Below are 54,648 nucleotides of genomic sequence, written 5' to 3'. Positions count from 1 at the left end.
GGTCGTGCCGGCAATCATCCTCACCGGGGTCTTCTCGATCATCGGTACCCTCCAGCTCCTCGCCGAACCCCAGACGCTTCGCAGCTTCAGCTCGGCGATCAGCAGCACCTTCACCCCGAACCTCGCCGTGTACACCACGGCCTCGGTTCCGAACTACCACCTTGCCGCAGCATTCTCCGTAGTGCTGGCCCTGGCAACATTCATCCTCTCCTTCGTCTTCCTCAAGGCAACCCAGCGGAAGGTCAGCCAGTGAGCGCAGCAGCAGCGGCACCCGTATCGACACGCAAGTCCAGCCGCCGGGGAGACACCGCCCGCGGGCCCCGGCACAGCATCATGTCCCGCACCGGGGCGATGCTCATCATGGGGGTCTTCACCCTCTACTTCCTCACCCCGATCTGGTGGCTGCTGGTCTCCTCGACCAAGACCGGCGGACAGATCACCGGCACGGCGCCGCTCTGGTTCACGATGGATTCGATCCCGACGTTCTTCAGCAACATCGGCCGGCTCTTCACCTACAGTGACGGCGTGTTCGGGCGCTGGCTCCTGAACAGCGCCCTCTATGCCGGCCTGGGCGCGCTGCTCGGCACCATCATCGCCGCCATGTGCGGCTACGCCCTGGCCAAGTACGAGTTCAAGGGCCGCGAGGCGCTGTTCAACATCGTGCTCAGCGGCGTGCTGGTTCCGGCGACGGCCCTGGCCCTGCCCCTGTTCCTGATCTTCAGCGAGGTCAAGCTCACCAACACCCTGTGGGCCGTGTTCCTGCCCAGCCTGGTCAGCCCGTTCGGCGTCTACCTGGCCCGCATCTACGCGGCGGCCAGCGTTCCCGGGGAGCTGCTCGAGGCCGCCCGGCTCGACGGCTCCGGGGAGATCCGGACGTTCTTCACGGTGTCCAGCCGCCTGATGGCGCCGGCCCTGGTGACGATCTTCCTGTTCCAGTTCGTCGCGATCTGGAACAACTTCTTCCTCCCCCTGATCATGCTCCGCGACCAGGTCCTGTTCCCGGTGACCCTGGGCCTCTACGCGTGGAACAGCCAGATCAGCCAGATCCCCGAACTCCGCGTCCTCGTGATCGTCGGAGCCCTCGTCTCGATCGTCCCGCTCATCGCTGCGTTCCTTGCGCTCCAGCGCTTCTGGAGCAGCGGACTGGGCGCCGGAAGCGTCAAGTAGCCTCCGGCCCCACCAACCCCATCAACCTGCCCCGCGGCAACCGCCGCGGGGCACCCCCCCCACCGATAGGAATAGAAAATGCGCGCGCATTACGGAAAAGCCACCGCAGCCTTTGCCATGGTCTCTGCGCTCACCCTCGCCGGCTGCGCAGGCGGCGGCGGCGGCGACTCCACGGCCGGCGGCGAAGGCGGCAGCTCGTGCGAGCCGTCGTCCGGTCCCGTCGAGCTGGCCTTCACCACCTGGGTTCCGGGCATGGACAAGGTCGTCGACCTGTGGAACGAGGAAAACCCCGACATTCAGGTCAAGGTGCAGACCGGCCCGAACGGCAACTCGGGAACCTACCAGAACTTCTTCAACCAGCTGCAGGCCGGCAACGCGCCGGACCTCGGCCAGATCGAATACGACGCCCTGCCGAACTTCCGCGTCCAGGACGGGCTTGAGAACATCGCGGCCTGCGAGAACGTCTCCGACGCCGAGGACAAGTTCGTCGACTGGACCTGGGGCCAGGTGACCTTCGGTGAGGACGACGCCGTCTACGCCATTCCGCAGGACAGCGGCCCGATGGCCATGTTCTACCGGAAGGACCTTTTCGAGCAGGCCGGCATCGAGGTTCCCACCACGTGGGAGGAGTACGCGGCGGCGGCCGAGCAGATCAAGGCCCAGGGCTCGTACATCACCAACTTCCCCCGCGGTGACGTGAACTGGTTCGCCGGCAATGTGTGGCAGGCCGGCGGTCAGTGGTTCTCCAACGACGACGAGGGCTGGAATGTGAACCTCACGGGCGAGGAGTCCGAGCAGGTCGCCAACTACTGGCAGGGCCTGCTCGAGAAGGACCAGGTGTCGACCCTTCCCTCCTTCTCCGACGAGTGGAACGCCTCCTTCAACGAGGGTGACCAGTGGACCTGGATCTCGGCGGTGTGGGGCGCTTCGACGCTGGCCACCGGCGCCCCGGACACCTCGGGCAAGTGGGCCGTGGCCCCCATGCCGCAGTGGGAGGACGGCGGAACGGCCGCAGGTAACTGGGGCGGTTCCTCCACCGCGGTCCTGAAGGGCTCGGAGCACCCGTACGAGGCGGCGCAGTTCGCCCTCTGGCTGAACACCGACCCCGAGGCCCTGGCCCTGGCGAATGAACTCGGCGGCCTCTACCCGGCCGCGAAGTCGGCCACCGACCTCGACGCGTTCAGCGGTGGCGTTGAGTACTTCGGCGGACAGAAGATCTACGACGTCTTCGCCGAGGCCTCCTCGAACGTCGACCCGAACTTCACCTGGGGCCCGACGATGACCCAGACCTACACCGATGTCTCGGACGGCTTCGGCAAGGCCATCGGCGGGGAAGGCACCCTCATGGATGCCCTCACCTCCGGCGAGAAGGCGACTGTCGAGTCCCTGAAGTCGCAGTCGATCCCGGTCAAGGAGTAGCGGTCCGGCCGCCCCGCACGGCCGCCCCGCCTGCAGGACACCACCCCCGCCGTTCCCGGCTGGGGTGGTGTCCTGTTTAACGTCCGGTTTCTTCCGGCGGCCCTGCCGTAACGCGGGCCCCTCACCTAAACTGAAATCCGTGGTGACGCGCCGCGAATTTCTGGTGGGGGCCGGCCAGTGTGCGCTGCTGACAGCGGTTTATGGATGCGGACCTCCGGGAGGAAGCGTGAAGACTCAGGAAAATCCGGCGCTGCTTTCGGCGCGGCCCAACCCGGACCAGCAGGACGACCGGACAATGAAGGGCACGCACCGCCTGGGGCTGGAGTCCCGGCGCGATCCCCTCGTCTATGTTCCCGAGGGCCTGCGCCCGGACCGGCCCGCACCGCTGCTGGTCGCCCTGCACGGCGCGGGGGGCGACGCCGCCGGCGGGCTGGCGCTGCTGCGCCGCGCCGCGGACGAGTACAACATCGTTATTCTTTCCCCCGCCTCACGGGGTTCGACCTGGGACGCCATCCGGGAGACCTACGGGCCCGACGTCGACCTGATCAACCGTTCCCTTGAACAGGTCTTCGACCTCGTCCCCGTCGATCCGTCAATGATCGGAATCGGCGGATTTTCCGACGGCGCCTCCTACGCCCTGGGGCTGGGCCTGGCCAACGGCGACCTGTTCCAGCGCGTTGTCGCCTTCTCCCCCGGCTTCATTCCGCCGGCCCCGCGCAGCGGCGAACCGGCGGTGTTCATCGCGCACGGCACCGGGGACACGGTGCTGCCCATCCAGACCGCGAGCCGGCGCATCGTCCCGGCCCTCGAACGCGAGGGTTACGAGGTTGCCTACCACGAGTTCAACGGTCCCCACACGGTCCCGGCCGATATTGCCCAGGAGGCCGCGACCTGGCTTAACTGGCACCAACGCGGCTAGCGCGGCCGCGGCGGGTTCGGCACGGCGAAAGGGAATGTCCATGAGCAGGAACCACCGCCTCGAAGCGGTCGTCACCGGCGAGGTGCAGGCCGTCGGCTTCCGCTACTGGACACGCATCCAGGCCGAGCAGCTCGGCCTGGCCGGGTCCGCGGTGAACCGCGACGACGGTGCCGTGGACATTGTCGCCGAAGGACCGGAACCGGCACTGCAGGAACTGCTGCGCCGGCTGCGGTCCGGGAGCACCCCGGGCCGGGTGGCCGGCGTCGAGGCGGCCATCACCGCCGCCTCGGAAGGACTGACCGGCTTCCAAGGATACTGAGCCGGCGGCGGGCGCTCAGGGCCGCGCTGCGTCCTCCTCGACGAGGACGGCGTTGAGCGCAACGGCCATCCGGTACGCGTCCCCCGCGGCGGAGATCAGCTGGGCCGCGGGATCGGCGGCATTACCCACGGCCCATACCCCGGCCACGCTCGTCCGGCCCAGTTCGTCCGTCGCGACGCATCCATCACCGCGCAGCTCCCAGCCGAAGGCCTCCGTCAGCGCCGCGTCCACCTGCGCCTGCGGTTCGCAGAACAGTCCGTCGCATTCGACGGCGGCACCGGAGGCAAGCTGGACCGAAACTCCTCCCTGCGCTCCGGTGGCCAGTCCCTTGACCTCCCCCTCCACCACCGGCACCCCCCGCTCCTTGAGCTGCAGGCGGTCCTCCTCGGTGAGCGTGTCCATGGTGTGCGCGAAGAACACAACGTGCGGCGACCACTGGCGCAGCAGGACCGCCTGCTGGACCGACGATTCCGCAGTTCCGAGGACGCCAAGCCTTTGGTCGCGGACCTCCCAGCCGTGGCAGTAGGGGCATTGGAAGAGTCCGCGGCCCCAGGCCTCCCGGGCACCGTCGAGGGCGGGAAGGACATCCTGGAGCCCGGTGGCGGCGACGATGTGGCGCGCCTCGAGCGTCCGGCCGCACTCCAGCTCCACCCGCCATCCGGTTCCGGTCCGCGCAGCAGCCACTCCGGCGCCGTCGACAAGTTCGACGCCATATGCCGCCACCTCCTCGCGGGCCGTCCCGACAAGTTCAAGCGGCGGGGCGCCGTCCCGGGTGAGGAACCCATGGGCGGCCTCGGCCGCCGCGTTGCGGGGACCGCGCGTGTCCACGACGGCGACGCCGCGCCGGGCCCTGCCCAGGACAAGCGCGGCGCTGAGCCCGGCAAGTCCCCCGCCGAGGATGACGACGTCGTGCGAAGAGGTGTGAGGCATCCTCCATATCTACCGGACGGCAACGGGAAAGTCAGTGAGCTTAGGGTTCTTTCCGGTCCCGGAAATTTCCGCTTGACCCGGCCACCGGCGCGGCCCGCAGGAGCGCCGCCACCAGGGAGTCGAAGCGCTGGTTGTCCGCCAGGGCGTCCACCAGCACGGCCCTTCCGTCGGCGTCGGCCAACGGGATGCGCCAGTTCGGATACTCGTTGTTCGTCCCCGGCTGGTTCTGCGTGCGGCGTTCCCCGACGGCGTCGGCGAGCGCGACACCGAGCAGCACCGACGGGGACCGGGCGATGAACGCATGGAGCGCCTCGACGGTTTCCTGGACCGATGCCTGCCCCTCGGGCAGCAGGCCCCTCTCGCGCAGCACGGCCAGGAAGCCTGCCTGCATCGCCTGGTCCTCGGCGCGCTCCTCCTCGACGGGGCGGCTGAGCAGGCCGAGGGACTCACGGAGCACGACGTGCTCGCCGGCCAGGTAGCCGGCCGATGGCGGGAGGTCGTGGGTGGTGACTGTTGTGAGGCAGGCCCGGCGGTACTCCTCCGGAGGCCGGGGGCCGCTTTCCGTCTGTTCGAACCACAGGATGGAGGTACCGAAGATGCCCCGCTCGGCCAGGTATTCCTGCACGCCGGGCTCGAACACGCCAAGGTCCTCGCCGACGACGATCGCCCCCGCGCGCTCCGCCTCGAGGGCGAGGATCCCGATCAGCGCCTCATGGTCGTAGTACACGTAGGCCCCACCGCCGGGTTCGGCACCGGCCGGGATCCACCACAGCCGGAACAGGCCGAGGATGTGGTCGACGCGGATGCCGCCGGCATGCCGCAGGATATTTCGGAGCATGTCGCGGAATGCGGCGTAGCCGGACTCCGCGAGCCGTTCCGGGTGCCACGGCGGCTGGCTCCAGTCCTGCCCGTGCTGGTTGAACATATCCGGCGGGGCCCCGACGCTGATCCCCTGGGCCAGGACGTCCCGCAGGGCCCACGCGTCGGCGCCGCTGGGGTGCACGCCCACGGCGAGGTCGTGCACGATCCCGATCTCCATTCCCGCGTCGGTGGCCTCCATCTGGGCCTCCTGGAGCTGCTCGTCGCACAGCCACTGGAGCCACTTGGAGAACTCCACCCTCGGGGCGAGCCGCTCCCGTGCCCGCAGGGCTTCCGGGGAGCCGGGCCGTCCCGCTTCCTCCCACTCCGGAGCCCCGGGCTCGAGGGTTTCGGCCAGGGCGGACCACATTGCGAAGTCCTCAAGCCCCTGGCCCTGCCCGGCGCAGTACTCCTCGAAGTCGGCCTGCCGCTGGGCGGGGCGTTCCACGGCGAAGATCAGCTCGAGCGCCCTGAGTTTCGCCGCGAAGGACGAGTCGCGGTCCAGCAGGTCCGCCGTGGTGTTGGCCTCACGGAATCCGCCCGCCAGCGAGTCCACCGCCCTGCGGGATTCCGCGTCCAGCCGCGCGTACTCCGGTATCGCCTCGATGCGCAGGTACATCGGGTGGAAAAACCGCCGGGTGGTCGGCAGGTAGGGGGACGGTTCGACCGGCGGCGTCGGCTCGGCGGCGTGCAGCGGATTCACCAGCACGAACCCGGCACCCTTCTCGGCGGCCACCCCGGCGAGCTGTCCGAGGTCGGCAAGGTCCCCGATCCCCCACGACTTCGAGGAGCGCACCGAGTACAGCTGGGCCATCAGCCCCCAGTTCCTGGAGTCCATGAGCGCCGCGGTGGTGGTCAGCCGGTCGGGGGTCACCACCAGGGCGCAGGACGCCGCGCGCCCACCGGCCCTTGCATGGAGGGTGTGCCAGCCGAGTGGGAGGGAGTGCGGAAGGCTGGCATTGACGCGCTCGACTCGGACGCCGTCGACCGCGTGCGAAGCAACCGGGTCCGGGTCCACGCTGCCGGTGTAGCGAAGCCCGTCCTCGCCGTCGACCCACACCTCCACCTCGGCTCCGGCCGGGAGGTGGAGACGGATGGGGTCGACCGCGCTGGCGCGCACGACGACCACCGGGGGCAGGAGCCGCCGCCAGGGCGCCTCCTCCGCCGCGGCGAGGGAAGCTTCCACGGCGGCGGGCGTGTCTGCCGGGACGCCGAGCGCGGCGAGGACCGAGACGAGGGTCCCGGGCTGAACCTGTTGCAGCGACCCGTCCCAGCCCTGGAAGGTCGATCCCACCCGGTGTGCCTCCGCCAGCCGCTGGAGCGGGGTGGGTGAGGGCAGGGGAACCGTTTCAGATGGACTCATTGTCCCAATGTAGGTGGACGGGACCTGACTGCTCCACCCCACACAGGAGTTTCATCAGCCGACTTAGCATTTTCCAATACACTTCCCTGGTGACCATTTCTAAGCTACGCAGCGACACCCAGCTCAAACGCGCCGTAAGCGGGCGGCTCCTCTTCTTCTTCATCCTCGGGGACATCCTCGGAGCCGGGGTCTATGCCCTCGTGGGAGTGATCTCGAAGGAGGTGGGCGGCGCCCTCTGGGTGCCGCTGATGGCCGCACTGGGACTGGCACTGCTGACGGCGGGTTCCTATGCGGAACTCGTCACCAAGTATCCACGCGCCGGTGGCGCCGCCGTCTTCGCCGAGCGGGCTTTCCGCAGGCCCCTCATCTCCTTCGTCGTCGGGTTCTGCATGCTCGCCGCGGGGGTGACCAGTGCAGCCGGTCTCGCCCTGGCATTCACCGGGGACTACCTCGCCGCCTTCGTGGATGTCCCGGCCGCTCCGGCCGCCCTGGTGTTCCTCGCGCTCCTGGCACTGTTGAACGCCCGGGGGATCGAGGAATCAGTGCGGAGCAACGTCGTCATGACCGTCATCGAGGTGTCCGGGCTCCTCCTGGTGATCGGCGTTGTGGCGTTCTTCGTCCTGACCGGAGGCGGTGATGTCTCCCGGGTGGGCGAGTTCGCCCCCGGAGTGAATCCGGCGGCCGCAGTGCTCGGAGCTTCGCTGATCGCGTACTACTCCTTCGTCGGGTTCGAGGTGTCGGCCAACGTGGCCGAGGAGGTGCGCGGGATCAGCCGCGTGTATCCCCGCGCCCTCTTCGGCGCCCTGCTCACGGCCGGTGCCGTTTACCTGCTGATTGGCCTCGCGGCGTCCGCGGCCCTGCCGGCGAAGGACCTCGCAGGGTCCTCCTCGCCCCTGCTCGACGTCGTCGCTGCCACCGGGGCCGGAATCCCGCCGTGGCTTTTCGGCCTCGTGGCGCTCGTCGCAGTCACCAACGGCGCGCTGCTCGCGCTCGTCATGGCCAGCCGCCTCACGTATGGAATGGCCGGCCAGGGCCTGCTCCCCCCTGTCCTGGGGCGCGTCCTGCCAAACCGGCGGACCCCCTGGGTCGCGATCCTCATCACCACGGGCGCTGCCATGGCACTGACGCTCACGGGCGACCTCGCCTCCCTTGCCGAGACCGTGGTGCTGCTCCTCCTGTTCGTCTTCCTCTCAACCAACATCGCCGTCCTTGTGCTCAAACGGGACCGGGTGGGGCACCCGCATTTCCGGATTCCGGCCGCGATCCCGTACCTCGCCATCGGCTCCTGCCTCCTGCTGCTGAGCCAGCAGGACGGCGCGACCTGGCTGCGCGCAGGCATCCTGCTGGCCGTGGGCCTCGTGCTGTATGCCGCCGGGCACCTCGTGCGGAGCCGCCGGAACGTCCCGGCCTGAGTTCGTCCGGCCCTCACCATTCGGGCCCCCGCACCTGCCCGGAGATAAGTTAATCGCCGGAGTCCTTGCTATGTTACCGCCCAGTAGTTTACAAATGTAACTTGAATCACATCGGTTCACCGTGGACGACGCCGGGCTTCCGTGCCGGGGGCGCCCATGGACTGCTCAATGACGAGCGCACCCGGCACCGAAGATCCTCCTGCCCGCGTCTCGTCATCGGCCCTCCCGATTCGAGAACGGACTTTCAGCAGATGCTCAGATCCAGCGCGCCCACTCCCAACCGCCTGCACGCGGTCGTGACGGTTTTCCTTGCCCTGCTCCTCGTGGCACTCCTGGCTTTCTTTGCCCTCTTCACCGGCAAGGTGGCCAACGGAGCCGGCCAGCTCTCGGATGGAGCGGCGCGGGCCAATGACGGATCGGCGGCGCTCAGCGCCGGAGCCGCGTCGGCGCGCGACGGGTCGAAGAAGCTGGCCGAGGGAACGGCAACCCTCGACGAGGGAGCTGCCAAGCTTTCCAGCGGCCTGAAGACGGCCGGGACCGGCGCGGCATCCCTCTCCACCGGTGCCGCGGACCTCAACCTTGGGGCGGGCTCGCTGAGCGCCGGCGCGGGAGCGGCAGCAACCGGGGCGGCAGAGCTGCAGGCGGGTACGGCCCGGCTGACCGTCGGCGCCGCCAAGCTCGCCGACGGCACCGCGCGGGCCCAGGCCGGTGCCCAGCGCGCGGCCGACGGGGCCTCGCGGCTCGCAGCCGGGGCCGGCCAGCTCGCGGCGGGCACCCGGAGCGCCCTTGACGGCTCAGCGGCCCTCGGCACGGGCGTCTCGGACATTATGGCCGAGACCGAGGTCTCGATCCCCGACGCTGCCCTGCTCGCCGAGGGCGCAGCCAAGACGGCCGCCGGAGCCGCGGCGCTCCGCGACGGCGCCGCCGAGCTCGACGCAGGCGTGGACCGGCTCAACGCCGGCACCATTCAGGCCCGGGACGGTTCGGGGCAGGTTGCCGGTGGCACCCAGCAGCTGCTGGACCTCGCACGGCAGCGTCCGGAAATTATGATCGGCGCGCTGCTGAAGGAGATTGAGGCCCTGGATGGTGGGGCGGACAGGCTCAACGCGGGCCTGGTCGAGCTCAGCGCCGGAAGTGGCAACCTGGCCCTGGCCACCGAGCACAAAGTGGTCCCGGGCACCCAGGCCCTGGCCAACGGCACGGCCCTTGTCCACGAGGGCACGCTGAAGTCGCAGGCCAAGCTCAACCGCCTGTACACCGAGGGGCTGACGCCGCTGAAGGCCGGGACCGACAAGCTCACCGCCGGGATGCAGCAGCTCGACGCCGGCTTCCATGGATCGGCCGGCCAGCCCGGGCTGCTCGGCGGCGCAGGCCAGCTCGCCGAGGGAACCGCCGCACTCAATGGCGGACTGATGCAGCTCAACGCCGGCTACCACGGAACCACCACGGAGCCCGGCCTCCTCGCGGGCGCCGGTCGGCTCAACGAAGGCGCCGTCGCCCTGAGCGGCGGCAACGCCCGCCTCGCCGAGGGCGCGCTCAAGCTCTCCGAGGGTTCGACCCGGCTCGCCTCGGGCACCAGCAACCTGAAGGACGGCATGGGGAAGCTCAGCGAGGGAGCCGCTCGCCTTGACACCGGGGCGGGCGACCTCAATGCCGGGGCTACCAAGCTCGCCGACGGCAACGCCAAACTCGCCGACGGCGCCGCCCAGCTGGCCGAGGGCAACGGAAAGCTCGCCGAGGGAACCGAACGGATGTCCGCCTCCACCTCAGCGATGACCCCGGCGTCCGTGGTCAGCTCACCCGGCATCCTGGCCGTGGCCCTGCCGCTGCTGATCCTGGCCGCACTCGTGACCATGATGCTCGCATCCCGTTCACGGCGCGCCCACTAGGCGGGCGGATCGGGCCCACCGATCGGCAGGGAGGGGGCGGACTGCACCCTCCCTGCCGATCGGTGCCAGAGCGCGGATTCGGTGCGCGGTAAGGGGCCGAAATTCGGGCTCCCGCCGTGCCGGTCCGCCCGTGCCACCGCCGAAGAGGCATCGGCACGGGCGGGGCCGGCACCGGCATCGACCGTCAGGCCGCCCAGGAATGGGGGGCCGGGCGCCGGCTGCCCGGCAGCGCGTTGTTCAGGCGCCACTCATGGATCCACTCCGGGAGCACCAGGTCCGCCGGAGGAAGCCCGAACTCCTTGAGAATCTCCTCGTTGGCAACCGGCCCATCGCCGGACACCAGCCGGGTGGCGATGAAGGCACGCGCATAGATCTCGCCGTCCGCCACCATGCGCTGCTCGAAGTAGACGGCCCGGTCGTCAAGGCCGATGATCCTCGTTTCGATCGAGTACCGCTGGCCCAGGCGGAGCGATTTGCGGAAGCTGATGGTCTCCCCCGCCGCCACGGGACTCCACCCCCGCCGCCGCATCCGAGCCCAAACGCCGCTGCGGACCATGAGGTCGAAGCGGCCGAGGTCCATGAGGGAGAAATACATGCCGTTGTTGACATGCATGGCGATGTCGATGTCCGTTGGCAGGACGCGCAGCGGAAGCGAGGACTGGCCCCAGACATCCAGCGCGGACCGGCGGCGCGAGGTCAGGAGCAGGAGCAGGGTGCGCAGGAGTAAGTGCATCGGCTCATATTACTAGCCGGTAACTTGGACTGCCACCGGTTCGCCGGGGCGCACCTGCCGGCGCTGAAGCCGCCGTCGGGACCGGGAGCACCCGGCGGGAGCCGGAACCCGTCCGGCCCGCCGACGATCCTCGGCGCGGCGGCCTCAGGGCCACAAGCGGTCGGTCCGCCAGGAGCCACCCGTGCGGGTGTAGCGGAGCCGGATGTGGCGGCGTTCGGGGTCCGCCTGCCAGAATTCAACAGCCGCCGGCTCAACAGTGAACACCGCCCAGCTCGAGGCGGACCCCAAACCCGGCTCCGCCTCGAGCTGGGCGAGCCGGGCCCGGACGGCGGAGTCGATGTCATTTGGGTCCTCCACCACTGCGCTTTGCCGCCCGGCCAGGACCAGGGCCCGGGCCGAGGGGTGGCGGCGCTGGAAGTCCCGATCATTCTCCTCCGGCCCGGCGACGGCGACGGGCCCGCGCACCCGGACCTGGCGTCCCAGCTCCGGCCAGAAGAAGGTCAGGGCAGCGGACGGGTTGGCGGCAAGCTGGCGGCCCTTGGGGCTGTCGGTGCTCGAGGCCACCGCCCACCCGGCGCCCGTCACATCCTTGAGGATCACGATCCGCGCGTCCGGCGCGCCGTCCTCGCCGACGGTGGCCAGGTTGACCGCGTGCGGTGCGTGGATCCCGGACCGGACGGCGGACTCAAGCCACTCAAGGAACAGCGGCAGGGGCGACGCCGGCGCCTGCGCCGGATCGAAGGAGGGCATCGCCTGCGGGAAGACAGGAGCGCTGCGCAGCAGGTCGGCGGCGGTTGTCGAATCGCTCATGCGGCCCAGCCTAACCGCACGCTGCACGGCAGGGCAGGGGTGGACAGGACCGGACACAGCGTGCCACCGGCGGCGCTCCGTGGCTAGAGTCGAACCATGACCGCTGAAGACGACCGTTACGTCGGGTCACGGGACATCACCCGCTGGGCCACACCGGCGGGCCGGTGGCTCGTGCGGATGGTCCTGCCGCTGGCCCGGTGGGCCGGTCCCCATTGGGCCATGCTGCTGATCCTGGCGATCGGCGGCGGCGTGGCCGCCGCCCTGACGGCCGCCTCCTCGGAGGTGTACGAATCGGTCGTTGAGGCTGATGGAGTAGCGGCCCTCGACCAGCCCGCCCTCGACTTCGCCCTGTCACTCCGCGAGCCCTGGCTGAACGGCCTGATTACGGGGTACACCCATCTCGGCGGGCCGGTCGGCATGCCCATCCTCACCGTGGCGGTCATGGCGCTGCTGGCATTCCGCCGGCGGTCCTGGACCCCGGTCATCCTCATCTCCGCGGCTGCCTTCGGCTCACTGCTGATGACCATCGCAGGCAAGGAAGCGGTGGGCCGCCTGCGTCCGCCGCTGGATGCTGCGGTGCCGCCGTTCGAAAGCTCGCCGTCCTTCCCCAGCGGGCACTCCCTCAATGCCATAGTCATCGCGGGTGTGGTGGCCTACCTCCTCGTCCTGCGCCGCTCACGGCACCGGCGCACCCCCGTCCTGACCGTCGCGGCGGCGGTCCTCTTTGCCGTCACCATGGGCCTGAGCCGTGTCTTCCTCGGCCACCACTGGCTCACCGACATCCTTGTCGCCTGGACCCTCGGCCTGGCCTGGCTCGCCGTGGTGATCACCACCCACCGACTGCTGCTGACGGCGCGCCGTCGCCGAACCCTGGAGCCGGGACCATGACCGCTCCGGGCGGTTCCCTCTTCCCGCGGGAACGCAGCGAGGTCGCCCCGGGAGCGGTGCATGTGCCGGACTGGCTTACACCCGAGCAACAGCGGGAACTCGTGGCCGCGTGCCGGCAGTGGGCGGCGGGTCCGGTGCCCATGCGCGCGGCCCGGATGCCAACCGGCGGCGTCATGTCGGTGCGCACCGTCTGCCTCGGCTGGCACTGGCAGCCCTACCGCTACAGCAGGACGGCCGACGACGCCGGCGGCGGGCAGGTCGCCCCGTTTCCGGAGGCACTCGGCGCCCTGGGCCGGGCGGCGCTGGACGCGGCCTACGGCCCGGGCAGCGGAACCGGGTACTCACCCGACGCGGCACTCATCAACTTTTACGACGCCGCAGCGAAAATGGGCATGCACCAAGATCGGGACGAGCGCTCCGACGCCCCCGTGGTTTCCCTCAGCCTGGGCGACGAGTGCGTCTTCCGTTTCGGCAACAGCGATAACCGGAACCGGCCCTGGCAGGACCTCGTCCTTTCATCCGGTGACCTGTTCGTCTTCGGCGGACCGTCCCGGTTCGCCTACCACGGGGTCCTCCGAACCCACGCCGGCACGGCCGACCCAGGCCTCGGTCTGACGGGGCGGCTGAACATCACCCTGCGCGCCACCGGCCTCTGACGGCACCGGTCGGAGCGCCGCACTGCGCGGCCCGTTCGGGAGGGGTTACCGCCGGCCCTCCTGCGCCGCTGTCTTGGCGGCCGTGAGGACCTTGAAGCGGCGGCGCTGCCTCGGCGGAAGCAGCGCCAGGTAGTGGGGGTTCGCCCGGAGGAATTCCTGGGCCTCGGGGCAGTACGGAGTGACGGCCAGCCGGCGCCGGTGGGCGTTGAGCAGGACCGACTGCATGAGGAAGGGCTCGAGGCCCAGCTTGCGGAAGCGCGGGTCGACCACCGCGTGCAGGAGCAGGACGTCGCCGCCCCTCATCTCGTACTGGACGTACCCGGCCATCACCCCGTTGCGGTAAAGCTCGAAGCGGGAGAAGAGTACGTTGTCGCGGAACACCTCCCGCGTCCCCGCGGGTTCAACCTGCGCCTCGACGGCGGATTCCCTCCGCTCCAGTTCCTCGACGAGCTCTTCGTACCGGTCGCGGGTCTCCATGGTCGGGTAATCGCAGTCGAGGAGCTGGTAGACCCTGTTGCACAGCGCACGGAGCTGGCGCGTCGGCACTTCGGACAGGTCGGTGGGGAAGTCCACATCGTCAACCTGCCGGGTAGCACCGATCGCCAGCCGGGAGATCCGAGGGAGTGACCCCGGGTCGGCGGCGGCGGGACGGGGAGTCCCGGGTCGATCCAGTACTTGGGCGTTCTCTTCCATGGTCTGCTCCACTGTGGTGGGTCCATGGCCTCCTGCTTGACCAGTCCGTGCAGTCTAGTGGAGATCATTGAAAAGGGAAACCTCAGGAGACTTACTGAATTTCCGGTCCATGGCAGGCCCCCGGCGGCCCCCGGTCCGGCACTTGGACCGGCGTTGCAACGGCGTTCTTCCCCGCGTAGCCTCTGGTCCCGAGCAGACTGCCCCGCACATCAAAGGCACCCCATGCAGCCCAATACTCCCCCCGCCCTTCGGCGCCGCGTCCCCCGCGCCAGCGACCTCGCACCGCTCCTGCGGTTCCGCAGACCGGAGGTCGGCAGCGCGTCCCGGCTCCGGCGCGCGAACACCATCGAGGATCTCCGCGCGATCGCCAAGCGCCGGACTCCCCGGGCACCCTTCGATTACACGGACGGGGCGGCGGAGGCCGAGATCTCCCTGGCCCGGGCCCGGCACGCGTTCACCGACCTCGAATTCCGTCCCGCAATCCTGCGCAACGTCGCCACTGTCAGCACCACCACGCAGATCCTGGGCAGGCAGGCGGCACTGCCCTTCGGCATCGCGCCGACGGGCTTCACCCGCATGATGCACTCGGAGGGCGAGTACGCGGGCTCCCGCGCCGCCGAAGCGGCGGGCATCCCGTACACGCTGTCCACGATGGGCACGGCGTCGATCGAGGACGTCGCCGGCGCGGCCCCCGGAGGGCGCAACTGGTTCCAGCTCTACCTGTGGACCGACCGGGCCCGCTCGATGGAGCTGATCGACCGGGCCGCGGACGCCGGCAACGATACGTTGATGGTCACCGTCGATACGGCCGTCGCCGGAGCGCGCCTGCGCGATGTCCGGAACGGCCTGACCATCCCTCCGGCGCTGACCCTTCGAACGGTCGCCGATGCCTCCTACCGGCCGGCGTGGTGGTTCAACTTCCTCACCCACGAACCGTTGTCCTTCGCGTCGCTGTCCCATTATCCGGGGACCGTGGCCGAGCTGATCAACTCAATGTTCGATCCGACCCTGACCTACGAGGATCTCAGCTGGCTGCGCGGAGTGTGGAAGGGGAACCTCGTGGTGAAGGGGATCCAGACCCTTGAGGACGCGCGGCGGGTGGTGGACCACGGCGCCGACGGCATCGTCCTGTCCAACCATGGCGGGCGGCAGCTTGACCGCGCGCCGATCCCGCTCCACCTGCTCCCCGAGATCGCGGGCGAACTCAAGGGGAGGACAGCGATCATCCTGGACACCGGCATCATGAGCGGCGGTGACATTGTTGCCGCACTTGCCCTGGGTGCGGACTTCACCCTGGTGGGCAGGGCCTACCTCTACGGGCTGATGGCCGGGGGGCGTGCGGGGGTGGACCGGGCGATCGAAATCCTCGCCTCCCAGACTGTGCGGACCATGCGGCTGCTGGGGGTGAATCGGATTGAGGATCTGGGCCCCGGGCACGTGAGGTTGCCCGACGGCGCCTCGGCCGGGCGGCCAGGTCTCAATTCCATCTCGAACGGCCGAAACGGGGGTGAAGGCCGCTAGTATTCGAAGCGTGGCCCGTGGGGGTGCGGGCCACACCAAAAGTCTGGGGAGACATCATGCAGCGTGAACGGGTGCGGTATCCGTTGAGCTACCGGCGCGCCCGCACCGCACTCTTCACCGTCGGGCTGTTCTGGCTGTGGATGGGGCTGGGCAGTGCAGGGTTCATTGCGGGACTTTCCGACTCTCCGGTCCACGCGTTCGTCGCCGTTTACGCCCTTGCGGTGGCCGCAATTGTCTCCCTTCCGACGGCGCTGCTCGCCGGCGCGCGAATGCTCCTGACCCGGCCCCGGCGGACAGGCGAGGTCCTCGAACTTCCCGTGCGACGCGCGGACTCCAGCACCGCCGCCCACTGGTGGTACGACTCCAAGGCCTCCTAGCAGCAGCGCAGCCGCTCCCTGCCGGATACCGGCGCTAGCCTTCGCATTCGTTGCAGAACGCCAGGCCATTCTTTTCGAGCGCGATCTGGCTCCGGTGCCGGACCAGGAAGCATGAGGCGCAGGTGAATTCGTCGTCCTGCGGCGGAATCACCTGGATGAGGAGTTCTTCGCCCGACAGGTCCGCCCCCGGCAGGTCGATGCCCTCCGCCGTGTCGCCATCCTCAATATCAACGGACGAGGACTGCGCGCTGCTGCCCCGGTTCGCCTGGAGCGCTTCGAGGGACTCCGCTTCCTTGTCCTCGTCGTTGTTGCGGGGTGCGTCGTAATCCGTTGCCATGGTGGTGCCGTTCTGGAGGGGGTGGAAGTGCTAGTAAAGCCTGTTGCAGCAACCGAGTCTAACGGCAAACCAGTATGGCTTTGACATGGTGGTTGCTTTATGCCGTGAGCCTTGTCATATTTGGGGCGTAGGCGTCCCCGGGAGCCAAGGACTCCGTTTTCCAAGGGAAAGACGGCGTTTTTCCGCATCTGGTGCCGGCACCATGCCCACGGTACGGACGCTTCGGCCCGCTCCATACCAGATGGTCTAGCATTGCGCTATGGCACAGCAGCGTCCGCGACCTTCGTCCGGCTACTGGTATGCGCCAGAGCCCGGGACAGACCACGGACTCGATGTCCTCAACGCGCTGAGGGACTACCGGAGCGCCGAGACCGCAATGCGACGGCGCACCCGCGATTCGATGGGGATGAACGAAACCGACCTGCTGGCGGTTCGGTTCCTTCTCCAGGCCGAACAGGCCGGCGAGCGGATCGGCCCAAAAGATCTTGGAACGATGCTGGGCATCTCGTCCGCTTCGACCACCACCCTGATCGACCGGCTGGTGGCCAGCGGGCACGCCCGCCGCGAGGACCACCCCACCGACCGCAGGGCGCTGTTCATCCGGCCGACCACCGGTTCCGACACCGAGGTGCGCGCCACCCTTGGTGGAATGCACGCCCGCATGATGGCCGTCGCGGCTTCCCTCAGCGCCGACGAGGCCAGGGTGATCGTCCGCTTCCTCACCCAGATGCGCGAGGTGCTTGATCAGGGGCTGCCCCAGTCCCCACCGGACGAAACCACCAATTAGGTCCACCGGGACGGCAGCACGTGTTGGGCCCCGGAACGCGTAGGCTGGTTCCCGGGCCCGGACGGTTCCCGCCGGACGCGGGCCGTTGGCACGCACCAGCAGGGGGGTACATGGAATCCGAGACGACCTACGGCGTCGAACCGGGCGGAGGGTTCTACGCCTGGCCCCGGCCGCTGACTCCGCCCACGCTGCGGGTCCTCAAGAAGGGGCTCCTGCTTGCGGCCGCCCTCCTCACCATCCACCAGTTCGTTCCCGCGGGGAACGCCGGTTCCCTGGTAAGCGAGGTCTTCACGATCGCACTCGTCCTGTCCTGGCTCGCACCGCTGGGGCGGGTCTTCACGCGGCTGGCCGGGGGGCGCGGCAGGCCGGCCGGCTAAGCGGGGCGGGACGCCGCCTCAGGAGCCTGGGTCAGTCGGCATCCGCCACCACGAGGAGGTCGCCGACCTGGCAGTCGAGGGCGTCGCAGACCGCCGTGAGCGTCGAGAAGCGGATCGCCTTGGCCCTGTCGTTCTTGAGGATCGAGAGGTTGACGAGGCTCACCCCGACCCTGCGGCTGAGCTCGGTCAGGGTGATGCCCCTTTCCTCGAGCAGTTCGTCGAGACGGCAGTGGATCCGTTGGTCGGGTTCGGCGGGCATCAGACGAGTCCTGCGACGTCGTCCTGCAGGCGGCGGCCCCGGTGCACGATCGCCGCGAAGAGGGCCATCACCAGCCCGATGACCACCGGAGCGGGATTGAACTCCATCAGGAAGACAACCGAGTCCTGCGCCTGCGGGAACAGTCCCGAGGATTCGACAAGCCGGTTCCGGCCGGCGGAGCCAAGCGCCTGGGCCATGATGCCGGCGACCGCAATGAGGATACCCACCCCGCCGATCGCCCCTTCCGCGCCCCGGGTGAAGGCCCGCTCGGCCAGGATCCGCCTGCACAGCACCCACACCAGGACGCAGCCGGCCAGGACGGTGAGGGCGTGGAGGCCGGCGGAGACGGCGAGGATCAGGCCCTCGGTGGCCGGGAGCGCGTCGAAGGCGACCTCGACGCTGCTGTAGCGGGCGTCCGTAACCGCCCCGCCGCCGCCTTGGACCCGCAGGGGCGGGGCGACGTTCCGAAGGGGCAGATCCAGGGTCACGGGGCCGTTGAGGAGGGCACGGACCTCCGAAACGGCGAGAGCGGTGGTGACGAGCCCGACGACTGCCGCCACGACCATGGTGAAGCCGGCCTCGACGCGGGAAATCATCGGCGTCAGCCCCCGTTTCACCTTCGATGGCAATTTCCGACCCGCTGCCGCCATATCATCGTCCTTTATCGAAATTCGTTGTTTATGAGTATCGATAAACTAACGTCACCGGCAGCGGCCGTCAAGGGTCCTGCGGACGGCGCACCGGCACGGGGTGGCTCAGGGCGCGGCCAGGTACCGGTTGCGGACGTCGATGAGGTTTTCGAGGTAGGCGGCCAGGAAGAGCCTCTCGGCGGCGCGCCCCAGCAGGCCGAGCGGTGCTGTGAACTCGATACGGTCGATCATCACCGAGCCGCCCTGCTCCCCCCGGAACTCGTGCTCGTGCCGGAAACTCCGGAACGGCCCCCGAACCTGCTCGTCGACGAAGCGGTGCGGCGGTTCCATCTCGGTGATGCGGCTGGTCATCGACAGTGGAAGTCCAAAGTGCCAGGCCCGCCAGGTCACCTCCTCCCCCAGGGAGATTCCGCCGGAGGTCACCCCGGCCACGGCCCGCTCCCTGGAGCGCGCCATCGACTCCTGGTGCGCATCAATGCTGCGGGACCGTTCATAAAGTTCCTGCACAGGCAGCGGCGAGCGGGTGGTGCGCTCGAAGTAGACGCTCATTCCCCGAGTATCCCATTCGGCGCGGGAGCGCCCCGCATGCTGTATTGTCCCGAGAAAATGCGGTGAACATATGGGGGAAGTGCAATGGGGGTTGCCGTCGATGTCCGCGTGCCGCGGACAGCTTCACGGCCGGTAGGACTGCTGCTCGTCGTCGGGCTGCTGTGCTCGGTGTCGGCCTGCAGCCTGTACCGGGACGTGCCGGTCCGGGACGAAACGGGCGCGGTCACCGAGGAGGTGGAGACCGACGCCTTCGCCATCACGACGGGCGACTGCATCATGGATCCCGGCGACGGCGACATTTACGAACTCACTGTCGTTCCGTGCACCCAGACGCACGACCTCGAAACCTATGCGGTGACCTATCTGCCCGACGGGGAATACCCCGGCGAGGAGGCCGTTCTCGAAGCCTCCGACGCCTTCTGCCTCGACGAGTTCGAGCGCTTCATCGGCCTTAAGTACGAGGAATCGGTGCTCGATATGTACACCTTCTATCCAACGGATCAGACCTGGACGTGGAAAGGCGACAGGGAGGTTATCTGTCTCGCCGGTGAATACGAGACGGCATCCGCCCCGGGAAGCCTCAAGAACGCCGGCCGCTAGCGCGCCCGGCTTTCGCCGTGCGCTTTACCGGCGGATGGCCCCCTTGGCAAGACCCCTGGACACAGGAATATTTGATGCGGTGGAGAAACGGCCCGGATACGATGAGGGCCGCAGGGCGGAGGCCCCTGCAGTCTGGGGAGTATTCGGTGCGTGGTGCTGGCAACTGGCTGAAATCGGGGGCGGGCGCGGCAGTGCTGAGCGCGGTGATCCTGGTTGGCTCACCCGGCGCGGGCGCATACGCCGTTCAGGTGGCCTTCGAAAAGGACGGGCACGAGCAGCAGAAGGCCCAGAAAGAGCAACCGCCGGGCGAGCCGGCGCCGCCCACGGACCCAGGCCCGCCCACCGAGCCTGGTTCGCCCGAACCTGAACCGCAGCCCACGACGAATCCCACGCCGCCGGTCACCGCCGAGCCTTCACCGCCGCCGTCCGAGACTCCTGCTCCGACACCGGAGCCCACGCCCGAGCCGACGCCGGCACCTCCGCCGGAACCCGAACCCGTCCAGCCCGAGCCGGTGGTGCAGCAGCCGCCGGCGTTCGTGCCCGCGGCGCCCGCTCCGGCCCTGCCTGCGCCCCCGGTGCCGCAGGTGATTCCACCCGAGGTCGTCAAGTCAACGCCCAAGCCGGTGACCTCGATGTTCGCGACGGCGCCCTTTGCATCGGCACCGTTCGCCAGTCCCTCACTCGAACCGGCTGAGGCAACCGAGGCGCCGGCCGAGCCGGAAGCCGTCGACGCGGCCCGGGTCAGCACTGCAGGCGTCAGCCGGGTGGCCGGAATCGCCGGAACCCTCATCCTGCTTGCGGGCGCCGTCGTCGCCCTCGCGCGGCACCGGACCCGCGGTTAGCACTCCGCCCGGGGGCCGCCAAACCTCCGGCGGAGGAGCTAGGCGTCGATTTCCTGCTGGACGAGGGCCGCAAGGGCCTTCAGGTCGTCTGCGTCCGCGTCACTGAAAGTACGCGGTTTGTCGTCGATGATGCACAAGGTCCCAATCCTCCAGCCGCCTGGTCCGGTCAGCGGGTGGCCGGCATAGAACCGGATGTGCGGCTCGCCCTGGACAAGGGGACTCGAGCTGAAGACTGCGTCCTCGAGCGCGTCAGGGACGACCAGGATCCGATCCGCGCGGATTGTCTGGTTGCAGAAGGTGATTTCACGCGGCAGGTTCTGGCCGATGGGGCCGGCAAGGGACTTGATGAACTGGTCGTCCCTGCTGATCAGGGCGATGGAGGAGGAACTCACCCCGAACTGCTGCCGGGCGCGGTTCGTGATCCGGTCGAACCGCAGCTCCGCGGGGGTGTTGAGCAGTCCGGTCCTGCCCAGGGACTCGAGCCTTCGCAGCTCGGCTTCGCGCTGGACGGCCTGGATGGCGCCCGCGGCACCCAACCTGCTCAGGGCCGGGTCGAGCCAGCCGTCGGCCGGCAGATGGTAACCCGCCGCGGCGGAGACTTCACCGGTGCTGTAGGGTGCCGGCCCGATGGCGGAACCGCAATCCTCGATCATCTCGTTGATGGCGTGGGCGACCAGGTCCCGCTCCAGGGCGGGGAGCACCTGGAGCCCGTAGAGGTACGCCTCGACGTCGAGCGGGTCGAGGCTGCCACCCATTCCGGCGTAGCTGAGCCATAGGTCATAGGGGTTGAGTCCGGCGGCTGTTGCGCTTTCGATGCTCAGCCATTGCTGGGCATACCTGTTCATCGCCGGCACCCTCCACCACCTTCCGCTCCCGTAAAGTTTTGTCTATCCGTCAACCGTAACTGAAACCCGGCCGGTCGAGGAGAGGAAGCGGGAACGCGTCGTGGGTAATTTCCGGCGGCACGGAATCCACCCTCTGGAGGAGCACGAAGCGCCACCGGAACCGTCAACGATAGGGCTCCCGTCCGGCGGGGTCCACGTCTTTCCTTAACAGCCCGGGCATGTACTCTGGTGCAGCGTCCATTCCTAGAAGAAAGCATTTCCCCCATGGCAACCGATTACGACGCCCCCCGCGTCGCGCAGGAAGACCAGCCGGCCAACGAATCGCTTGAGGCGATTCAGGCCCAACGCAGCGCCACCACCCAGACGGCCCTGATCGATGTCGAGGACGGCGACACAGCCGAAGGCTTCGACCTCCCGGGCGCCGTCGTCGATGACGAACTGCTTGTCGAGGTCGTGCCCGTGCAGGAAGACGAGTTCACCTGCATGTCCTGTTTCCTCGTCCATCACCGCAGCCAACTGGCGCTCGAGAAGAACGGCTCCAAGTACTGCAGGGAGTGCGAAGGCTAGGCACGTCCTCACACGGCCGGTTCCCGGTTCGGCGGGCGTCGGATCCGCGCCCATCCGGACGTGGATCCGGCGCCGAATTGTCAGTGGCAGACCATAGGCTGACGATGAAGCGTAGGCCGGGACCACTGAGGAAAACCATGAACACCGTCGTCCTTCCAGCACCGCGGATTTTCGATCATCCCTGGACGCGTGAGCAGCTCCTCGGCGCCGCCGAGGCCAGTAAGGTCTCCCAGGACCACACCGACTACCGGGGTGCCGCGAGGACGATGGCCGGCTGCGGAGGATGCGTGGACCTGCCCCGGATCCGGGCCATGGTCAGCGCGGTGATGGGCGGCACCGAGGGAACGTACTACATCTGTTGCTCCCTCTACGGCGCCCATCTGGCGATCAGTTTTCCCGAGCTCTTCACCAGCCGCCAGCTTCAGCTGCTTCTGGCGCCGCTTGCGGCCGCAGAGGCGCTGCCCCGCACCGCCTTACCTGCGCGGGCGGCGTGAGATCCGGCACGCCGCGCGTCAACCGGTCTCAAGCTCGATGCGGAGGATGCGGTCATCCTCCGGGCGGGTGTCCCGCGCGCCGTCGGTGTTCGAGGTCGTGATCCACAGCGCGCCGTCCGGCGCGACCTCGACCGTGCGGATCCGTCCGTACTCGCCCACGAGGTGCTCGACAGGTTCTCCGGCGGCCTTCCCTCCGGTGACGGGCAGCTGCCAAAGCCGCTGCCCCCTCAGCGCGCCCATCCAGAGGTTCCCGTCGGCGTAGGCAATACCTGAGGGGGAGGCCTCCCGGGGTCGAAAGGTGAACAGCGGCGCTTCGCCGGTGGAGCCTTCGATACCTTCGGTCTCCGGCCAGCCGTAGTCCCGCCCCGCGCGCAGGACGTTGAGCTCGTCCCAGACCTGGTGGCCAAGCTCCGAGGCATACGCAGTGCCGTCGGGACCGAAGGCGAGGCCCTGGACGTTGCGGTGCCCGCTGGAGTAGACCGCGGTGCCCGCCGGGTTGCCCTCCGGAATTGACCCGTCGCGCCGGATCCGGAGGATCTTGCCGTTTAGGGACTCGTCGTCGGCAGCGTACTCCGGCCGGAACGCGTCGCCGGTTCCGATCCAAAGGTTCCCGTCCGGCCCGAACCGCAGCCGGCCCCCATGGTGGCGCTGCGCTGTCTCGATGCCCTCAAGGAGCACCTGTTCCTGCTCCACCGAGGAGAAGTCTTCGGCCACCGACAGGGAGACGACCCTGTTGGTCGGGGACGAGGACACATAGGCGTAGATGAGCCGGTCCTCGGCAAAGTCCGGAGACACCGCCAGACCCAGCAACCCGCCCTCCGCGCTGACCTCGACGTCGGGCACCGTGCCGACCAGAGCGGCGGCACCTCCTTGGGCCGGAATCCGCAGGATCTCCGCGGAGTCGCGGCTGGAAACGAGCGCCGATCCATCCGGCAGGAACCCAAGACCCCATGGGGTGTCCAGCCCACTGGCGATTTCCGTCACCTCGCCCAGGGCGGCAGCCGACCCGGACGCGGGAGGCGCGGGCGATGGAACGGAACTCCCGGCAGGATCCGCGGCGCCGCCGGCCGGAGCAGAGGGAGAGGCGGCGCACCCGGCAAGGAGAAGGGCCAGACCGGCCAGGCGGAGGGCCCGCGAGGGTGAGCCCGCCCGTTTCATCGCCGCCGCCGGGCCTTTTTCCGATTCGCGGCGCCACGCGGGGCGCCAGGAGCCGGGGCGGCACCGAATCCCTCGGCCAGGTCGACGGTGAAGTCGATGAGCAACCCGATCACGTAGACACAATCCCGCCGGTCCTCGAGCTCGCCCTTCGCCTCCGCCAGGGCTGCCACCAGATCTTCATCGGACCGGTCCTCCCCGAGATAGCGTTCGACGGCCTGCGCGAAAGCGGCGGCACCACCACCTGGCCGGATGAAGCGGTATGGCTCCCAGTTGAGGTGCCGCCACTGCGACTCCAACTCCTCGGACACCCACGGCTCGCCGGCCTCCTGGAGCTGCGGACGGACGGTCGTCTCAAGGAAGTCCCGGGTGCTGTTCAGCTCTTCCATAGCCCGCTCAGGGTCCTCCGCGGTGAAGGCGTCGAAGCGGTCGAATGCCGCTCGGGCCTTGTCCACCGTCACGCGGAGCCTCTCCTCGAAGCTTGGGCCCTCATACGGGGCCCGCCCCGATTCGCCCATATCCAGCAGGAGGGCGGAGACGTCGGCGAGGGCGAGGTCAAGCTGGTGCTGCACCCCCGGCACCGTCTGTCCGCCACTGGTGAGATTCCAGGCCTTCTCGTGAAGGGCCTTGGCGGTGTCGATAGCCAACCGCCCCGCACCCGAGGTGACGGACTTCTCCGTCCGCCGCCTGGCCAGCAGCCGCGCCCCGACGCGGGCGGTCGAGATTCCCACTGCAAGGACTGACAGGGCCAGGACCGCGGGGTCGCTTCCCTGGGCCTGCCCGGCCTCAACTGTCCCGCTCCGCATCTTCCCGGCCATGGCGCCTCCCTGGGTTTGATTGCACATTCTTTCATGCAATGCCGCTGGGAGGGAGGGCCCGGATGACCTATTCCGCTGCCAGGGCGAGGCCGGATCGGCGATTTCCGCAACGGAATTTGTGGCCGCCGCCTCTCCGTGGTCGGTATGGTGACGCTCAAAGGTCCGATCAGAGGAGATGCAATGCCCAAGGGAGACATCGAGACGTTCCACGACGTGGGGTTATGGATGAACCGCCGACAGGCGGTGGACGACAAGCCGTGGGGCCTGGCCACCACCAAGGAGGAGGCCGCCGCGGTTGGCCGCAGTGTCGCACGGGCGGAGAAGGTCGAGCACATCATTCGAAACATCGACGGCACAATCGGAGAGCGCAACTCCTACGGGAACGACCCCAGCAGCATCCGCGGGTGAAACGATGGCGGGAACCGAGCGGAAACCCGCATCCCGCACCCGTACTATCCTTGGGCGAACGGCGGTTGAACCCCTGGACAGTCCCAGCGGAGCAAGTGCGCCGCCGCACCGATCAACCATCCTCATCCGGAAGGCGCCGATGTCCCAGCACCCGTACGAACCCACCCACGCCCCGCACCCCTACGACGCCGGGCGCGCCCCGCGGACGGTGGAGGGCTCCAAGGCGGCGCAGGCCTCGCTGATCTTCGGCATCGTCGGGCTGTTCGTTCTGGGCATCGTCTTCGGTCCGCTGGCGCTTCTTCAGGCCAGGAAGGCCGAGCGGCTCAACACCAGCGCGACGGCGGGAAAGGTGCTCGGCTGGATCAGCACGATCTGGGGCGTGCTCTCGCTGATCCTCCTGGTCGTTTTCTTCGGCGCCGTCGCCGCCCTCATGCCGCTCAGCGGGTACTGAGGGAGCACACCAGCGCCTTGTCGCCGGTCCGGGCGTGATGAGCCGGTCCGGGACGCGTATGCCGCTGAGGCGCCCGGACGGGATCCGCCTACGAGTAGCGTCCGGTGAACGTCGAGCCGCGGTTGAGCTCGGTGAACTCGAGGCCGACGACCTCCCCGTCCTCGACGAGCCACCTGAGCTCGTAACAGGCGCGGTAGCTCGGCGGCCAATAGGAACAGAACCGTCCGCTGTCATCGACGTACCACTCGCCCTGCGTCGGCGCCCCGTGCTCGACGTAGGTGGTCGCCCCGCCCTTATCGAAGGTCTGCGTGGCTCCGTCGTCGTAGGTGATGGTCCCGGCCGTGACCGCCTCGGCGATCTCGGCCGCCTGCACCGGTTCGCGGTCCTTGATCGGCCGCTTGCTAACGAAATTCGACACCGGGAACTCCTTGATCCTCAGCCGCTGGGCCTGGAGCGTCCGTTCGTTCCGCCCGGCGGGACACGAGTCGATTGCCGGTTGGGAGGCGCCCATCGCGAGGTCCCCGGCCAGGACGCTGAGCCCACCCACTGTCCCCGCCCTTAACCGTAGCGGTCGGCGGTGGGCGCCGGTACTGGATACTTCCCGGTAACATCGACCGCCTACCCGGCGCTGCCGGCAGCGCAGGGGCGTCCCGGGCGCAACCAGGGGTGAGGGTCCGTCAGGTGATTTCCGCAACCAGGAAGTTGCGACGCCGCAGGATCCGCGGGAACAGTGGAGCTTAGGGAATCGACCCCTGGCCTCTTCTCAGGGGACGGCTTGTTTCATCGCATGCGTGTCGCTCGTCCCCTGCCTCCTAGGCAAAAGTCCGGGCGGGTATAGCGACCCGCTATCTAGATGCTTTCGCGATCATCCAGGCAGTCAGCACCCTGCGGAGGAACCGGCTATCGGACCTTCAGGCCACAGCCGCGAACCTGCCGAACAGGGATGTCTCGTGTTGTTCTGCGACCCGCGATAGCAGCGCCAAACTCTCCGGCCCGCATGTAGTTGACTAATCAACCACTTGCGCGTTAAATGGTAGATACATCAACCAACGAGGGTTCGATCAAAGGAAGAGACATGTCAGGCAGTAAGAATTTCCCATCGTCCGCCGACGTTGTAGTCATCGGTGCGGGTTCGGCGGGTTCGGCTGTAATTCGGCGCCTTCTCGACGCCGGTAGGACCGTTGCCGTGCTGGAAGCGGGACCCGTGGACGACACCGAGGCGATTCACGACCCACTGGGATCGATCGGCCTCTGGGACAGCCCCTTCAACTGGGATTTCGCCACCGAGCCGCAGCCGTTCGCCCACGGCAATACGATGCCTCAGCCGCGCGGGAAGACGTTAGGTGGCAGCAGCGCGTTCAACGGGATGATCTATGTCCGCGGCGTCAAGGAAGATTACGACCTCTGGGCCCAGCAGGGCGCGGATGGTTGGGATTGGGCGTCGGTCGAGCCGTACTTCCTCAAACTCGAGAACTTCGCCGGAGGATCTGCGGGTGGCCGCGGGGTCGGCGGCCCGATCAACGTGCAGAAGAACCTCACCCCCAGCCAGATCGTTCAGGACTGGGTCGCGGCGGCCGTTGAAGCCGGCCATCCGTTCAACGAGGATTACAACTCAGGCGATATCCTCGGGGCCAGCTACACCCAGCACACCATCCTCAACCATCGTCGAGTCACCAGCTGGGGCGGCTATGTTCGTCCCGTAGAGGACCATGCCAACCTCTCGGTACAGACATCCGCTACCGTGACCCGCCTCGTGTTTGAAGGGGACCGTGTCGTCGGTGTGAACTACCTCCTCGAGGGTGTTGAGCACACCATCAGGGCCAATGACCAGGTCGTCCTCTCAGCCGGCGTTTTCGGCACGCCGCAGATCCTGATGCTCTCGGGCCTCGGCGATGCCAACACGCTGCGCCGGTTCGGCATCCCGGTGAAAGCGCACCTGCCGGGTGTCGGCCAGAACCTGCAGGATCACTTCTCGAGTCCGATCATCTGGGAAACCCACGGTCCCGCGCCGCTGGCAACGGAACAGGGGCTCGAGGCCCAGTTCTTTGCCAAGACCCGGCCGGGCTTGGTCGCTCCGGACGTTCAGCCGCTCATGCTCTCGTTCGTCTACGGCTTCATCGGAGGCTACCTGCCGGAACATGGATTCTCGACGGTCAGCCAGATTCTGCACCCCCTCAGTCGCGGATTCGTGACCTTGCGCTCCAACGATCCCACGGCGAAGCCGCTCATTGATCCGCGCGTGCTCTCGGAACCGGACGACGTCGAGGTTCTCGTCGACAACATGGATATGATCCGCGACATCGCCTCCCGCGAACCACTCAGGAAGTGGATCAAGGCCGAGGCTCGCCCAGGCGACAAGGTCGTCACGCGCGAACAGATGCGCGAATACGTCCGCTCCACGATTGTCTCGGGCCACCACCAGGTCGGAACAGCCGCCATGGGGCGCGGCACCATGTCCGTGGTGGACCCCACCACCCTTCGTGTCCATGGCATCGAAGGCCTCACCATCGCCGATGCGTCCATCATGCCCAGCCTGCCGTCCGGCAACACCAATGGCCCAGCCATGATGATCGGTGAGCGTGCGGCCGACTTCATCCTCAAGGAGACCACCAAATGATCGTTACCAGCGCCGTCACGCGCGGCAAGAAGGACATCCGTCAGGAACAGCTCACACTTGAGGACCCCCGGCCCGATGAGGTCCTGGTCAAGATACTCTCGTCCGGGATCTGCCGCACGGACCTTGAAGTCGTCGATGGACAGCTTCCGCTGACTCCTTACCCGGTCGTTCTCGGCCATGAAGGAGCCGGGATCGTCGAGAAAGTCGGTTCAAACGTCACGAGTGTCGCACCGGGTGACACGGTGATCCTCGGCGCCGGCGCCTGCGGCACCTGTGTCCAGTGCCGCGCGGGAAACTTCGCATACTGCGAGCAGCACGTGCCGATGAACTTCTCGGCGAAGCGTCTGGACGGGTCGACCGCGTTGACCGATGGGAACGGCGAGGCGGTCCACAGCCACTTCTTCGCCCAGTCGTCCTGGTCGACCTACGCAGTCGCGCACCAGAGCAATACGATCAAGGTCTCCAGCGATCTCGATCCCCGCAACCTCGGTCCCTTCGGCTGCGGAATCCAGACCGGCGCCGGAGCGGTTCTGAACGTCCTGGACGTTCAGGCAGGATCTTCGATCGCGATCTTCGGTACGGGAGCCGTGGGCCTGGCCGGCGTCATGGCCGCCAAGGCCTCCGGCGCCTCCACGATCATCGCCATCGGACGAGAGGATGCCCAGCTGGCACTGGCCGAGGAGGTCGGGGCCACGCACACCATCAACAGCTCCAGTGGAGTCGACGTGCTTGAGGCGGTCCGGGCGATCACTGGGGCGCCGGGCACCAACTACAGCCTCGAAGCGACAGGGGCACCGGAAGTCATGCGCCTTGCGGTGGACGTACTGATGGAAACCGGCCACGCCGCCATCACGGGGGTAGCCGCCGGAAAGTCCTTCGACGTCGATATCTGGACGCTGCTGCGCGGCCGTACCATCCACGGGACTTCCCTGGGCGACGCAGTGCCGATGCTACTGCTGCCGCGCCTGGTTGACCTCTACACTCAGGGCCGTTTTCCCGTCGACAAGATCATGACCCACTACTATCTTGCCGACATCGACCGGGCAATCGAGGACGTCAACGCCGGGCGGGTGGTCAAGGCAGTCCTGCACCCCTGAAGATCAGGGGCTTGGGCCAGAGGGCTCGATCGCCAAGCGATCGAGCCCTCTGGCCCCTTTGCACCTTTCGCCATAGGCGTCCGAGCTACTCGGGGCACGGGTCGGAGGCGTCCGTGTGCCTAAGAATGGCATCGGCGATATCGCTGAGCTGTTGAAGCTGCTCCTCCGTCAGTGCGCTCATGACGTAGTGCTCGACGGCCTCATCCTCGATTTGCTTCCCCCGAATAGCTGCGTCTTTGCCCGCGGCGGTCAGACTGACCATCGAGGCCCGGTTGTCCTCGATACATGCTCCACGGGCGACCAGGCCCCGGGCTTCCATCCGTCGCAGCTGGTGGGAGAGGCGGCTCTTCTCCCACTCGATAAGATTGCGAAGCGTCCGGTCCCGGATGACGTCGTCGGGGTGCCCCGAAAGCGCGTAGAGAATCTGGAGGTCCGCTTGTGACAGGCCGGCCTTCTCCGCCAGCATCCGGCCGACCCTGTTCTCCAGCCGGATGTGCATCTGCCGGTAGTTGACCCACCACGGCGTGGACGCCGCTCCGGGCTTTGTCTGAGCTGAGGTGTGCGGCATGCTTCCATTATAGTTGATACATCTACCTCCGCATAGGGCGAGGCCCGCAAGTCCCTCGGAACTGCCGGCGCCAGAAGGTTCTCGGCGAGACAATACAGGCGGAGCTGCTCGGCCGCCGGCCCAAGGCCAGTAAGTTCAATGACCTGGACCTGGCATCCTTGGTACAGGCCAGGTTGTGTGTGAAAGGGAGCCCGGAACAGATCAGCGACCACCTCGCCACGACGTTCCCGGACCGAGCGGAGATGCAGGTGAGTCCCGAAACGATCTACCAGGCTCTCTACGGTCAGGGACGAGGCCATCTCCGCGCTGACCTATACCAACACCTGCGCACCGGCTGCGCCGTGAGGCGGCCCAGGCGCTCCACCGCTGGGAGAATTTTGGGAAAGATCCGGGAAGCTCGCCGCGGACGATGACCACTGAGGATGGGTCTCGCTCGAAGGACCCGACCTGCCGGCCGTTTCCGAGCTTGTGCCACAGGGCAGCGATCAGCTTCGCACGTTCCTCGACCGAGTCCCGGTAGGACTCCGGTACAGTGATGACCTTTCGTTCCACGGTGTGAGGAGCGGAGACGGCCGGCTCTGGAGCCCCTCCTGGATAGGCATCCTCGGGCTCGCTCAGCTCGTCCGGTTCGTCGGAGTCATCCCCGTCGACGTCAACAGCAGCCCAACACTGATCCACTGCGTTGAGAATGTCGCCCCACGCTGAGGCCCTGTTTTTTCAGCAGCTTCCTGGCGCTCTTTTCATCCCCTCCTTGGAAGAGAGCCAGGTCGGCACGTGCGGCCCTCATCTCAGCGTCGGTGTACGCCGTGGCGATCCCGTCATCCTGCCGGGCGCAGACGGTCGCGCTGTTACGGGACTTGAGGAAGCTCAGCAGGGTGGTATCTCCTCTCTAGGCGATGCCCGGCCCGGGCTCGATCTGTCCGGAGCACGTTCCGGGAGCCAGTAGTCTTCTGTCAACGAACACATGGGGGAAAACATGACCGTTGAGGTCTCCGCGCCGCGCCGCACCACGTCCGTCCTGTCCACGCTGGCGATCGCCGGCGGCATCCTGCTGGCCGGGGCCGGCGCCGCCCAGGCCGCCTGCGCTCCGGGCTACATCGAGGTGATTGCCGGCAACGGAGCGGTGACCTGCGTTATCAGCAACACCGGAGGAACTGGTGGGGGCGGCGGTGGAGGAGACACCCCCGGTGGTGGGAGCCCCGGTGGCGGTGGTGGCCTGCTTCCACCGCCTCCGACCAGCCAGCTGCCGCCTCCTCCCCCGCCCCGTCCGGCACCAGCGCCGGTGCCCGTACCGGGTCCGGTTGTTCCTGCGCCCGTGGATGTTCCGCCGGTCGTCCCGCACCCTGCAGCCGGGGCCGTCATCCCGCAGCAGCCCGTGCAGCCGGCCGACCCGGCTCCCGAAGGCGCCCCAGCCGAGCCGGAGGTGCACACCATGGAGCAGCCTGCCCAGGGACCGGCCGAAACGCCCGCGAAGGTGACACCCAAGCCCACGGTGAAGCCGAAGCCAAGTGCCACGCCGTCGGCGACCCCAAAGGCGACCACCTCTCCTTCAGCCAGCCCGAAGCCGGCCAGGTCCGAGGCCCCGATCGAGACGGAGAAGGCCTCGGCGACCTCGCAGGTCGGCCCCGTGATGGTCCTGTCCGGGATCGTGGTGCTGGCAGCGGCCGTCATTGCCGTGCTGCTGTGGGTCCGCCGCCGGAGGGCGTAGCCGCTGCCGCATACCCCAACCTGACCTGAACAGCGCGAGCCAGTAGAACGCCGTGAGAGCATTCAACCGAGTCCTGGCGGCGCATGGTGATCTCCTGACCGTCAGCCTGCAGGGTCGCGACAACTTCGTCGACGCTGGATTCGACGCCGGAGCGGGTGAGCGGCTTCGGTATGTACGCCTCGATGCCCTCGGCTTCGGGGACCTCCGCGGTCACGCGACCAGACTTTCCTGCTTCGGTGTAGATGCGGGCGGTGTCGCGGCGCTTGGCGGCTTCCTTCTGGAGCGGCCTGGTCACCTGGAGACTGTCCAGTTCGAGGAGTGCCTTGTCGAACTTCTCGCGGGTGCTGGTCTCACCGAGGACTTTGGGGATGCGGAAATTGCCGAAGGGCAGCGCGCGAAGCGCTGTGCCTCAATCCCGGCGGGACGTCCCGCTAGTCCCTCGACCCCGGTGCTGGCTAGGTTCGAGCCAAAGGAGCTGTGCGGTCAACTTAATCTCCGCGGTCAGAACTCATTTCGGTTATGAGCATGGAGGCTCAGGGGTCCCCGCTACGCTGGCCGCATGTTGAGAACAATCAGCCGCTTCACGCATCGTTCCCTGTGCCCGGGAATCTCCAAGATGTGATGAACGTGTGATTCTCGGCGCTCAACCCGCACGAACTCGCCAAAATTCGCGGAAACAGTGGAGCTTAGGGGAATCGAACCCCTGACCTTTTCTCAGGGGACGGCTTATTTCGATGCTTGCCGAAGCCTGTCATTGTGCCGAAAATCCCCGGAATCTAGGCGTTTTTGGTGACCTGCAAGGCCCACGACATGTCATCGTATTTCAGCGTTTCCGTGTGGTAAACGTGTGACGGACTCCGCACTTGGCGGGCGGTTGAATAGACAGGGAATCCGCGGACGGGTGCTCGAACCTCACCTCCCGATCACTTCGCCCGACGCCGGCTTCCGCCGTTCGCCGCGCGTAGATAAGTCCTGGGGACCGAATGTGGAACCGATCGCCATAGTCCTGTCCCGACCCCGTCGTTAGCGGTCAGCCGTCTTTGGCAGGATTGTTCCCATGACTGATGAGCGACTCGCAAAGCTGGTGCGAACGTCGAGGCCGCGCGGAACTCTGCTTCTCATGCCACTGCCGGTTGAGCTTCGGAAAGCGGTAGACGGCTCCACGGCAGAAGCTTCTTCGATGGGCGCTGCGCGCCTGGTCTTTCCGACGGCTGCGCCGTCCCTTTCGGCTGCCCAGCGTACCGCCTGCTCCCCTTTGGGCAAGCCTGCGCCGGGGGCTTTCGCGGCATATCCTCACTCGCTTCGCTCCCTCCGGTATTCCACGGACCCCCGGACTCTGACTGGCCCATTCACCCCGCAGGCAGCAAATGCACTCCGTGCCGAAAGAAACGGTGGCCAAAACCACAACCCCTGTCTGGGGTCGAGTGCCGGGCCTCACACAACTAACGTGATCACAGACAAGCTCGCCATCGCGGCCGATGCCCGCGCCAAAGGGAAGATCGCGGAGGAGGCAGCACGTCTTGTGGGCTGGAGCCGGGCCACTCATTCGTTGCACAATGCAGGATGCTTTAGCCTGCGGTGAAGCCCGGTTGGGTGAAGTGCAACAGTGGAGCATGACAGAAACATCCTTGCCTCGCGCCGAATTCGCGTTTCCTGGGCCGCTTCGCGACTCGCTGGTCGCGTCCATCCTTTCGGGCGCAAAGACCACGACGACATCGCTGCTGATCGAGTACGCCGTCGAAGGTGAGGAGCTACCTTCAGCAGGGAGACGACAGGCAGTGATCGACTCGATGGAGCAACCGGTCGCGATCATCCAGACGGTCCGGGTCGACCGGGTGCGGTTGGATCAGGTGTCGCTAGCTCACATCATCGATGAGGGAGAAGGGCACACTACCGTCGCTCAGTGGCGTGCAGATCACGAGCGGTACTGGCATAGCGAAGAAATGCGCTCCTACCTGGCGGATCCGGCGTTCACGGTTCGCGATGAGACTGTGGTGATTCTTGAACGCTTCCGACTCATCAACTAGTAATGACGATTCTGGAGCGACTCATTGGTGCATCCCTCAGTAGGACGAACCGAGCGCTGTAGCGACTTGTGACCCCGCCAACGATCCGTTAGAAACCCCGCCATCCTGACGAAAACTCACATCCCTAAACTCATCAAAGGCTGCTTTGTGCTTTGATGCGAATATGGCAGGTGAGACACGTTGCTGAGACAGGCTACGGACGCGGACTTCTCCGTCAATGCTGGGGTCGCTCGATGCGCCGCCGGACTTCGCCTGCCGTCCCGTCAAAGGATCCTTTAATAAGACCGGCTGCGGGCGTCCCGCTCCCAACTCGTGTCCGCATAGGGGGCGTTCACAGGGCATTATCTCGGGCGGGTCATACGGGGATGGTGCTAGCCAACGCGGAGCAGTCCGAGACGACGACGCAGGGTGAGTCTTATGCGTCCCGGTGAAGGACCGGCTTGCGGGCACATTGCGCAGCTCTGCACCGAATGCAGACGGTTCGCAGCTGGACGTCCCCAAAGGAGCAGCAACTTGGCGGAAGATGGTCTAATGCCAAGACGTATCTTCGAAGGTGACTCAGAGGATTCCAAGGAAAGCTGGCGCAGAATCCGTGCGCTTCGCTCCAGACCTCCTGCCTGGATGCCCGAGAGCCGGAAACAACTATTCGTGAGCGCTCTGGAACAGGCTGAGCAGCAGTTTAAGGCGGCTGAGCACATCGGTTACGAATCAAGGTCCCTCAACTTGTATTACGGGCTGTCTCAGGCAGGACGGGCGATATCAGCGGTGCTTACACCCACCGATAAAACGACTTCACCTGAGGTGCGGGGGCATGGGCTCAAACTCTTGCAGCTAGACAGCCTCAAAGCAGCCGCTCTCTTTAGCTGCGAGATCAGAGGGGACGGCGGAACTGACTCATCATTCGGCAGGCTCGCATGGTTGCTCAATTCAGATCCCCTAAAGACGCCTGTGTCTCTGGCTGCTGTGTGGAACATGATTCTCGAAGTCGCTCTAGATTTCCCACAGCCCACTTACCCCCTTCCGCTATTCGTCAATCGTGTCTATGACAGTTCGCTTCCGGGGCAGTACAGCCAGCGTCACTTCACGATCCCTCTAAGCGAACAAGACGCCGAGGAGAACGGTGCGGCAATAAAGCGTCAATACCCGGACCTTGAACCGGCCCTACTCGTTACAACCACAGGCAACGGACAGCACATCGATGATGCGGGTGCACGCCTTGATCTAGCAAAGTTCGAGCTTGAGAACTTCGAATCACACCTTCGCGGCTACAGGAGGTCCACGGTACTCATGCCGGCGACCGCTCCAGGGCAGAAATCGCTGGATCCAATCCTTGCCTGGTGGGTACTGCTCTACGGACTGTCGATGATCACACGCTACAAGCCCGTTGTGTGGACGCAGGCGGTCGATGTTAACCAATCCCATCACGCAGTGCCGCTTGAGACAGTCCTTTCGAAGGCTAGTGATGCGCTACCAGACCAGATCCTGTCGCTCCTGAACCGACCACCACAATAAAAGAACGAGTGCGGAGATGCTGCCGACGCCCATCTCAGCTATGTCCGCTGCCGTCCGTGGAGGATTCTCTTACGTCCAGGCGCTGTTGCGCCAGGCGCACCCAGCGCCATACCTCTGCCAGCATGAAGCAGGTATCTGCTCGGTTCATTGCTCTTGGCCTCATCACGCAAACACCTTCGGCAGGCTATACCTCAAGAGCAACGCTTGCGATGTGTCGCCCCAGCGCGTGGATCTTTGCGCTCACGAGGTGCGGCTTGTCGACTAGACGGTAGCTGTTCGCCCGGCCCGTTCCCGCCGCAGTGCGGCTAACGGAGGCGATCAAGGGATGTTCCAGGAGCTGCAACACTTCCTCGATATCGGCGGTTGATGGGCGAGGGTCTATCTCGTCCCGAACGATGAGATAAATCTGTTCGGCGGACAGCGCCCCGTGTGTGACTTCGTCCGCTCCGCGGGCTTCTTGAGCTAGGACCGCAACGACCTGTGAGAGGAGCATCGATCGTCGCTCCACATGCGACCAACTGGTTTCCAGTTCCTTCCTTACAGCGGGTTGCGTGTTTACGAGGCCCAGGAAAGTCGGAGCGGACAGCGGAGTCACTTCATGCCGCCGAAGCACACGGCCAAGATCCGCCACTGTAATCAGTGCAACACCGTTTTGGTCAGCCCGTGCTTGGACGCGGCCTCCTTCAAAACCCGGCCCGACTAAGGCCACCAGATCAGCACGGTGCTTCTCCTTGTGCTCAGAGAGAGTGTCAAAGGAGACGGCTCCCTCGCTAACCGTTCCACTACGAGCAGCCTTCGCATCGAGGATCACTCTTACTGGCTTTCCTTTCTTATCCTCAACGGTGGCGAGCACATCCGTCTTGCCTGCGCCCCCGATATGGTGGGCTTCGAAACCGAGAAACGAGAAAGCCTCAGCTACTGCTTTCTCTAGCCTCGTGGGAGAATCACCGGCTACAGCAGCCAACTCAAGTTCCCGAACCAGCTCACCGACGGGCGAAGTAGCCAACGTTTCGTCATGGTCAACACCAACGGCCTGTTCCTTGTCGTCATCCAAGGCAGGTTGCAACGGAATTTCCTGGGCAAGGCGTTCCCCCAGTGGTGTCGGTTGATACCGCCAATTCGCGCGTTCCGTAATGAGGCCAGCTGCTTTCAGCAGCTGTAGACGAGTCCGGAAGCCTCCAACGTCGACCCTTGTCATGCCATAGTGCTCGAAGGCAGCCCGAGCCAAGTCCGGGGCCTTATCGAACTCCGCCAGAAGCGGGATTATCTCCAACATAACCCGATACCTGTGATGCAGGATGAGCACGAGATCTAAAGCGTTCTGAGTCTCAAGCCACGCCGCTGCTGCAGCCGACGGCGAGTAGACGTTAAATCCTGTCTGCTCGAGTAATCCTGATCTGTTGAGGGTTGTCATGACAGCACCGAAAGAGCTTTCCGAGACCTCAAAAGATTTCTGTGCGAAAACAAGCAGATCGACCCTTGAAATACTGGGAGACGCCGCATTAACCAGAAGGTAAAGGGCCTCAACAAGCTCGGTCTCGCCGTTACCCCGCGGAATGTATCCCAGTACAGGGTTCCTACTCGTCAGTGCTTCCGGGGTTAATTCTTTCATAAGAGCTAAAATTGCTGGGGGTGGCTCAGGAACTACTACCTGCGAACCATCCGTTTGAGGGACTGCATCTGGCCCTCCCAACTGCAGGTGCTCTAAAGCATCCACACCGGCGGCGGTCAATCCAATAACGTCGTTGGTTTTGTACTCCGTCAAGCCCATGGCTGACATCCAAGTCAGCCGGCGGCGGATTTGATCCAAGGTTGACCACTGAAGCTGATATTTCGCCGCCGCGACCTCCATTAGCTGTCGCGTTCCCAGGGGTTCCGGATGAAGCGCATGTAGGAGCTCCCCCACAAACCTCACATGGCGGTGAAAAACGGCGAGCAGATCGTAAGCCTCACCCGTGTTCAGCCAACGTCGAGCTTCGTCCGATACCGTAAAGCGCTCTCGATCGACAGCGGAAACAAGACCGGCAGGGGCGATCTGTTTCACTGCGTCGCGGATCGTTCTCGGCACCCCATCACCCAAATCGACGGTGGCTGTAGCGAGTCCCTCTTGATCATCGACGGCACTCAACACAGTTCCGAGCGTTTGAACCTGAGCCTTTCCACCCCCTGGCAAATACGGCATGGCCGAAATGCGCGAAGCCCATGGAAGTGGAATCACCGGCGGTCGGTCGCCTACGACACCTAGTTCACTCAAATGATTCAGCCATGCCTTTCAAGTAAGAGTTACTACCTCTAGAAACCCTTCATAACACAGGTCGAAGATAAGAGGGGTCACGGGCGGGTTGATGCCGCTTGGTCGGAGGATCTCGATTTCCTGCAGTCGAGACTTGTTCCTCAACCCGCCGGTGTGCGCTGGAGGATCCTTCACTGAACCGTAAGAACAGCGACGATGACGGCGCCTTCCAGGCGTCATGATCAGCTGTTGAGGTCAAAGTCGAGGTCGAGGCATTCCGGGCTGGAGAGCTCCCGCCAGGCGGAGGTCACGCGCGCGCTGGGTAGGGCCGCGGCGATCGGCATCCGATCAACCCCAACCAACTGGTCGAGATCCAGTCCGGTGAGCGCGGCGATGTCGCTGATCGGCACCTGGAAGGTCCGGAACGGGCCCAACGGTGGTGCATCATCACCAAAAGCGCCGGGCTTCGGTACGTCATCGAGGTCAGCCAGCTGCGGGGTCTGGTCAACGACGTACCCAGTGGCTGCGAGTAATCCTTCGTGCAGGAACACGGCGACCTTGAAGTACCGCAACGGGATCTCCACACCCCGGTACACGGGGTCGACGTCGCTGAAAATCGGCCCCGTGAACACGATCAACCGCCGGCCGTTGTCAGCGGCGTTCTCCAACAGGTACGTCTCCAGGCCCAACCAGAGCTCCAGTCCCTGGTTGAACTTCGCGGCCTGCGGGGCAGCGTTCGTGTAATGGAAAGTGTCCTCGTTCGCGGTCGCCGCCTCCGCACGGCTCTCACCCCACACCGCCGATGCTCGGCGCACGAGGTGTCCGCCGTCGATGTCGTTGCGCGCGTAGACCCGCTCCCCCGTCTGCTGGTCCTCGGATAGCCGTGGATCCACCCGCCACTGAATCCCCGACCGATCTAGGTCCATGAGCTTCGCGCCATCAATACCGAGCGCCGTGATTGCGGCCAGACGCTTGTCCGGTCGCATCAGGACGGAGAAGTGCGTGTACGGAAGCAGGACCGCCTCAACGCCAACCAGGGCCGGCACGGGCACCGGAACGCCAAGGAACCGCTCGTCAAACCCCTCCCTACCGGTGAGGTCCGAGGTCGTGGCGGTGTTCACGGTCTGAGGTGTGGGCAGGGTGGCGTCCATCCGGTGAAGCTACCAGCGACAGGTGACAACTCGATGAACGGTGAGCTCTAGAGCGAGAGAAGGCCAGCTACAACAATGGCAAGGCCACCGGTCAGCAACAGGACCGCCGCTGCAGCCCAGACCGCAGCCAGACCGGCCGCGATCTCGGGCTGCCTGTCCTCACCGGGGTGGAAGGCCTCCAGCAACACATTCGCTTGGGAACGCCCGATGACATGCCGGCCACGATAGGAGGCCAGGGCAGAGACCATCATGACGAAACCAACACCCACACCGACCTCACCTACAACTTGGGCGCAGCTGCTACTTTTGGCCCGGCTCAGATGTGGGCATACCCAAGCTCCACGGTTCCTCCGGCTCCATGGACTCGACAGCCTGAGCAGTGTCGACCTCCCACTGCTCCGATGCTTCCGTCAGTGGAAGACGAACCGGGTTCCGATCGCCCTCATCATTGAATTCCGGGTAAGTCAGCGGCACGTTCTCAGCGCTAGTCATGCGCCGATCCTACTCACCACCCACACGTCCGACATGAGGCTGCAGCCCCGCCCGCCAGCCGGCCCTGTGTGAGCCGAGCAGCAGCCCGACGTTGCACCAGGTCTAGACCCTCCGCCGTTCGTGTTGCGAAAGCCGGAAAGCGACCCTAAAACCACACCGTCTGAGCTGGTTCGCACAGTTGCGTTGGGGTGTACCCAAACGCAACACTCGTTGGGACCGCCTAACTGCCGCCAGCGACCGGGTACCCACTTCCGCTGTAACCAGTGGACGAGCCAAACCCAGAGAGCTACCGGCGGCAGTGCCTTCCAGCTGAAGCATCGCGGATCGGGCACTATCTAAGAGTGAAGCTACGCAATGAAGCCCGGCATCTGAGCACGAAGGCAATCAACTCCATCACCAATGCCGTCACTGCTTTCAACAGCCCCCACGAAGACGGCCGACTGACAGCCGTACTACTGCAAATGCAGCACGCGTTCGAGATGCTATTGAAGGCCGGCCTCGTGCAACACCGGGTCAGGGTTATGGATCCCGAATCAGGAAGGTCGATTGGCTTCGAGCGCTGTCTGCACGAGGCTCAATCGTTGTCCGCCATCAGTCTGACTGACGATGAGGCCGGCACCCTACGCGCGATAGATGCTCTTCGTGATGACGAGCAACACTGGTACGCCATTGTGGACGAGGGCCTCCTGTACCTCCATGCGCGTGCTGCCGTGACCCTCTTCGACGACCTACTCCAGCGCATATTCGACCAACGGTTGGCAGACTTCCTGCCAGTTCGCGTACTCCCCATCGGCACCGAGCCTCCGCAAGATTTCAGCACTCTGGTCAAACGCGAATACGAGAACATTGCTGAACTTCTGAGGCCGGGACGGCGAGCACGGGCTGAAGCTGAGGGACGCATACGGGCCCTTCTCGCCATGGAGTCGCACGTAGACCCGGACAGCAGAGTGAGCTCCACTGATGTGCGCCGAGTCATGAAGGGCATCACTGATGGAAAACCGGCCGGTCTTGTGTTCCCTCGGTTGTCCGAAATGGGAGCTGCAGTCCAAGGCGCGGGCCTGACGGTCGAGGTCCGGTTCCTGCGCAATCCAGAAAGCGCAGCTATGCCCGTGCGGTTCGTCGGCGACGACGCGGTCGACGCCTCCGCCATTCGTGTCGTCGATCTTCAGAAGAAATATCACCGCAGCGCGAAGGATCTCGCTGCCGCTGTTGAACTAACAACGTCTCGATCAACCGCTCTCCGCCGACACCTGGGCGTAGACGATGACACCAGCTGCGCACACACCTTCTCCTTCGGCTCCCAGAGAACAATCCGCTACTCCGACAACGCGTTTACCAGGATGAGAGATGCGCTAAGGAGCGGCGTAGACATGGATGCAATCTGGGCCAGCCATGCTCCAGTGCGACGCAGGGTTCCCCCGCCCACTTGCGAGCAGCCCCGCTGCACCATGCGCCAGGATGCGGCCGCGTAGCGCGCGGCTTACAGGAACTCGTTCAACCTCATCACTGAGCAGCATGGATTGCGCGGAGTCTAGGTAAGGCCCAGCGGTAGATCTATGGCAATCGAGAGTAGGTCCTCGAGGCTCTGATGTAGCTCTTCGTCGGTCAATCGGTTGTGCGGGTTCTCCGGGTGATGGATTTTGTTGCGCACCGCCGTTGGCCGGGTCCTCATCTGCTGACTTGTCTTGCCACCCCGTACACGCTGGTAGGGAGTCGACTTGGGCAATCCCCTGTCGGTGAGCCAAGCATCAAACTCAGCTTCTCCCGGAAGATTGGCATAGTCCTGCACTCGCCCGTATAGGGCGGTGTGGTTCACGATGAAGGTTGGCCGGTCGATGTCTGTCAGGTCTTCGTAGGTTGCCCAGCCGGAGTCAATGATGTCTTGGTACTCCCACTGAAGGCATAACTCGCGGTTCTCGGCACGATCGGCAATCACTCGAAGTATGAGTGTGAAATCCAAGCGTTCCTTGATGAAATCCTCCAGCCTTCCGTAAGGGGAATCGTCATCGTCGTCATCGTCGTAGTCGTCGCCCCAGGCGCCGAGCCGATGAATCAGGAGCTCCCTGAAGTCATACACGTATGGCAGCAGATCCTCCTGTGTCAGCGAGGCGAAGTCGATGCTCGTGAGTACGTCGTGAAAATCCTCGAAGGACAGGCGCAGTCCAGCTGTCCTATTCCATCGAGCAACTGAATCCTCAAACTTCGCCTTCGTCTCTGGCCCGGAGTAGCCGAGGTGACACAGCCGGATGTAGGTCTCCTGCAGGCTGGTCCGAAGACCTGGCTTAACGTCGGTCTTGCCGTACGCATACTGGTATGTCACGTCCGAGACGCTCTTGGGTGGAAACAGCCAGTGATGGCGCACGTAGTGATCGTTCTTGCCGTAGTGGATGGGGATGTCGTTAAGGGCGAGCCCAATCATGGTTCCCATGGCAGTCCCGCTAGCGGGTTGCCTCGATGAGATGCGGTCCGTCATTGCGGACCGATCCAACTTCTTTGCCGACCACCCGTGGCACGAGGTTGGGTTCGGGGATGGTGTCGATGAAGTGCTCCACCTGATTCCGCTCGGTCATCGTCGGGTCCCGCCACTGATCCCGCAGCTCGGCCGGCACGATCACGGGCATCCGCTCATGAATATGCCCGAGAGCGTCGTGCGCTGCTCGGGTGAGGATCGTCGCGGTCACCAGCCACTTGTCCTCGGCGTCCTCGGCTTTGGTGGGGTCGGGCCAGAACTCGTACAGGCCAGCGAAGCCCAGCAGCTGGTCCTCGTCCTCGCCATGAAGATAGTGAGGGGTCTTCGTCCCGTCCTCGTTCTTCTGCCACTCGTAGTACCCGATCGCAGGCACCAGGGCTCTGCGCTTGGCGGCTGCGGTGCGGAACGACGGCTTCTCCGTCACCGTCTCGCTACGGGCGTTGATCATCCGGGCGCCGGCCTTCGGGTCCTTGGACCAGACGGGCACGAACCCCCACCGGGCTATCTCGAGGCGACGCACCAGCTCACCCTCGCGCAGCTGCTCGGACACGAATGGAATCCCCTGCATCGGAGCCACGTTCCAAGACGGCTTCAACTCGTCCTCGAAGGACTCCTCGACGCTGAACGCATCCCGGATAGCGGCCTTATTGCCGGCGATTACGAAGCGTCCACACATGGGGACCTCCAATCTAAGAACAAGTAGGTGCTACAAGAGGCAGCATCTAACCGACGAAACCCTGTGGATCGACTGGGTCGGTTACAGGCAAAGGGTGTCGGTTTGGTTTAGGGGTAGGTTGCCGATCTTGGTCGAAGAACAATGCATAGTAGTCAGTCCTCGGACTTCCTGGCCTCTCTGCTTTAGCGCCCAGGTGATAACTCTTGCGCCCGAGCTCTGATCCGACGAACGCATAGAGCCATGCGTCGCGTTCATCATCAGGAAGTGAGATACGCGACGAGTCGCGACGATCGTGCCCGGCGATGCTAAATAGCATTTGGAAACCTCGCAGAGCATCGTCCTCGGCGGCCCACGCGAGGTCAGACAGACTCGCAGTGATCGTCACCAGATGCCGCTGATCCACGACCGAGTTCCAAGGCCCTCCAGCTTCGGCTGGGTCCTCCTCCGTGAGGGGGCGTGTGGCCGTCCTCAAATTGTCTGGATCGAACACCCGACGGCGCAACACGTCCAGTGATGATCCATGTCCCGCTTTTATCCGTTGCGCTATTTCAAGAACCGACATAAGTCTCACTATAGGACGCCGCGAAATACGCAATTCAGTGGAGCACGAAACTCGCCGGGGGCGCCTCCTGCCCACATGGGCACCGCACAAGCTCCCCACGCTCCGCTGCTTGTCCCGCACCCAGGATGGACAGCAGGAACCAAGGGCCCGCCTGCACACAACCACCTGCGTCACCGACACGAATTAGCTCACCTCGAGTAAGCGGTGGCCATGCACAGCCTCCACGAGTGCAGGATGGGACTAGAACCTGAAGAGACGATGAGGGTCCGATTGTCGGCGCTGCCTCGTACTGTCCCACGTGGGCCAGAACAAGCGATACGCGGCCAACCACGAGGAATTGCACCGTCTCCCTTTCTGTCGGCTGTTGAACTCCACTCAGACGCGGTTGAGCTACCAAAGCGGGACAGTTTTACGGGCAGGGTATACGCGTATCAACGGCACCAGGTTTCATATGGGATTTTCGGTGGTGGATCGAGCCGGAGATGGTGGAGCGGTGAGGGAACGGTTAACGGACGCGAACATCGGACTGGACGTATCACTGCAGCTGTCACGGCCAACGGCGTCTCGTGGGAGGCATAGGAGCATTGAACCTCATGCCGCTGGGCTCGATCAGTATCGCGAGCACCTCAATTGCCTTCGCCATTGCTTCGCCGATTCCGTCCTTTACCCGCATCTACCGACCCAACAATCGACAGTTGGACGCCCTCAGTTCGCTTATCAGGCCGAGGACAGGGGGTCAGGATTCAGATGGCGGCCCGGCCATGTGATCGGGAGTCCCGGTAAGGTGGGCCGGAGGCAATCCGCCAGGGGCTTGGACGGTACTGCCGGTCACGGCAGCGGACTATGGGGGGTCAAGTTGATAAGCCAAAAGATCGGTGTTTTTCTGGCCGCAGCGATCCTGTCCGGCCTCTGGTATTACTCCCTCGGATACGCCGACTCAGCCGCCATAACAGACCGAGAAAACAGCATCGTATCTGTCTGTCTCCATAACCGGCCTGAGGGCTCAATCCACACACCCGAAGGGGGCTCGTCGCCTCCTCGGAGCGAATATACCTACTTTCCGCTGGGTATCGAGTGCGAATTCGCGATGAGGGACGGGTCCACTCAAATCAGCAAGTTTCCAAAGTACGGCCTCACGATCGGGGCAGCCCTTCCACTGGTTTCGACCGTTTTTTGGTTCGCTATGGCCCTTGCGAGGCATCGGAGATCGAAGGGCTTCCACAACGCCGCCGGATGACATCGCTGTCCCTGCTCGTGCCTTTATTGTCGTTCTCCAGAAAACCCCATCGAACGCGCCGACACCCGTTCCACCCGGAACGCAGCCCCTGCGGTTGTGCCTGGCATTTGCTGCGGTTGCCTGTGGTCATCACACTCTGGGCTGGCCGGTGACCTGGCATGAACTATCCTCACTGGTCATGGGATTTTTTGCCGGTGCAGGTAGGGTGTACCCAGTCGTTCCGACCGGTGCGATGACAAAGCATGGGGAAGCACATTGATCACGAAATCGTCGGCCGGGTGGGCCGCTGTTCTAGTGCTGTCAGCCGGTGTAGGGATCGGGATCAGCACCCTCCCCGAAGCGCAGGGGTTCAACGGGCCCGGTGTGGGAGCGGAGTCACCGTCATCTGCTGCCCACAGCATCGCTTCCGCATCTGGCCTTAAGCCCTCGCATCAGGAAGTTGATCCCGGATCGCGGGTTCATCAGCCTTTCACCGAATGCTCGGCCGATTATGCCGCGGGACCGGGTGCTGACCTGGACCGGAACAACATGATCGGTCCGGAGAACAGTGTGATGCTCCCACCCGGGCAGATGGAGGCCATGGGCCTGCCCGAAGCCGCCGTAGAACAACAGACCAAAAAATGGAACGAACTCGCCCAGGATGAGCGCGAGGAACAACTGTGCCGCGCGAACCAGCAGAACGCCGTTGTCAACCTGTAGACCGCTGAACCCGCGACGGAGCACGAGGACACGGTAAGCGACGGACACCGTCCTGCCGTGCTTGTTCGAACCATCCGCCAACGGTTGCCGCCGGTGCTCATGCCCGCCAACACCAACCAGACGAACGAAATCGAGAAGTCACCGGCAACCCACTGGACAACGCATCACTACGGCAGAGGCCATGCCGCGGTGAGGAATCGGCTCACGGGTGGCGATGGGCGCGCCTGTTGAACGTTGATACACGGACCGCCGGCTCGATTGTTGAAGCCCAAACCGTTTATGGGAAACCCACATCTTCGCCAGAGGGAAGAGAGACAATTGAACGCCGACAAACCCCACACGATGAACACCAGGCGCGTATTCCGTGCCTGCATGCTCGCCCTCGGAGGGCTCTCAGTAGTCTGGGCCGGCGGAGTGTTCTGGGGCCAGATCGATGAGGGCAACGTTCCATCAGACTCGGCTTTTCCCCCTGTCCCTTCTCCCGGCACCATGGGGGAAGTGACCAGTAAGTGCGCTTCGGGTGGATGTTGGAGGGAGATGGTCATAGAGAGCGAATCGCGACCATCAGCATTATCCGTTGTAGCCCAAATGGAGCTGGCGCCGGAGAGTTGCGGACCCCTGAACGTCTGGACGATGCGGAAGACGTGCGTAGGGAGGGTAGTCGACGGGACGACGGAGGAAGTCAAAATCTATGTGAGATTCGACGAATCATTCTCAAAATACTAATCGCGGTACAGCCATGCCGTTCTGTCGCACGCGGTGAATCCTTCGCGTTAGACACGCCCGGAAAAGCGCCCGCTGGAGGATCCCTTCACGGCCACGCTGTCAGGTTGCAGCCGAGGACTGGTTTCGGCGTACCCAACCTGAGGTCGATCGCGTCGCAGTTCTCTCCGAGGAAGAATAATGATCCAGATGCGAAACGGAATGAACAAGCGCACGCGACACCGGCGGGACGCGGGCCGCCGGCGGGCCAGAAGCCCGCTCGGCGCCCTGGGCGTCCTGGCCAGAATCGTCGATCTGTGGGACACGGCCATCGCCCTTCTGACCGTAGTGGGGAGCCCTGACCTGCAGTCCTTCATACCGCTCGACCCTGAACCTTCTTTCCCTAGCACCATTCAGCGCTTGCGCGTGTCTTGGAGGAAGGCCACGAGAATGGCAACCGTGGACGCCCTGCCGGATGCGCCCTGGCCCGAGCACCGTGTCGGGGTCCTCCTGCACGGCCCGAAAGCGCGTCACTACCTAGCGGCCCGCCCGAGCACGGCAGGCACTTACGATGTCCTGATCTCACGGCGGCGGCCCCGCAAGGGCCATTGCATGCTCTACCGCGGAACACCACCCCACGTCCTGACTGAAGCAACCCGTCAGGGAACCATTCGCTGGCTGCCAGTAGGGATCCATGCCGACGCGCTTACACGAGACCGTTTTCGTCGGGCCGTTGAATCTCCTGACCCACTTACAACTCTGACTCACACGTGACTTGACCCGACGGAGGCCAGCCCATCGGAGACGGAAGACCTCCGAGGGCAGACCTTCGACCAGGCGGGCCCGATCGCCGTGCTGAACCCGCCCGAGAAAGCGTCCGTCGAGGGATCCCTGAGTGGGAATCACTGCCTACAACTGCTCCGGATTTCCCAAGGAGCGGATATATGCCGCGCTTCCACTGATTGCTCGCGTGTAGCGCTCAGTGTCAGGGATGAGAACGAAGTCCACCACTAGATCGAGAAGCGAGGCATTGGCTTCGTCTGGCTGTCCCGCAGCATGAAGAACGACCGCCGCTATTCCTACAGCCCTCGCCCTCCCACGTAATGCATCCAGCCCTAGCACACCAACGACCTCACGCCAACCACCTCACACCTCTGGCATCCAAGGCAATCGCCGTGAGTGCCGACTCACGTCCAGTCATCTCGCACTTTGGATTGCACCTTTCCCGAGAACGGGCAAGGCCCCGGCGGCGCCGCTGGCGGCAACCTTTCAAGTGTCCGTCATGCCGTCCCGACCCCCTGCTCCCATGAACTGGGAACAGGCCTTGCCCTTGGGCCGGCAACTACGACGGAAAGAATTTCATGACTACCACCCCAGAAAGCAGCAACACTGCGGAAGTTGCCGACGATCAGTGGCTGACCCCAAAGGACATTTGCACCCAGCTACAGATTCCAGAGCAGACGTTTTACCAGTGGCGGGTCAAACACCTCGGCCCCCGCGTGTATCGAATTGGAAGGCATCTCCGAATCAGTCGCACCGACTACGACTCCTGGCTGTCTTCTCGATTGGAAGCCTAAATGTCTCCCAGGCCTCCTCTACCGCTTGGAACATGGGGGAAGATCAACCGGAAAAAACACCCGAATGGCCGCTGGCGTGCGACGACAAGATACCGCGACACTGACGGCATCACCCGCACCGCGGAAGCCTGGGGAACCAGCGGAGCCGCCGCCGAGCGAACCCTCGTCACTTCATTCCAAGATCGGCGAACCCCTGTCTCAAGTGAGATTTCCCGGACTACTCGGCTATCCGAGCTCAGCGATCTGTGGTTCGAAGAAATTGAGAACAATGGTCGCGCGGGCCGAAGGACCATCGATGGGTACCGTGACACCTACAGGCGTGTCATCGAGCCCGCACTGGCCGGACTCCGGCTGCACGAGCTAAGCACCGGCCGCATTGACCGGTTCCTCAAAAACGTCGCCGCAGACCACCCTGCCACCGCACGTCATTCCAAAATCGTTCTAACCGGCATGATGGGTCTCGCGCTCCGGCACGATGCCCTGCGCAGCAATCCAGTCCGGGATGTCGGACCCATCAAAGTCGCCGGGAAAGACGTCAAGGCACTGTCAGTCGAAGACGTTCAGAAGCTCCGGACTGTCATTGCCGGGTGGCAAAAGGACCCCGCCCACCAGGGGCGGCCACGCGCAGCAGACCTACTGGACGTTCTCGATATCTTCCTTGCCACGGGCGCCCGAATTGGCGAGGTCCTGGCCATCCGTTGGCAGGACGTCGATCTCCAAGCGGAACCGCCCACCATCACCATCTCGGGAACCGTCGTCATGGAGAAAGGCCGCGGCGCCTACCGGCAAGACCATCCGAAGACAAGAGCTGGCTTCCGCACAATGAGGGTGCCGCCCTTTGCCGTGCAGACACTCCAACGCAGGTATTCGGCCGAGCAGCCCAAACCCGAGGACATGCTGTTTCCGTCCTCCACGGGGACAGTGCGCAGCCCCCACAACTTCCGCAGGCAATGGCGGGACGCCCGCGCGGGATCGCCCTACGAGTGGGTCACCCCGCATGTCTTCCGTAAATCAGTTGCCACTCTCATCGACCAGGAATACAGCTCCAGGCAAGCTGCCGCCCAACTCGGTCATTCCGGGACGGCAATCACAGAGAAGCACTACATCGCCAAGGCGACCGAGTCACCGGACCTCACGGCGACCCTCCAAAAGTTCGGCACGGAGTCACCACTCGGTCCGAAACTTCTGTCCATGTGAATGGCAGCTACCACAACGAAAGTTCGGGACGGACGGAACTCAATGCCACCGGCCCAACCCAAGTTCGACGAAAGCGTGTGGTTTCCGTGTGGTGGACCCTTCGCGAGACAGGAGAAAGGCCCTTCGTCCCGAAGTTTCCGCAGGCCAAAGGGCCTTCGTAGTGGAGCTTAGGGGAATCGAACCCCTGACCTTTTCATTGCGAACGAAACGCTCTACCAACTGAGCTAAAGCCCCTGACCCTCCCACTCTAGCGAATAGTGCCCGCAATGCTCAAAGCCGCCCGGAGAGTCCCGCGGCTGCACGGCGGAGCGCCGATGATACCCGGGGGCGGCCACGGAACCGCCGCGGGTTTCGTCCGCCCGCTGGAGTAACGTTTCACCCATGCCCCGCGACGAACCGGTAACCGCCCTGCCACCCGAGACGACCGGGGACATCCGACCCTGGCCCGCCCTGTGGTCGCTGGTGATCGGCTTCTTCATGATCCTCGTCGATTCGACGATCGTGTCCGTCGCGACGCCGGCCATCATGGAGGGGCTCGGAGCCGGCCTGGACGAGGTCATCTGGGTCACCAGCGCCTACCTGCTGGCGTTCGCCGTGCCGCTGCTCATCACCGGCCGGCTGGGCGACCGCTTCGGCCCGCGTCGCATCTACCTCGTGGGCTTGGTGGTCTTCACCCTCTCCAGCGCCTGGTGCGGGCTCGCCGATTCGGTGGGAATCCTCATCCTCGCCCGCGTCCTGCAGGGGCTCGGGGCGGCAATGATGACACCCCAGACCATGTCGGTCATCACCCGCATCTTTCCACCGGAACGGCGCGGAACCGCCATGGGACTGTGGGGATCGGTGGCCGGAATCGCCACCCTCGTGGGGCCGGTCCTCGGCGGCATCCTCGTGGATACCCTGGGGTGGGAATGGATCTTCTTCGTCAACCTTCCGGTCGGGGTGCTCGGGTTCATCCTTGCCTACCGGCTGGTGCCGAAGCTGCGGACCAACACCCACCGCTTCGACCTCCTGGGCGTGCTGCTGAGTGCGGCCGGGATGTTCTGCCTGGTGTTCGGCATCCAGGAGGGTGAATCATACGACTGGGGCACCATTGCCGGGCCGGTGACCGTATGGTCCCTGATCATTGCCGGACTGGTCCTCCTGACCGCCTTCGTTATCTGGCAGCGCTTCAACCGGGCGGAGCCGCTGCTGCCCCTTCGGCTTTTCAACGACCGCAACTTCTCCCTCGCGAATACCTCGATCACCGCCATGGGCTTCTCCATCACCACCATGGCGCTGCCGCTGATGCTCTATGCCCAGAACGTGCGGGGGCTCAGCCCCACGGAGGCGGCCCTGCTGCTCACTCCCATGGCCGTCGTATCGGGCGTCCTGGCACCGTTTGTCGGCCGGTGGGTCCAGCGCAACAACCCCAAGTTCATGGCGGTGCTCGGCTTCGCCGGCATGTCGGCGTCACTGTTCTGGCTCGGTGCTATCCTCACCCCTGACGTCCCGTTGTGGCTGATCCTGCTGCCGGTTTCCCTCCTGGGCTTGTCCAGCGCCGGCATCTGGGCCCCGGTCTCCCTCACGGCCACCCGCAACCTCGCACCCTCGCTGGCCGGGGCGGGTTCCGGCGTGTACAACACCACCCGGCAGGTCGGCGCGGTCCTCGGCAGTTCGGCCATCGCCGCCATGATGCAGGCCCGGCTCAACGCGAACCTGGCCGGGGGCGGGGGGTCGGCCGACACGGGCGCCGCCCTGCCCGAGGCGGCCCAGGCCGGTTACGCGCTCTCCATGGGCCAGGCCCTCTACCTGCCGGCGGCGGTCATCCTCATCGGACTGGGTGCGGCGCTGTTTTTTGCGCGGCCGCAGCAGAACACGGCCTGGGCGGGCGAGAACGACGCCGCCCCGCACCGGTCCGCCCAGTCCGTGGACTCATAGTGGTTGCCTGAATCAACGAGGATTAGGCTCGTTCCATGGCTGACCCGACCGGAAACCCGACTCCTCCCGACGCACCCGCCGACTCGAAGGACGTCAGCGACGACTTTGTCTCCCGCGGGCACACCTCGCCGTCGGGCCTGCGGTACACGACGACCACCGGGCGGATGGTGCTGCGCCGGGAGGAAACCAAGGACGGCCTGGCCGGCGGCTTCCAGCCCAAGGCCGAAATTTTCCTGGCGGCCTACACCAAGGACGACGGGGACCCCGGGCGCCCGGTCACCTTCGCCTTCAACGGCGGGCCGGGATCGGCCTCCGTGTGGCTCCACCTGGGCCTGCTCGGCCCCCGGCTGGTGGATGCCGGCGACGCCGGAGCGATGACCCCCGCCCCCTTCGGGCTCGTCGACAACCCCGACTCGCTGCTGGAAACCAGCGACCTGGTGATGATCGATCCGGTCAACACCGGCTTCTCGCGCGTGGTCGAAGGGGAGAAGACCGACGAATTCCACGCCTTCATCGAGGACCGCGACCTCGTCGCGGAGGTGATCCGGCTGTGGACGACGCGCAACAACCGGTGGCTTTCCCCCAAGTACCTCATCGGCGAGTCCTATGGAACGCTGCGTGCCGTCGCCGTCGCCGGCCGCCTGTTCGACGCCTACGGGATGGCGGTCAACGGGCTGGGCCTGATCTCCACGGTGCTCAATATGTCGACGCTGCGCTTCTTCCCCGGCAGTGACCTGCCCTACGCCCTGCACCTTCCCACCTACGCCGCCATCGCGCACTTCCACGGCCGCCACGGCGGGCGGGACCTGGCGGAGGTGGTGCGGGAGGCCGAGGAGTTCGCCGCCGCCGGCTATGGCTACGCCCTCACCCAGGGCAACCGGCTCACGGAGGCCGAGTACGACGACGCCGTCGCCCGCCTGGCTGCCGTCACCACCCTCGATGAGGGGTTCATCCGGCGGACCAACCTCCGTTGGGACTATTCCGAGTTCGCCGCCGAACTGCTGCGGGGCGAGGGCCTTGCCGTCGGCCGGATCGACGGCCGGTTCACCGCCCCTCCCGAAAACCTCCAGAAGTCCGATTCCTGGGACGATCCGAGCATGCGGGCGATCACCGGGCCCTTCGCCGCGGCGATGAACCACTACGTGCGCGCCGAACTGGGCTATGAGAACGACCTCCCCTACGAGATCCTCACCGCACGGGTCCAGCCCTGGAGCTACCGCACGTTCGAAGGGGCACCGGTCGATGTCTCCGGCGTGCTTGAGCGCCTCCTCATCCACAATCCCGCCCTCCGGGTGCACGTCGACTACGGCTACTACGACGGCGCCACCCCGCACTTCGCGGCCAAGTACGTCTGGGCGCACATGGCCCTGACCGACCAGGCGAAGGCACGCTTCACCCACCACTTCCACGAAGCCGGCCACATGATGTATTTGAACCCCGCGGTACGCCGCGCACAGCTGGCCGCCCTTCGGAAGTTCGTCACGAACGGTGCCTCGACCGGCAATTAGTCAGTAGGATTAGTATTAATGCCGACAACGGCACCGGATGAAAGGACCTCCCATGCTCAAGCGAATCCTCTGGGCGCTGGCACCCATTGTCGTCTCCAAGGTCATGCAGAAGCGCGGTGCCGACTCGGCCCGCCGCCCCAACCCGGCCGGCCGCACCAACAAGACCGGCTACCGGAAGAATTTCGGCCGCTAGCCTCCGGCTCGTAGCCGCCCCGGCGGCGAACTTGCGCGAAAATGACGAACGCACCCGATAATTCGGGTGCGTTCGTCGTTTTCAGGCGCGCTGGGCGTCGGGCTCAGGCGAAGTGCACCCAGACGCCGAGGATCCACGTGGTTCCGGCGGCGAAAGCGAAGCCGAGTTCGGCGAGGATCCCGAGCCCGGTCGCCTTCAGGGCCTGGAGGCTTGAGGACAGGGCCGGCCGGGCGCTGCGCTGCCGCTGGTACTCGCTGGCGAACAGGCCGAGCGCGAAGCCCAGGAACAGCCCCACCACGGGGATGGTGAACATGCCCACCACCCCGCCCAGCAAACCGACCGTCACCGAACGGCCCGGGATTCTACGGCGCCGAAGGGTCCGTCCGGTCAGCACCAGGCCGGAGACCAGGCCGGCAAGGGCGAAAAGGGATCCCACGGCGAAGACGACCCAGCCCACGGCGCTCTCGACGGCGAGCGCCCACAGCAGCAGGGACCCGACGATCAGCACGCTGCCGGGCAGCACCGGGACCACCACCCCCGCGGTGCCCACCGCGATGAGCAGCCCGGCCACAACCGTCATAAACACCTGGAAGTCCATGCGCCCAGTCTCCCATCCCGGCCGGCGCCCCCGGGGTCCATGGAGTTCCGCAGCGCGGCCTGCAATACTAAGGTGACTGAGTAAAATTTGGTCTCGCACAACAGGAGGACGCATGAGTACGCCAGGAACAGGGGACACCGACGGAGCTCTGCGGCGCCCCCGCGGCACCGATCAGGGGCAGGGGGCGCACGCCCGCGGGAATGACACCCCGCCCTCCAGCGGCGCCAGCAGCGTCGGCGAGGCACCATCCGATGACACCGCGACCCGCGAGCACACCCGCGCCCACCGGGTCGCTGACACCGGGGCCGACGACACCGCGACCCGCGAACACACCCGCGTCGCCCCGGTCAGTGCGACCAGGGACTCCGGCTCCCATTCCCTGGACCCGGACGAGGACGCGCACCGCAACCGCGCCGACCGCCCCTCCGTGGCCGACGACGCCATCCCGGGCGCCGCCGACCGCCGCGCACTGCACCAGCGCGAAAAGGAGGAGTTCGGCGGCATGAAGTTCGGCTCCGCCTTCTTCGGCTGGCTGACGGCCACCGGCATGGCGGTGCTGCTGACCGCCCTGCTCGCGGCGGCCGGCGCCGTCTTCAGCCTCTCGACGAACACCAATCTCGATGAAGCCGCCGACCAGGCCTCCCGTGATGCCCAGACGGTCGGAGTCACCTCCGCCATCGTGCTGCTGGTGCTGCTGCTGGTTTCCTACTTCGCCGGCGGGTACGTCGCAGGGCGGATGGCTCGGTTCGACGGCGCCAAGCAGGGTATCGCGGTATGGCTGTGGGCCCTCATCATCGCCGTCCTCGTGGCCATCCTCGGCGTCATTGCCGGCAGCCAGTTCGACATCCTCGCCAATCTCAACAGCTTCCCGCGGCTGCCCATCAACGAGGGCGACCTGACCACCGCGGGGGTCGTGTCCGTCGTGGTGGCCGCCCTCGCGGCCCTGATCGGCGCGATCCTCGGCGGCCTCGCCGGGATGCGCTACCACCGACGGATCGACCGCGCCGACTACGACGAGCTCGGCCGCCGCTAGGGACGCCACCACCAGCCGCGGCCGATGAGCCGCCGCAGCACAAAGCCCCGGGTTCGCAGGAACCCGGGGCTTTGTGCATCCCAGCACCGCCGGACGCCCGGCATCAGGGCGAGGGCATGCCCCCGTTGACATTGAGGGTCTCCCCCAGCACGAAGCTCGACTCGGAGGAGGCCAGGAAGACATAGGCCGGCGCCAGCTCCACGGGCTGGCCGGCCCGGCCGAGCGGCGTGCTCTTGCCGAACTCCGGGAGGGCCTCCTTGGGCTGGCCGTCGGAGACCTGCAGGGGCGTCCAGATCGGCCCGGGAGCCACGGCGTTGACGCGGATGCCCTTGGGCGCGAGCTGCTGGGCCATCCCCTTGGTGAAGTTGTTGATCGCCGCCTTCGTGCTGGCGTAGTCGATCAGCGTCGGCGAGGGCTCGTAGGCCTGGATCGAGGTGCTGTTGACGATCGCCGAGCCCGGCGGAAGGAACTTCAGGGCCTCCCGCGTGATCCAGAAGAAGGACTGGATGTTCGTCTTGTAGGTGTGCTCGAGCTGCTCATCGGAGAGCTCCTCGAGGGACTCCACAGCGACCTGCTTGGCCGCATTGTTTACGAGGATGTCCAGGCCGCCCAGCTGCTCGGCGGCCTGCTGCACCATCGAGCGGCAGAACTCCGCATCCTTCACATCGCCCGGGAGCTTGACGCCCTTCCGCCCGCTCTCCTCGATCAGCCGGATCACCGTGTCGGCGTCGGGCTCCTCCTCCGGCAGGTAGCCGATGGCCACGTCGGCGCCTTCCCGCGCGAACGCGATGGCGACGGCGGCACCGATGCCGGAATCCGCGCCGGTGATCAGGGCCTTGCGGCCCTCGAGCCGGCCGGTGCCGCGGTAGGACGTTTCACCGCGGTCGGCCTGCGGCGTGAGGTCCCGGTCGAGGCCGGGCTCGGGCTGGTCCTGCTTCGGCGGAGCGATGCTTTCGAACCGCGTCACGGGGTTCGAGAACGTGTACTGGTCGCTTGATGCAGACTGCGGATTCATTTTTCCTCCGTTGCCGGTTGGGCCCCGGGCCCTCGGAGGCGACCCGGGGAGGCGAAAGGCAGAAGCTAAGCCTGCTTACTACCTTAGGCGTGCCCGCGGGAGCGGGGCAAGGGCGCCTAGAAGACGGCGGAGAAGAATCCCGCACCCACGCTGAGGATCAGGGCCACGACGAGGAGCCAGACGATCGGGGTGCGGTACTTGGCAATGGCGCGCATAGCTCCCCAGTCTAGTGCCCACTTCCCCGCCCCGTGCCGGGCCCCGGCCCCTACCCGGCGTTCTGGTGCACATGCAACCAATGTGAAAATGCACACGCTTTACACAGCGAGTGCGCGTAGAGTGAAGGAATCCGTGGGGCCCGCCCCAGTCGATGGCTGGGAAGCCGACCCAACCCCCAGGGATATTCATGAGCGTCACAGCCACCGGCCGCAAGGTACGGATCGCCAAACCCAATGACGTCATCGCGTCCTATTCGGTTCTCCTCAAGCAGGTCCGCAAGGAGGGGCTGCTGACGCGGCGCCGGCGCTTCTACATCTCGGTGTTCATCCTGCTCGGTTTGTCCATGGGCGCGGCCTGGACCGGCTTCGCGCTGCTGGGCGACACCTGGTTCCAACTCCTGATCGCCGCGGTCCTGGGCGTGGTCCTGACCCAGACGGCGTTCCTGGCCCACGAGGCCTCCCACCGCCAGATCTTCCGCACCCGCGGCGCCAACGACTGGTCCGGCCGGGTGCTGGCCGCCGGAGTGGTCGGCATCAGCTACGCCTGGTGG

Annotated in this window: 56 protein-coding genes, 1 tRNA gene and 1 pseudogene (1 of these 58 only partly in view); 35 read left to right on the top strand and 23 right to left on the bottom strand. The window is 65.7% G+C overall.

Features of this window, described 5'->3' with window-relative positions:
- From ACX80W_RS00290 to ACX80W_RS00270, 5 genes are all read left to right on the top strand, one after another.
- A protein-coding gene (locus tag ACX80W_RS00290) for a carbohydrate ABC transporter permease (protein ID WP_459279354.1) crosses the window boundary here: on the top strand, positions 1-253 show its 3' portion. Its footprint begins 686 nt before the window's first position; the window shows 253 of its 939 coding nt (coding positions 687-939); its start codon lies off the left edge, out of view; its stop codon occupies positions 251-253.
- An 80-nt stretch (positions 254-333) separates the two neighbouring features.
- Positions 334-1,167: a carbohydrate ABC transporter permease gene (locus ACX80W_RS00285; RefSeq protein WP_459280168.1), complete on the top strand. Its 834-nt coding sequence runs from the start codon at positions 334-336 to the stop codon at positions 1,165-1,167.
- A gap of 78 nt (positions 1,168-1,245) precedes the next feature.
- Entirely contained in the window at positions 1,246-2,586 is a 1,341-nt protein-coding gene (locus tag ACX80W_RS00280; protein ID WP_459279352.1) for an ABC transporter substrate-binding protein, read from the top strand.
- Between the two features lie 226 nt (positions 2,587-2,812).
- Complete coding sequence (locus ACX80W_RS00275) at positions 2,813-3,505, top strand: alpha/beta hydrolase (RefSeq protein WP_459279350.1); 693 nt, start codon at positions 2,813-2,815, stop codon at positions 3,503-3,505.
- A 40-nt stretch (positions 3,506-3,545) separates the two neighbouring features.
- On the top strand, positions 3,546-3,824 hold the full coding sequence (locus ACX80W_RS00270) for an acylphosphatase (RefSeq protein ID WP_459279348.1): 279 nt from the start codon (positions 3,546-3,548) through the stop codon (positions 3,822-3,824).
- Positions 3,825-3,839: 15 nt separating this feature from the next.
- Here ACX80W_RS00270 and ACX80W_RS00265 read toward each other — a convergent pair whose 3' ends face one another.
- Positions 3,840-4,754 (bottom strand): NAD(P)/FAD-dependent oxidoreductase, encoded by a 915-nt coding sequence (locus ACX80W_RS00265; protein WP_459279346.1) that lies wholly within the window; start codon positions 4,752-4,754, stop codon positions 3,840-3,842.
- 40 nt (positions 4,755-4,794) lie between these two features.
- Positions 4,795-6,975 (bottom strand): 4-alpha-glucanotransferase, encoded by a 2,181-nt coding sequence (gene malQ / locus ACX80W_RS00260; RefSeq protein ID WP_459279344.1) that lies wholly within the window; start codon positions 6,973-6,975, stop codon positions 4,795-4,797.
- An 89-nt stretch (positions 6,976-7,064) separates the two neighbouring features.
- On the opposite strand from malQ, the gene ACX80W_RS00255 reads away from it, so the two are divergent.
- Positions 7,065-8,387, top strand: coding sequence for an APC family permease (locus tag ACX80W_RS00255; protein WP_459279342.1), 1,323 nt, complete (start codon positions 7,065-7,067; stop codon positions 8,385-8,387).
- 251 nt (positions 8,388-8,638) lie between these two features.
- A complete protein-coding gene (locus tag ACX80W_RS00250) occupies positions 8,639-10,276 on the top strand; it encodes a hypothetical protein (RefSeq protein ID WP_459279340.1) in 1,638 nt (545 codons plus the stop codon).
- A 184-nt stretch (positions 10,277-10,460) separates the two neighbouring features.
- Here ACX80W_RS00250 and ACX80W_RS00245 read toward each other — a convergent pair whose 3' ends face one another.
- Positions 10,461-11,009 carry an acyl-CoA thioesterase gene (locus ACX80W_RS00245; RefSeq protein WP_459279338.1) on the bottom strand — a complete coding sequence of 183 codons (549 nt, stop codon included), beginning with the start codon at positions 11,007-11,009 and terminating at the stop codon, positions 10,461-10,463.
- Between the two features lie 144 nt (positions 11,010-11,153).
- The gene (locus tag ACX80W_RS00240; protein ID WP_459279336.1) at positions 11,154-11,819 is read right to left on the bottom strand and encodes a pyridoxine/pyridoxamine 5'-phosphate oxidase; all 666 of its coding nucleotides are present in this window, start codon (positions 11,817-11,819) and stop codon (positions 11,154-11,156) included.
- Positions 11,820-11,915: 96 nt separating this feature from the next.
- Here ACX80W_RS00240 and ACX80W_RS00235 point away from each other — a divergent pair, with 96 nt between their 5' ends.
- Together ACX80W_RS00235 and ACX80W_RS00230 are read left to right on the top strand one after the other, a co-directional pair.
- Positions 11,916-12,707: a phosphatase PAP2 family protein gene (locus ACX80W_RS00235; protein ID WP_459279334.1), complete on the top strand. Its 792-nt coding sequence runs from the start codon at positions 11,916-11,918 to the stop codon at positions 12,705-12,707.
- Positions 12,704-13,363 carry an alpha-ketoglutarate-dependent dioxygenase AlkB family protein gene (locus ACX80W_RS00230; RefSeq protein WP_459279332.1) on the top strand — a complete coding sequence of 220 codons (660 nt, stop codon included), beginning with the start codon at positions 12,704-12,706 and terminating at the stop codon, positions 13,361-13,363. The genes ACX80W_RS00235 and ACX80W_RS00230 overlap by 4 nt, the downstream gene beginning before the upstream one ends.
- A 45-nt stretch (positions 13,364-13,408) precedes the next feature.
- On the opposite strand, the gene ACX80W_RS00225 is transcribed toward ACX80W_RS00230, so the two are convergent.
- Positions 13,409-14,056, bottom strand: coding sequence for a GNAT family N-acetyltransferase (locus ACX80W_RS00225; protein ID WP_459279331.1), 648 nt, complete (start codon positions 14,054-14,056; stop codon positions 13,409-13,411).
- Between the two features lie 222 nt (positions 14,057-14,278).
- On the opposite strand from ACX80W_RS00225, the gene ACX80W_RS00220 reads away from it, so the two are divergent.
- Positions 14,279-15,577: an alpha-hydroxy acid oxidase gene (locus tag ACX80W_RS00220; protein ID WP_459279330.1), complete on the top strand. Its 1,299-nt coding sequence runs from the start codon at positions 14,279-14,281 to the stop codon at positions 15,575-15,577.
- Between the two features lie 56 nt (positions 15,578-15,633).
- On the top strand, positions 15,634-15,954 hold the full coding sequence (locus ACX80W_RS00215; protein ID WP_459279328.1) for a hypothetical protein: 321 nt from the start codon (positions 15,634-15,636) through the stop codon (positions 15,952-15,954).
- Between the two features lie 34 nt (positions 15,955-15,988).
- Here ACX80W_RS00215 and ACX80W_RS00210 read toward each other — a convergent pair whose 3' ends face one another.
- Complete coding sequence (locus ACX80W_RS00210; RefSeq protein WP_459279326.1) at positions 15,989-16,291, bottom strand: DUF4193 domain-containing protein; 303 nt, start codon at positions 16,289-16,291, stop codon at positions 15,989-15,991.
- Between the two features lie 259 nt (positions 16,292-16,550).
- Between ACX80W_RS00210 and ACX80W_RS00205 the strand changes: the two genes are divergently transcribed.
- Positions 16,551-17,078 (top strand): MarR family winged helix-turn-helix transcriptional regulator, encoded by a 528-nt coding sequence (locus tag ACX80W_RS00205; protein WP_459279325.1) that lies wholly within the window; start codon positions 16,551-16,553, stop codon positions 17,076-17,078.
- A gap of 110 nt (positions 17,079-17,188) precedes the next feature.
- Entirely contained in the window at positions 17,189-17,455 is a 267-nt protein-coding gene (locus ACX80W_RS00200; protein WP_459279324.1) for a hypothetical protein, read from the top strand.
- Between the two features lie 31 nt (positions 17,456-17,486).
- On the opposite strand, the gene ACX80W_RS00195 is transcribed toward ACX80W_RS00200, so the two are convergent.
- From ACX80W_RS00195 to ACX80W_RS00185, 3 genes are all read right to left on the bottom strand, one after another.
- Positions 17,487-17,714 carry a helix-turn-helix domain-containing protein gene (locus tag ACX80W_RS00195; protein WP_459279322.1) on the bottom strand — a complete coding sequence of 76 codons (228 nt, stop codon included), beginning with the start codon at positions 17,712-17,714 and terminating at the stop codon, positions 17,487-17,489.
- Positions 17,714-18,310 (bottom strand): hypothetical protein, encoded by a 597-nt coding sequence (locus tag ACX80W_RS00190; RefSeq protein ID WP_459279321.1) that lies wholly within the window; start codon positions 18,308-18,310, stop codon positions 17,714-17,716. The genes ACX80W_RS00195 and ACX80W_RS00190 overlap by 1 nt, the downstream gene beginning before the upstream one ends.
- A gap of 159 nt (positions 18,311-18,469) precedes the next feature.
- A complete protein-coding gene (locus ACX80W_RS00185; RefSeq protein ID WP_459279319.1) occupies positions 18,470-18,913 on the bottom strand; it encodes an SRPBCC family protein in 444 nt (147 codons plus the stop codon).
- An 84-nt stretch (positions 18,914-18,997) separates the two neighbouring features.
- On the opposite strand from ACX80W_RS00185, the gene ACX80W_RS00180 reads away from it, so the two are divergent.
- Positions 18,998-19,513, top strand: coding sequence for a septum formation family protein (locus tag ACX80W_RS00180; protein ID WP_459279317.1), 516 nt, complete (start codon positions 18,998-19,000; stop codon positions 19,511-19,513).
- Positions 19,514-19,659: 146 nt separating this feature from the next.
- On the top strand, positions 19,660-20,355 hold the full coding sequence (locus ACX80W_RS00175) for a hypothetical protein (protein WP_459279315.1): 696 nt from the start codon (positions 19,660-19,662) through the stop codon (positions 20,353-20,355).
- A 38-nt stretch (positions 20,356-20,393) separates the two neighbouring features.
- Here the strand turns inward: ACX80W_RS00175 and ACX80W_RS00170 are convergent, their stop codons facing one another.
- Positions 20,394-21,200 carry a GAF domain-containing protein gene (locus ACX80W_RS00170; RefSeq protein ID WP_459279313.1) on the bottom strand — a complete coding sequence of 269 codons (807 nt, stop codon included), beginning with the start codon at positions 21,198-21,200 and terminating at the stop codon, positions 20,394-20,396.
- 264 nt (positions 21,201-21,464) lie between these two features.
- On the opposite strand from ACX80W_RS00170, the gene ACX80W_RS00165 reads away from it, so the two are divergent.
- Positions 21,465-21,767 carry a DUF4193 domain-containing protein gene (locus tag ACX80W_RS00165; protein ID WP_459279312.1) on the top strand — a complete coding sequence of 101 codons (303 nt, stop codon included), beginning with the start codon at positions 21,465-21,467 and terminating at the stop codon, positions 21,765-21,767.
- A 137-nt stretch (positions 21,768-21,904) separates the two neighbouring features.
- Positions 21,905-22,261, top strand: a complete 357-nt coding sequence (locus tag ACX80W_RS00160; RefSeq protein ID WP_459279311.1) for a hypothetical protein — start codon at positions 21,905-21,907, stop codon at positions 22,259-22,261.
- A gap of 18 nt (positions 22,262-22,279) precedes the next feature.
- Here the strand turns inward: ACX80W_RS00160 and ACX80W_RS00155 are convergent, their stop codons facing one another.
- Both ACX80W_RS00155 and ACX80W_RS00150 read right to left on the bottom strand, forming a co-directional pair.
- Positions 22,280-23,245: a PQQ-dependent sugar dehydrogenase gene (locus tag ACX80W_RS00155; RefSeq protein ID WP_459279309.1), complete on the bottom strand. Its 966-nt coding sequence runs from the start codon at positions 23,243-23,245 to the stop codon at positions 22,280-22,282.
- A gap of 170 nt (positions 23,246-23,415) precedes the next feature.
- Complete coding sequence (locus tag ACX80W_RS00150) at positions 23,416-24,234, bottom strand: hypothetical protein (RefSeq protein WP_459279308.1); 819 nt, start codon at positions 24,232-24,234, stop codon at positions 23,416-23,418.
- Between the two features lie 180 nt (positions 24,235-24,414).
- On the opposite strand from ACX80W_RS00150, the gene ACX80W_RS00145 reads away from it, so the two are divergent.
- Positions 24,415-24,642: a DUF2188 domain-containing protein gene (locus ACX80W_RS00145; RefSeq protein ID WP_459279307.1), complete on the top strand. Its 228-nt coding sequence runs from the start codon at positions 24,415-24,417 to the stop codon at positions 24,640-24,642.
- A gap of 139 nt (positions 24,643-24,781) precedes the next feature.
- On the top strand, positions 24,782-25,093 hold the full coding sequence (locus ACX80W_RS00140; RefSeq protein WP_459279305.1) for a hypothetical protein: 312 nt from the start codon (positions 24,782-24,784) through the stop codon (positions 25,091-25,093).
- 88 nt (positions 25,094-25,181) lie between these two features.
- Here ACX80W_RS00140 and ACX80W_RS00135 read toward each other — a convergent pair whose 3' ends face one another.
- Positions 25,182-25,640 carry a hypothetical protein gene (locus ACX80W_RS00135; RefSeq protein WP_459279304.1) on the bottom strand — a complete coding sequence of 153 codons (459 nt, stop codon included), beginning with the start codon at positions 25,638-25,640 and terminating at the stop codon, positions 25,182-25,184.
- 528 nt (positions 25,641-26,168) lie between these two features.
- On the opposite strand from ACX80W_RS00135, the gene ACX80W_RS00130 reads away from it, so the two are divergent.
- Together ACX80W_RS00130 and ACX80W_RS00125 are read left to right on the top strand one after the other, a co-directional pair.
- Positions 26,169-27,710, top strand: a complete 1,542-nt coding sequence (locus ACX80W_RS00130) for a GMC family oxidoreductase (protein ID WP_459279302.1) — start codon at positions 26,169-26,171, stop codon at positions 27,708-27,710.
- Positions 27,707-28,807, top strand: coding sequence for an NAD(P)-dependent alcohol dehydrogenase (locus ACX80W_RS00125; RefSeq protein ID WP_459279300.1), 1,101 nt, complete (start codon positions 27,707-27,709; stop codon positions 28,805-28,807). Before ACX80W_RS00130 ends, ACX80W_RS00125 begins: the two co-directional genes overlap by 4 nt.
- 85 nt (positions 28,808-28,892) lie before the next feature.
- Here the strand turns inward: ACX80W_RS00125 and ACX80W_RS00120 are convergent, their stop codons facing one another.
- Positions 28,893-29,375 (bottom strand): MarR family winged helix-turn-helix transcriptional regulator, encoded by a 483-nt coding sequence (locus ACX80W_RS00120; protein WP_459279298.1) that lies wholly within the window; start codon positions 29,373-29,375, stop codon positions 28,893-28,895.
- A 92-nt stretch (positions 29,376-29,467) separates the two neighbouring features.
- Between ACX80W_RS00120 and ACX80W_RS00115 the strand changes: the two are divergent.
- The 3 genes and pseudogenes from ACX80W_RS00115 to ACX80W_RS00105 all read left to right on the top strand — a co-directional run.
- A pseudogene (locus ACX80W_RS00115) lies at positions 29,468-29,743 on the top strand (IS30 family transposase); the annotation flags it as partial.
- A 187-nt stretch (positions 29,744-29,930) separates the two neighbouring features.
- On the top strand, positions 29,931-30,080 hold the full coding sequence (locus tag ACX80W_RS00110; protein WP_459279297.1) for a hypothetical protein: 150 nt from the start codon (positions 29,931-29,933) through the stop codon (positions 30,078-30,080).
- A gap of 271 nt (positions 30,081-30,351) precedes the next feature.
- Positions 30,352-31,083, top strand: a complete 732-nt coding sequence (locus tag ACX80W_RS00105) for a hypothetical protein (RefSeq protein WP_459279295.1) — start codon at positions 30,352-30,354, stop codon at positions 31,081-31,083.
- On the opposite strand, the gene ACX80W_RS00100 is transcribed toward ACX80W_RS00105, so the two are convergent.
- Entirely contained in the window at positions 31,043-31,453 is a 411-nt protein-coding gene (locus ACX80W_RS00100; protein WP_459280166.1) for a GatB/YqeY domain-containing protein, read from the bottom strand. The two genes, ACX80W_RS00105 and ACX80W_RS00100, sit on opposite strands and share 41 nt — an antisense overlap.
- Positions 31,454-32,696: 1,243 nt before the next feature.
- Here ACX80W_RS00100 and ACX80W_RS00095 point away from each other — a divergent pair.
- Positions 32,697-33,110, top strand: a complete 414-nt coding sequence (locus tag ACX80W_RS00095) for an ASCH domain-containing protein (RefSeq protein ID WP_459279293.1) — start codon at positions 32,697-32,699, stop codon at positions 33,108-33,110.
- 417 nt (positions 33,111-33,527) lie between these two features.
- Positions 33,528-34,622: a YaaC family protein gene (locus ACX80W_RS00090; RefSeq protein WP_459279292.1), complete on the top strand. Its 1,095-nt coding sequence runs from the start codon at positions 33,528-33,530 to the stop codon at positions 34,620-34,622.
- A 184-nt stretch (positions 34,623-34,806) separates the two neighbouring features.
- On the opposite strand, the gene ACX80W_RS00085 is transcribed toward ACX80W_RS00090, so the two are convergent.
- The 3 genes from ACX80W_RS00085 to ACX80W_RS00075 form a co-directional block, all read right to left on the bottom strand.
- Positions 34,807-36,753, bottom strand: a complete 1,947-nt coding sequence (locus ACX80W_RS00085; protein WP_459279291.1) for a hypothetical protein — start codon at positions 36,751-36,753, stop codon at positions 34,807-34,809.
- 344 nt (positions 36,754-37,097) lie between these two features.
- The gene (locus tag ACX80W_RS00080; protein WP_459279290.1) at positions 37,098-38,006 is read right to left on the bottom strand and encodes a DNA/RNA non-specific endonuclease; all 909 of its coding nucleotides are present in this window, start codon (positions 38,004-38,006) and stop codon (positions 37,098-37,100) included.
- A 47-nt stretch (positions 38,007-38,053) separates the two neighbouring features.
- Complete coding sequence (locus ACX80W_RS00075; RefSeq protein ID WP_459279288.1) at positions 38,054-38,275, bottom strand: hypothetical protein; 222 nt, start codon at positions 38,273-38,275, stop codon at positions 38,054-38,056.
- Between the two features lie 564 nt (positions 38,276-38,839).
- On the opposite strand from ACX80W_RS00075, the gene ACX80W_RS00070 reads away from it, so the two are divergent.
- Complete coding sequence (locus ACX80W_RS00070; protein ID WP_459279285.1) at positions 38,840-39,970, top strand: DUF3644 domain-containing protein; 1,131 nt, start codon at positions 38,840-38,842, stop codon at positions 39,968-39,970.
- A gap of 59 nt (positions 39,971-40,029) precedes the next feature.
- Here ACX80W_RS00070 and ACX80W_RS00065 read toward each other — a convergent pair whose 3' ends face one another.
- Together ACX80W_RS00065 and ACX80W_RS00060 are read right to left on the bottom strand one after the other, a co-directional pair.
- Positions 40,030-40,926, bottom strand: a complete 897-nt coding sequence (locus ACX80W_RS00065; protein WP_459279284.1) for a HEPN/Toprim-associated domain-containing protein — start codon at positions 40,924-40,926, stop codon at positions 40,030-40,032.
- Between the two features lie 10 nt (positions 40,927-40,936).
- Complete coding sequence (locus tag ACX80W_RS00060) at positions 40,937-41,644, bottom strand: SOS response-associated peptidase (protein WP_459279283.1); 708 nt, start codon at positions 41,642-41,644, stop codon at positions 40,937-40,939.
- Between the two features lie 2,054 nt (positions 41,645-43,698).
- Between ACX80W_RS00060 and ACX80W_RS00055 the strand changes: the two genes are divergently transcribed.
- The 3 genes from ACX80W_RS00055 to ACX80W_RS00045 all read left to right on the top strand — a co-directional run bounded on the left by ACX80W_RS00055 (position 43,699) and on the right by ACX80W_RS00045 (position 47,618).
- A complete protein-coding gene (locus tag ACX80W_RS00055; RefSeq protein WP_459279282.1) occupies positions 43,699-44,142 on the top strand; it encodes a hypothetical protein in 444 nt (147 codons plus the stop codon).
- Positions 44,143-46,205: 2,063 nt separating this feature from the next.
- Positions 46,206-46,421 carry a helix-turn-helix transcriptional regulator gene (locus ACX80W_RS00050; RefSeq protein WP_459279281.1) on the top strand — a complete coding sequence of 72 codons (216 nt, stop codon included), beginning with the start codon at positions 46,206-46,208 and terminating at the stop codon, positions 46,419-46,421.
- Positions 46,422-47,618 carry a tyrosine-type recombinase/integrase gene (locus ACX80W_RS00045; protein WP_459279280.1) on the top strand — a complete coding sequence of 399 codons (1,197 nt, stop codon included), beginning with the start codon at positions 46,422-46,424 and terminating at the stop codon, positions 47,616-47,618.
- Between the two features lie 161 nt (positions 47,619-47,779).
- On the opposite strand, the gene ACX80W_RS00040 is transcribed toward ACX80W_RS00045, so the two are convergent.
- Positions 47,780-47,852, bottom strand: a tRNA-Ala gene (locus ACX80W_RS00040).
- A gap of 147 nt (positions 47,853-47,999) precedes the next feature.
- Between ACX80W_RS00040 and ACX80W_RS00035 the strand changes: the two genes are divergently transcribed.
- From ACX80W_RS00035 to ACX80W_RS00025, 3 genes are read left to right on the top strand one after another with little or no spacing between them, the layout of a single operon-like run.
- On the top strand, positions 48,000-49,535 hold the full coding sequence (locus ACX80W_RS00035; RefSeq protein ID WP_459279278.1) for a DHA2 family efflux MFS transporter permease subunit: 1,536 nt from the start codon (positions 48,000-48,002) through the stop codon (positions 49,533-49,535).
- 35 nt (positions 49,536-49,570) lie between these two features.
- Positions 49,571-51,043: a S10 family peptidase gene (locus ACX80W_RS00030; protein ID WP_459279276.1), complete on the top strand. Its 1,473-nt coding sequence runs from the start codon at positions 49,571-49,573 to the stop codon at positions 51,041-51,043.
- A 52-nt stretch (positions 51,044-51,095) separates the two neighbouring features.
- Entirely contained in the window at positions 51,096-51,236 is a 141-nt protein-coding gene (locus ACX80W_RS00025) for a hypothetical protein (RefSeq protein WP_459279274.1), read from the top strand.
- 103 nt (positions 51,237-51,339) lie between these two features.
- On the opposite strand, the gene ACX80W_RS00020 is transcribed toward ACX80W_RS00025, so the two are convergent.
- Positions 51,340-51,834, bottom strand: a complete 495-nt coding sequence (locus tag ACX80W_RS00020) for a DUF456 domain-containing protein (RefSeq protein WP_459279273.1) — start codon at positions 51,832-51,834, stop codon at positions 51,340-51,342.
- A gap of 112 nt (positions 51,835-51,946) precedes the next feature.
- Between ACX80W_RS00020 and ACX80W_RS00015 the strand changes: the two genes are divergently transcribed.
- A complete protein-coding gene (locus ACX80W_RS00015; RefSeq protein WP_459279272.1) occupies positions 51,947-52,867 on the top strand; it encodes a hypothetical protein in 921 nt (306 codons plus the stop codon).
- Between the two features lie 103 nt (positions 52,868-52,970).
- Here ACX80W_RS00015 and ACX80W_RS00010 read toward each other — a convergent pair whose 3' ends face one another.
- The gene (locus tag ACX80W_RS00010) at positions 52,971-53,882 is read right to left on the bottom strand and encodes an SDR family oxidoreductase (protein ID WP_459279271.1); all 912 of its coding nucleotides are present in this window, start codon (positions 53,880-53,882) and stop codon (positions 52,971-52,973) included.
- 403 nt (positions 53,883-54,285) lie between these two features.
- Here ACX80W_RS00010 and ACX80W_RS00005 point away from each other — a divergent pair.
- On the top strand, positions 54,286-54,648 hold a 363-nt coding region (locus ACX80W_RS00005; RefSeq protein WP_459279270.1), incomplete at its 3' end, for a fatty acid desaturase family protein.

The sequence above is a fragment of the Arthrobacter melezitosi genome, assembly GCF_054511055.1.
Note: the sequence above shows the minus strand (reverse complement) of the source record. Positions and strands in the feature narration are given on the sequence as shown.

What these genes read in the sequence shown, in the direction of transcription:
- ACX80W_RS00285 (WP_459280168.1), top strand. Translation starts at nt 334, where the DNA reads ATGTCCCGCACCGGGGCGATGCTCATCATGGGGGTCTTCACCCTCTAC.
- ACX80W_RS00280 (WP_459279352.1), top strand. Translation starts at nt 1,246, where the DNA reads ATGCGCGCGCATTACGGAAAAGCCACCGCAGCCTTTGCCATGGTCTCT.
- ACX80W_RS00270 (WP_459279348.1), top strand. Translation starts at nt 3,546, where the DNA reads ATGAGCAGGAACCACCGCCTCGAAGCGGTCGTCACCGGCGAGGTGCAG.
- ACX80W_RS00265 (WP_459279346.1), bottom strand. Translation starts at nt 4,754, where the DNA reads ATGCCTCACACCTCTTCGCACGACGTCGTCATCCTCGGCGGGGGACTT.
- malQ (WP_459279344.1), bottom strand. Translation starts at nt 6,975, where the DNA reads ATGAGTCCATCTGAAACGGTTCCCCTGCCCTCACCCACCCCGCTCCAG.
- ACX80W_RS00250 (WP_459279340.1), top strand. Translation starts at nt 8,639, where the DNA reads ATGCTCAGATCCAGCGCGCCCACTCCCAACCGCCTGCACGCGGTCGTG.
- ACX80W_RS00245 (WP_459279338.1), bottom strand. Translation starts at nt 11,009, where the DNA reads ATGCACTTACTCCTGCGCACCCTGCTCCTGCTCCTGACCTCGCGCCGC.
- ACX80W_RS00240 (WP_459279336.1), bottom strand. Translation starts at nt 11,819, where the DNA reads ATGAGCGATTCGACAACCGCCGCCGACCTGCTGCGCAGCGCTCCTGTC.
- ACX80W_RS00235 (WP_459279334.1), top strand. Translation starts at nt 11,916, where the DNA reads ATGACCGCTGAAGACGACCGTTACGTCGGGTCACGGGACATCACCCGC.
- ACX80W_RS00230 (WP_459279332.1), top strand. Translation starts at nt 12,704, where the DNA reads ATGACCGCTCCGGGCGGTTCCCTCTTCCCGCGGGAACGCAGCGAGGTC.
- ACX80W_RS00225 (WP_459279331.1), bottom strand. Translation starts at nt 14,056, where the DNA reads ATGGAAGAGAACGCCCAAGTACTGGATCGACCCGGGACTCCCCGTCCC.
- ACX80W_RS00220 (WP_459279330.1), top strand. Translation starts at nt 14,279, where the DNA reads ATGCAGCCCAATACTCCCCCCGCCCTTCGGCGCCGCGTCCCCCGCGCC.
- ACX80W_RS00215 (WP_459279328.1), top strand. Translation starts at nt 15,634, where the DNA reads ATGCAGCGTGAACGGGTGCGGTATCCGTTGAGCTACCGGCGCGCCCGC.
- ACX80W_RS00210 (WP_459279326.1), bottom strand. Translation starts at nt 16,291, where the DNA reads ATGGCAACGGATTACGACGCACCCCGCAACAACGACGAGGACAAGGAA.
- ACX80W_RS00205 (WP_459279325.1), top strand. Translation starts at nt 16,551, where the DNA reads ATGGCACAGCAGCGTCCGCGACCTTCGTCCGGCTACTGGTATGCGCCA.
- ACX80W_RS00200 (WP_459279324.1), top strand. Translation starts at nt 17,189, where the DNA reads ATGGAATCCGAGACGACCTACGGCGTCGAACCGGGCGGAGGGTTCTAC.
- ACX80W_RS00195 (WP_459279322.1), bottom strand. Translation starts at nt 17,714, where the DNA reads ATGCCCGCCGAACCCGACCAACGGATCCACTGCCGTCTCGACGAACTG.
- ACX80W_RS00190 (WP_459279321.1), bottom strand. Translation starts at nt 18,310, where the DNA reads ATGATTTCCCGCGTCGAGGCCGGCTTCACCATGGTCGTGGCGGCAGTC.
- ACX80W_RS00185 (WP_459279319.1), bottom strand. Translation starts at nt 18,913, where the DNA reads ATGAGCGTCTACTTCGAGCGCACCACCCGCTCGCCGCTGCCTGTGCAG.
- ACX80W_RS00180 (WP_459279317.1), top strand. Translation starts at nt 18,998, where the DNA reads ATGGGGGTTGCCGTCGATGTCCGCGTGCCGCGGACAGCTTCACGGCCG.
- ACX80W_RS00170 (WP_459279313.1), bottom strand. Translation starts at nt 21,200, where the DNA reads ATGAACAGGTATGCCCAGCAATGGCTGAGCATCGAAAGCGCAACAGCC.
- ACX80W_RS00165 (WP_459279312.1), top strand. Translation starts at nt 21,465, where the DNA reads ATGGCAACCGATTACGACGCCCCCCGCGTCGCGCAGGAAGACCAGCCG.
- ACX80W_RS00160 (WP_459279311.1), top strand. Translation starts at nt 21,905, where the DNA reads ATGAACACCGTCGTCCTTCCAGCACCGCGGATTTTCGATCATCCCTGG.
- ACX80W_RS00150 (WP_459279308.1), bottom strand. Translation starts at nt 24,234, where the DNA reads ATGGCCGGGAAGATGCGGAGCGGGACAGTTGAGGCCGGGCAGGCCCAG.
- ACX80W_RS00145 (WP_459279307.1), top strand. Translation starts at nt 24,415, where the DNA reads ATGCCCAAGGGAGACATCGAGACGTTCCACGACGTGGGGTTATGGATG.
- ACX80W_RS00140 (WP_459279305.1), top strand. Translation starts at nt 24,782, where the DNA reads ATGTCCCAGCACCCGTACGAACCCACCCACGCCCCGCACCCCTACGAC.
- ACX80W_RS00130 (WP_459279302.1), top strand. Translation starts at nt 26,169, where the DNA reads ATGTCAGGCAGTAAGAATTTCCCATCGTCCGCCGACGTTGTAGTCATC.
- ACX80W_RS00125 (WP_459279300.1), top strand. Translation starts at nt 27,707, where the DNA reads ATGATCGTTACCAGCGCCGTCACGCGCGGCAAGAAGGACATCCGTCAG.
- ACX80W_RS00120 (WP_459279298.1), bottom strand. Translation starts at nt 29,375, where the DNA reads ATGCCGCACACCTCAGCTCAGACAAAGCCCGGAGCGGCGTCCACGCCG.
- ACX80W_RS00105 (WP_459279295.1), top strand. Translation starts at nt 30,352, where the DNA reads ATGACCGTTGAGGTCTCCGCGCCGCGCCGCACCACGTCCGTCCTGTCC.
- ACX80W_RS00095 (WP_459279293.1), top strand. Translation starts at nt 32,697, where the DNA reads ATGACAGAAACATCCTTGCCTCGCGCCGAATTCGCGTTTCCTGGGCCG.
- ACX80W_RS00090 (WP_459279292.1), top strand. Translation starts at nt 33,528, where the DNA reads ATGCGTCCCGGTGAAGGACCGGCTTGCGGGCACATTGCGCAGCTCTGC.
- ACX80W_RS00080 (WP_459279290.1), bottom strand. Translation starts at nt 38,006, where the DNA reads ATGGACGCCACCCTGCCCACACCTCAGACCGTGAACACCGCCACGACC.
- ACX80W_RS00065 (WP_459279284.1), bottom strand. Translation starts at nt 40,926, where the DNA reads ATGGGAACCATGATTGGGCTCGCCCTTAACGACATCCCCATCCACTAC.
- ACX80W_RS00060 (WP_459279283.1), bottom strand. Translation starts at nt 41,644, where the DNA reads ATGTGTGGACGCTTCGTAATCGCCGGCAATAAGGCCGCTATCCGGGAT.
- ACX80W_RS00050 (WP_459279281.1), top strand. Translation starts at nt 46,206, where the DNA reads ATGACTACCACCCCAGAAAGCAGCAACACTGCGGAAGTTGCCGACGAT.
- ACX80W_RS00045 (WP_459279280.1), top strand. Translation starts at nt 46,422, where the DNA reads ATGTCTCCCAGGCCTCCTCTACCGCTTGGAACATGGGGGAAGATCAAC.
- ACX80W_RS00035 (WP_459279278.1), top strand. Translation starts at nt 48,000, where the DNA reads ATGCCCCGCGACGAACCGGTAACCGCCCTGCCACCCGAGACGACCGGG.
- ACX80W_RS00030 (WP_459279276.1), top strand. Translation starts at nt 49,571, where the DNA reads ATGGCTGACCCGACCGGAAACCCGACTCCTCCCGACGCACCCGCCGAC.
- ACX80W_RS00025 (WP_459279274.1), top strand. Translation starts at nt 51,096, where the DNA reads ATGCTCAAGCGAATCCTCTGGGCGCTGGCACCCATTGTCGTCTCCAAG.
- ACX80W_RS00020 (WP_459279273.1), bottom strand. Translation starts at nt 51,834, where the DNA reads ATGGACTTCCAGGTGTTTATGACGGTTGTGGCCGGGCTGCTCATCGCG.
- ACX80W_RS00015 (WP_459279272.1), top strand. Translation starts at nt 51,947, where the DNA reads ATGAGTACGCCAGGAACAGGGGACACCGACGGAGCTCTGCGGCGCCCC.
- ACX80W_RS00010 (WP_459279271.1), bottom strand. Translation starts at nt 53,882, where the DNA reads ATGAATCCGCAGTCTGCATCAAGCGACCAGTACACGTTCTCGAACCCC.